The sequence below is a fragment of the Streptomyces sp. CA-106110 genome (assembly GCF_050936285.1).
Taxonomy (GTDB): Bacteria; Actinomycetota; Actinomycetes; order Streptomycetales; family Streptomycetaceae; genus Streptomyces.
The window spans coordinates 6,773,286-6,829,155 of the sequence record NZ_JBNJNB010000001.1 but is presented as its reverse complement, the minus strand read 5'-3'; the positions used below and the strand labels follow the sequence as shown (position 1 = coordinate 6,829,155).

Here is a 55,870-nt window from a genome sequence, read left to right as displayed (position 1 = left end):
CGTACGCGGGCGCCCCTCACTTCCGGGTCATCTGCGGGTCCTGTCCGGCCTGTTCGGGCCACAGACCTTCCTCGGTCAGCCCCAGCAGCTCGATGGCGTTGCCCCGGACGATCCGCTCCACGACGTCCGCGTCCAGGTGCCTCATCTGCGCCTCGCCGACCTCGCGCGACTTCGGCCAGGTGGAGTCGGAGTGGGGGTAGTCGGTCTCGTACAGGACGTTCCCGACCCCGATGGCGTCCAGGTTCCTGAGCCCGAAGGCGTCGTCGAAGAAACAGCCGTAGACGTGGTCGGCGAAGAGCTCGGACGGCGGGCGGTGGACCTTGTCCGCGACCCCGCCCCAGGCGCGGTTCTCCTCCCAGACGACGTCGGCGCGCCCGAGGATGTACGGGATCCAGCCGATCTGCCCCTCCGCGTACATCACCTTCAGGTTCGGGAAGCGCTCGAACTTGCCGCTCATCAGCCAGTCGACCATCGAGAAGCAGCAGTTGGCGAAGGTGATGGTGGAGCCGACGGCCGGCGGGGCGTCCGCGGACGTGGAGGGCATCCTGCTGCTGGAGCCGATGTGCATCGCGATGACGGTGCCGGTCTCGTCGCAGGCGGCGAGGAGCGGGTCCCAGTCGTCGGTGTGGACGGACGGCAGCCCGAGGTGCGGGGGTATCTCGGAGAAGGCGGCGGCACGGACGCCGCGCCCGGCGTTGCGCCGCACCTCTGCCGCGGCCAGCTCGGCGTCCCAGAGCGGGATGAGGGTGAGCGGGACAAGCCGCCCGCGCGCCTCGGGCCCGCACCACTCCTCCACCATCCAGTCGTTGTAGGCGCGGACACAGAGGAGGCCGAGCTCGCGGTCCTTGGCCTCGGTGAAGGTCTGTCCACAGAAGCGGGGGAAGGTCGGGAAGCAGAGGGCGGACCGGACGTGGTTGACGTCCATGTCGGCCAGGCGCTGGGGGACGTCGTACGAGCCGGGCCGCATCTGCTCGTACGTGATGACCTCGAGCCTGATCTCGTCCCTGTCGTATCCGACGGCGGTGTCGAGGCGGGTGAGGGGCCGGCGCAGATCTTCGTAGACCCACCAGTCGCCGAGCGGTCCGTCGTCGCCGGGCGCACCCATGACGGGTGCGAACCTGCCGCCGAGGAAGGTCATCTCCTTCAAGGGCGCACGGACGATGCGCGGGCCCACGTCCCGGTACCTGCGCGGAAGCCGGTCCTGCCACACGTTCGGTGGCTCCACGGTGTGGTCGTCGACGGAGATGATCTGCGGAAAGGTGCCGTCGGTGCCCTTGGTCTGTGAGGTCTCCATGACGGTCACCGTAGCGCTGATCTGACGAACCGTCAGCTCATGAACATTCCCCTTCGGCACTCCCCCGCCCTTGCGCACAGGGGGAGAACATGTGTGGACCTTGTGACACACCGCCCGGCGGCCTGTGATCGCCGTCTCCCACAGCTGACGCATCCGCCATGAACAAGGCAAACTGGCCTCCTTGTTGTGGTCTGTTCGGCAGGGGGCCTGGGGGCAGCGATGGACGGTGTACCGCGAGTGCCTGAGCAGCGGCGTCCCGAGCGATCGGCGGCGCTGCGCTTCGGCGTGCTCGGACCGGTGCGCGCCTGGCACGGAGACGATCCGCTGGCCACCGGCTCGCCGCAACAGCGCGCCCTGCTGGCCGCGCTGCTGCTGCGGGAGGGCCGTACCGCGACGGCGTCCGAGCTGATCGACGCGCTGTGGGGCGAAGAGCCGCCGCCGCGCGCGCTGGCGGCCGTGCGGACCTACGCCTCACGGCTGCGTAAGGTCCTCTCCCCCGGAGTGCTGGTCAGCGAGTCGGGCGGGTACGCGCTGCGGCTGAGCGACGCCCGCTCCCTGGACGTCGCGGCCGCACAGGAGCTGGCCGCCGAGGCGGAGAAAGCCAAGAACGCCGGGGATCTGGGCCACGCCCGGCAGGTGCTCAACGAGGCACTGGCGCTGTGGGACGGGGAGTCGCTGGCCGGCGTGCCCGGCCCGCACGCGGACACCCAGCGGACCCGCCTGGAGGAATGGCGCCTCCAACTCCTCGAGTCCCGCCTCGACATGGACCTGGAACAGGGCTGCCACGCGGAGGCGGTCTCCGAGCTCACGGCCCTGACCGCGGCGCACCCGCTGCGCGAACGCCTCCGCGAGCTGCTGATGCTGGCGCTGTACCGCTCCGGCCGCCAGGCCGAGGCGCTGGCGGTGTACGCGGACACCCGCCGTCTGCTCGCCGACGAACTGGGGGTCGACCCCCGCGCGGGCCTCAAGGAGCTCCAGCAGCGGATCCTCCGCGCGGACCCGGGCCTGGCAGAGCCGTCGGCACCTGCCGCCGAGCCCGCCGCCTCACCCGTCCGTCCCGCCCAGCTCCCGGCCACCGTCCCCGACTTCACCGGCCGGGCGGCTTTCGTCACCGAGCTGGGCGAGGTGCTGGCGTCGGCGGAGGGCCGCGTGATGGCGGTCTCGGCGCTGGCCGGCATCGGCGGCGTGGGCAAGACGACGCTCGCCGTCCACGTCGCGCACCAGGCCCGCGGCGCCTTCCCCGACGGCCAGCTGTACGTGGACCTCCAAGGCGCGGGCCCCCGGTCGGCGGAGCCCGAGACGGTCCTCGGCTCCTTCCTGCGCGCCCTGGGCACCGCGGACTCCGCGATCCCGGACTCGCTGGAGGAACGGGCGGCGCTGTACCGCTCGGTGCTGGACGGCCGCCGGGTCCTGGTCCTGCTGGACAACGCGAAGGACGCGGCCCAGGTGCGCCCGCTGCTGCCCGGCATGGAGGGCTGCGCGGCCCTTGTGACCTCCCGGGTCCGCATGGTCGACCTGGCAGGCGCCCATCTGGTGGACCTGGACGTGATGTCCCCGGAGGAGGCGCTGTCGCTCTTCACCAAGATCGTCGGCGCGGAGCGGGTGGCCTCGGAGCGGGAGGCGGCGCTGGACGTGGTGGCGGCATGCGGCTTCCTGCCGCTCGCCATACGCATCGCGGCGTCCCGTCTGGCGGCGCGCCGCACCTGGACGGTCTCCGTCCTGGCGGCGAAGCTGGCGGACGAACGCCGCCGCCTCGACGAACTCCAGGCCGGCGACCTGGCGGTGAAGGCCACCTTCGAGCTCGGCTACGGCCAGCTGGAGCCGGCCCAGGCCCGCGCCTTCCGCCTCCTGGGCCTCGCGGACGGCCCGGACATCTCCCTGGCGGCCGCCGCGGCGGTACTGAACCTGCCGGTGGAGGAGACCGAGGACCTGCTGGAGTCGCTCGTCGACACGTCCCTGCTCGAGTCGGCCGCGCCCGGCCGCTACCGCTACCACGACCTGGTCCGCCTCTACGCGCGTGCGTGCGCGGAACGCGACGAGTGGCCGCCGAGGGAGCGGGGGGCGGCGATGTCGCGGTTGCTGGACTTCTATCTGGCTACGGTGGCCGAGGGGTACGCGATCGAGCGGCCCGGGGACCGCCTGGTGGATCATTTGGAGAAACCCCGGACCGCTGGACTGACTTTTGAGAACCGGCGTGCTGCGCAGGACTGGCTCTACTCCGAGGCCGTCTCCTTGCTCGCGTGTGTGCGCCAGTCGTCCGACAACGCCCGGCTCAGGCGCGCGGTCGACCTGCTGTGGGCCGCGGTGGACCTGGCCGAGTCCGGAGCGAACTCCAGGGAGTACGAGGCGGCGGCCACGGCCCTGCGTGATGCCGCACGCGCCGTGTCGGACAGCCGAGCGGAGGGGCGGGCCGTTCTCGTCCTGGCCAACGCCAGGCACTGGTCCGGTTACTTCGATCAGGCCGACGAAGAGGCGCGACAGGCTCTCCGGCTCTCCGAGGCTGCCGGCGATCCGATGCCCTGCTGTTGGGCGGCGAACATCCTGGGCGCCTTCGCCTTCTATCAGAACCGCTACGTGGAGGCCGAGGAGCATCTCGAGCGGGCCATCAAGGACTTCCGTGCCTGCGGCGACCTTTCGGGTACGGCATCCGCCCTGTGCAACCTCTCACGCCTGCATCTGGCGACGGACCGCGCCGACAGCGCCGTGCGCCTCGCCCGGCAGGGGACCGGGATGTACGAGGAGCTGGGGCACACCCTCAAGGCTGCGAACGGCCATTACGCGCTCGGCATGGCCCTCAGCCGCAACGGCCAGTTGTCGGATGCTTCCGCCCACCTCAAGGACGCACTGCAGGTCTTCCGCACCAGCCGTCAGCGGCTGTGGGAGGGCATGACCCTGTTCCGTCTCGCCGAAGTGGATCTCCTGGTCCGCTCCCCCGCACAGGCCGCGGCCAACGCCGAGATGGCTCTATCAATGCTGAGGGGCATCGGCGGGGAATGGCGCCGGGGCAACGTGCTCACCGTCCTCGGCAAAGCGTTGAGCGGCATCGGCCAGACCGGCCGGGCCCAGGTCTGCTGGCGCGAGGCTCTCGAGATCTACGAGAGGCTGCACTCACCAGAAGCCGCAGAGGTGCAGGCATTGCTGACCCCGGCAGCGGCCGCCTGAGACATGGCACGGACGTTCATCGTTCGTTTATCGCCGCCAGGCACACTTTTTCTTGTCGATCCGCTGCTTCGGGGGGCAGGTGGACCGCCGGTGAGATCGCCGAACTCGCAGATTAGGGTGGGCGATTTGAGGGGCCCGTCCGGCCACCCTCGGGGGAGTGGCCGGACGGGCCCCCGACAGTCCGACAGCAACAGCCATGGGGAGCCACCACAATGAGCGACACCAGCAAGGACGCGCCGGTCGTCAAGCCGGACAACACGCACATCACCGACGCCGAAGTCGGCACGGCCGTCCAGCCGCTCAACACGCACATCACCGACGCCGAGGCCAGCACGAACGTCGAGCCGCTCAACACCCACATCACCGACGTCAACGACGGTGGGACCACACCGGACAACACGCACATCACGTCCGAGCCCAAGTAGACCTTCGTCCCACACGGGGATCGGCCGCGGCGGCGCGGAGGGGGAGCCGTCGCGGCCGAGGTGTGCGGTCACTCCGGCGGGGCCGAGCCCAAGCTCGGCCCCGCTGACGCACATTCAAGGGCGCCGTCACAGCGCGACGACTCGAACCTCTTCCGCGCACAACTTCGTCATGTCGTCCTCGTCGGACGTGTAGAGCACCACGTTCCCGCCCAGTCGGCCGGCGATCACCGCCAGCGCCGCGTCGATCGCGTACTTGTGACCGTGCAGTCCGGTGTCCCGCAACAAGGCGATCGCGTCCTCGGCGACGTCCCGGGTGACCGGCTCGACGACGATGCGGGACATCGCCCACGCCCAGGCCGCGTGCTGAACCTGCCCGTGATACGCCTCGATGAGGGTCATGGAGCTGGTGACGACACGGATTCCGGAGCGGTGGGCGTCCTTGAGCCGGGCGAGCATCCTGCGGTCACCGCGCACCGCCTTGGACAGTCCCTCGCAGTCCAGTACGTAGCAGGTGACGGCGGCCATCAGCCCGCCATCGGGTACGGGGAGCCGTCGGACGGGCCGCCCTCACGAGCGGCGAAATACCGCTCGTGCTCGCGCCGCTCCCTCTCGGCCTCGGCCAGCTCGGCCTCCGTGAGCAGACCGTGCTGCTCCTCCAGCCCGGCCACCAGGTCCCCCAGCCGGTCCTGCTCCCGCTGACGCTCTATCGCCCGCGTGACATAGGCGCTGAACCCGCCGGGCCCCACCTCACGCCGGACCTCCTCGGCCAGCTCCTCAGGCAGCGTCACGGTGTACTTCTTGGTTGCCATACCACTCACCATACCTACGCCCGCCGCCATCGGCCCGCCGGTCACACCGCCATGACCCGCACGTCGTACTCCGGGATCCACTTGTCCCGGGTCACCAGGGTCATGCCCTCGATCTGCGCCTGGGCGACCAGTATCCGGTCGAACGGATCACGGTGGTGCGCAGGCAGCCGGCCCGCCCTCACACCGTGCCCCGCCGTGACGGGCAAGCCGGTGAACTGGCTGTCGCGCACCCGCTCGGCCAGGTCCTCCGGACCCTCGAGCTTCCCCAGCGACTGCTTGATCGCGATCTCCCACGGGGTCACCGCGCTCACGTACACGCCCGGCTCGGTGTCGAGGAGGTCCTTGACCTCGCCGGGCAGCTCCGGGGAGTCGTCCAGCCACCACAGCACCACGTGGGTATCGAGCAGCAGCCGCATCAGCGCATCCCGAAGGCGTCCGCGATGTCGTCCGGCAGCTCGTCGAAGTCGTCGTGGATGTGGATGTGCCCCCGGAGGGACCCGCGCCCGGTCCGCCTCACCTTCGGGCGGAGCGGGACCACCTTGGCCACCGGCTCCCCGGCCTTGCTGATCACGACTTCCTGCCCCGTGGCGACCTGTTCCAGGATGCGGGAGAAGTGGGTCTTGGCCTCGTGCACGTTGTACTGGCGGACGGGTTCCACGGCGACCTCACGATTACGGTCAGCGAACCAGCGGGTGGACTAACTGATGGACTAAGTGTAGTCGACCCACCTGAGCCGGACCAGGCGGCGCCGCACACCGTCGGCCCCGGCGGGGGACAACGCGCGGAGAGCGGCGAAGCCACGTCCGTTCACCCTGTGCGCCCTGTTCGCCCGCCCGACACCCACGCGTCGCACCCGGCGGCCACGCTCGGGTGTCATGGCATCCGACCGGAGTGCGTCGGCAGGCCCTGGGCTGTCGTCGGCGATCGTTCAGTTCCTTCCCCTCGCCGTGGTGGCCGTCGTCTTGCTGGACGGCGCCACCGACTTCTTTCCCGACGACCCGATCGTCGGCATCCTGACGCCGACGCGGCTCGCCCTGGTCGTCGGGCTGATCGCCCTGGTCGTGCCCGTGCCGGGCCGGCGGCGGGCGCGGCTCGGGGACTTCCGCACGCGGCTGGATCTGCCCGTCGCGCTGCTGCTCCTGGCCTCGGGGGCGACCACGTACGTCGGCGGGCATCCCACCGCGCCGCTGCGCGGCCTGCTGACCGTGATCGTCTGCTACTACCTGGTCGTCGGGGTGTGCCGTACCGCGCCCGGGTCGTGGCGGGCACTCGGGTTGCTCGCGCTGGCCGGCGTCGCGGCGGCGAGCACCACCGCCTTCTCCCAGGTGACCAACAAGACCCCGACCGGCTTCTGCCGCACCGGGCTGCTCACCGACGTCGCGTGCGACGCGGGCGGGAACGGTGTGCTGATCCGGGCCACCGGCACCTTCTCCAACCCGAACCTGCTGGCCGCCTTCCTGGTGCTCCTGCTGCCGTTCGCCCTGCTCGCCGCGGTGGCGATCGAAGAGCGCACGGCGCGTACCGCCATCGTCGTCCTGGTGGTCATCGGGTACGGGGCGCTGCTGACCACCTTCTCCCGAGGCGGGTACGTCGCCGGTGCCGCGGGGCTCCTGGTCCTCGCCGGGGCCTACTGGCTGGCGCCCCGGCTCGCCGAGCGGGCACAGCGACGGCTGTTCGGCTTCCTGGGCATCGCGGCGCTGCTCGCCGCGGCCGCCGCCATCTGGGGCGTGTCCCGGGCCGGGAACGCACTGGGTGTGCGCGGCCAGGCATGGTCGGCGGCGCTCGAGGTCGCGACCCACAACCCGCTGGGCGTCGGTCTCGGGCGGTCGGGCGTCGTCATATCCGCCACCGCGCCCGGCGACCGCGTCTTCGTCCACGCGCACAACCTGTGGCTGAACTGGCTGGTGGAGACCGGGCCGCTCGGCCTGCTCGCCATCGTCTCGGTGACCGTGATCGCCTGGTCCTCCGCGGCCCGCGCATCCCGCGCGAAGTCGGTCCTCGGGACCGTCGGACTGTCCGCGCTGACCGGATTCTTCCTGGCGAGCATGCTGGATCACCCTGCCAACCTGGACCGGATCGACGAACTGTTCTGGTTGGTGCTCGCCGTGGTCATGGCCGAAGCCCCGGCCGGTTGGCGCCGCTCCGGCGCCTCCCCCGCTCCGGCCGCCACCGAGCCCACGCAGCCGCAGCACGGTCCGCAACCCGTCGGGGCCGGCGCGGCCGTTCGCAGCGCCTCCGCGTCCGGTGCCGGTCATGACCGCCGCCTGAGCTCCCCCTTCACCACCTTGCCGCTCGCGTTCCGCGGCAGGTCCCGTACGAACTCCACCGCCCTCGGCACCTTGTAGTTCGCCATCTCGCGCCGGGACCAGGCGATCAGGTCGTCCCCCGTCAGCACCGCCCCGGGGCGGCAGACCACGTACGCCTTGCCGACCTCCCCGAGGCGGGCGTCGGGTACGCCGATGACCGCCACGTCGGCCACGGCCGGGTGCAGGCCGAGCAGTTGCTCTATCTCCGCCGGATACGCGTTGAAGCCGCCGACGATGAACATGTCCTTGATGCGGTCCGTGATCCGGAGGTTGCCGGAGGCGTCCAGGACCCCTACGTCGCCGGTCCTGAGCCAGCCCTCCGGAGTCAGGACGTCCGCCGTGGCCCGCTCGTCCTCGAAATAGCCCCGCATGACGTTGAAGCCGCGAACCAGCACCTCTCCCGGCACACCCGGGCCGAGCGGTTCACCGTTCGCGTCCACCACCCGCACCACGGTTCCCGGGATCGCCCGGCCCGAGGTCGTCGCGATGACCGAGGGCTCGTCCCCCCTGCGGCACATCGTCACGAAACCGCTCGCCTCCGACAGGCCGTACGCCGTCAGGACCGTCTGCACACCGAGTTCGCCGCGCAGGCGTTCCACCAGGCGGAGCGGGATCAACGCCGCTCCCGTCACCACCAGGCGCAGAGCCGAGAGGTCATGGGCGTCCCTGGACGGGTGGTCCAGCAGGGACTGGTGGAGGGTCGGGGGGCCCGGCAGCACGGAGACCCGTTCGGCCGCGATGTTCGCCAGCACCGTGTCCACGTTGAACACCGACTGCGGGATCATCGTCGCGCCCCGCATCAGGCAGGCCAGCACCCCCGCCTTGTAGCCGAAGGTGTGGAAGAAGGGGTTCACGATCAGATAGCGGTCGCCCTGCCTCAGGCCCGCGAGGCCGGTCCAGATCTCGTAGGCCCGCAGCGACTGCCCGTGCGTGATCACGGCTCCCTTCGGGCGGCCCGTCGTGCCCGAGGTGAAGATGATGTCCGAGGGTGCGGCACCGGTGAGGGAGGCCGCCCGCTCCCCTGTCTCCGACGCGCGCACCCCCTCCCCGCTCGCCAGGAAGTCCTTCCAGGTGCGGAAGTCGGAGGGGGCGTCGTCCGCCAGGACGACCACCTGCTCCAGGTGCGGAAGGCCCGGGAGGGGGCCGTTGCCTGGTCCGGTCTGTGCGGCCCGCCGCAGCGAGGCGACGTACGACGTGCCCAGGAACGTGCCCGTCACGAAGAGCAGCTTCGCCCTGCTCCGCTCCAGTACGTACGCCGCTTCCGTTCCCTTGAAGCGTGTGTTGAGCGGGACCAGGACCGCGCCCGCCGACACCGCACCGAGCGCGGAGACGATCCAGTCGAGGGTGTTGGGAGCCCAGACCGCCACGCGGTCGCCGGCCACGACGCCGTTCGCGAGGCAGGCCGCCGCCGTGCGCTCCACCCGGTCGCCCAGTTCCGCGTACGAGATCCGGGTGCGGCCCTCGACCACCGCCTCGGCATCGCCGAAACGACGTGCCGCGCTCCGCACCAGTCCCGGAATGCTGCCCCACTCCACGTCACCGCGCACGGCCTGCCTCCCGCACACCCTGAAACCACTTAGCTGACTGACCGTCAGATTAGCTGTACTCTGACGGACTGTCAGCAGCCCGTTCTCCGCGCGGAGGTGTGCGCTCATGGCAACGACAGGGTTCAAAGGGCTCAAGGACGCCACCACCGTCGTCGGCATCGGGCAGACCGCCTTCGCCCGCCGGCTCGCCGAGTCCGAGAAGGCGCTGGCCTGTCGCGCCGTCCTCGCCGCCCTCGACGACGCCGGGATCGCGCCCGGCGAGGTCGACGCGCTCGCCTCGTACACCATGGAGGAGACCGACGAGGTCGAGGTCGCGAAGGCGGTCGGGCTCGGGGATCTGACCTTCTTCAGCAAGGTCGGGTACGGAGGCGGCGGCTCCTGCGCCACCGTCGCACACCTCGCCGCCGCCATCGCCACCGGGCAGGCGACCGTCGGCGTCGCCTGGCGGTCGCGCAAGCGCGGCAGCGGTCCCCGGCCGTGGCGGAACACGGCCGTGCAACTGCCCACCCCGGCCCAGTGGACGCGGCCCTTCGGGCTGCTGAGGCCGGTCGACGAGATCGGGATGCTCGCCCGTCGCTATATGCACGAGTACGGGGCGACCCGGGAGCACCTCTTCAACGTCGCGCTCGCCTGCCGCAACCGGGCCAACCAGAACCCCGCCGCGATCATGTACGAGCGGCCGCTGACGCGGGAGATGTACATGAGCTCCCGGTGGATCAGCGAGCCGCTGTGCCTCTTCGACAACTGCCTGGAGACGGACGGGGCGCTGGCCTGTGTCGTGGTCTCCGCCGAGCGCGCCCGCGACTGCCGGCACCGTCCGGTGTACATCCACTCCGCCGCCCAGGGCCTGACCTCCCAGCACCATGGGATGGTCAACTACTGGAACGACGACCCGCTCACCGGACCCGCCTGGACGGCCGCCCGGCACCTGTGGAAGCACGCCGACTTCGCCCCGGACGACGTCGATGTCGCCCAGATCTACGACGCGTTCACGCCCCTCGTACCGCTCTCCCTCGAGGGGTACGGCTTCTGCGGCAGGGGGGAGGGCGGCGCCTTCACCGAGGGGGGCGCGCTGGAGATCGGCGGACGGCTGCCCCTCAACACCGGGGGCGGCGGCCTGTCCGAGGCGTACGTCCACGGCTTCAACCTCATCAACGAGGGCGTGAAGCAACTGCGGGGGACCAGTACCGCGCAGGTCCCGGGTGCCGCCGCCTGTCTGGTCACCGCCGGTGAGGGGGTTCCCACCTCCGCCCTGCTGTTGAGGAACTGACCCATGCCCGGCACCCGTCGGCAAAGGAGCCGCCCCATGACCGACAGCCTCCTCTCCCCCGTCCGCGACGAGGACGGCGCGCCCTTCTGGGAGTATGCCGCCCGCGGCGAACTGCGCGTCCAGGCCTGCGCCGACTGCGGCGAGTCGCGCTTCCCGCCCCGCCCCTGCTGCCCGCACTGCCGATCGTTCGCGACCGAGTGGCGGCTCACCAGTGGGAAGGGGCGGATCTGGTCGTACGTCGCCCCGCATCCTCCGCTGCTCGCAGCCTACGCGGCGCAGGCGCCGTACAACGTGATCGTGGTGGAACTGGCCGAGACGCCCCGCATCCGGCTTGTCGGGAACCTCGTCACCGGCCCGGACGCGCCCCTGGACTCGGTGCCCCCCGACCGGATCCGCATCGGCGCGCGCGTGCAGGCCGTCTTCAGCCGTGACGGGCTGCCCCGCTGGGTTCTGGAGCGGGCGTGAGCGGGGGACTGCGGGTCGACGCCGACAAGGAGAGCGGGGTCGCGGTCGTCACCCTCGACCGGCCGGCCAAGCTCAACGCCATCGATCTGCCGACCGCCTCCGAACTGGCGGCGTGCTGGCGGGCGTTGCGCTTCGACGACTCCGTCCGGGCCGTCGTCCTCACGGGCGCGGGTGAACGCGCCTTCTGCACGGGGTTCGACCGCGACACGGAGGTACCGCAGCCCGACTCGCCCTACATGGTGGACGATCCGCTGCTCCGCATCGGGCCGAAGGCCAACGACCTGTGGAAGCCGGTTGTCGCCGCCGTGCGCGGCATCGCCTGCGGCGGGGCGTTCTACCTGCTCGGCGAGAGCGAGTTCATCGTGGCGGACCCGACCGCGGCCTTCTTCGACCCGCACACCACCTACGGGATGGTCAGCGCGTACGAGTCCGTCCACGCGGCCCACCGGATGCCGTACGGGGAGGCCGCACGGATGGCGCTGATGGGTACCGCCGAGCGGATCTCCTCCCAGCGGGCCTACGAGATCGGCCTGGTGTCCGAACTCACCCCTCCCGGTGGGGCGCTGGACGCGGCAGTGAGCTGCGCCGCCGTCATCGCCTCCTATCCGACGACGGGAGTGCAGGGGACCGTACGAGCCCTGTGGGCGGCGAAGGAGGTGGCGCGGTCGCAGGCCTTCGCACAGGCGCCCTCGCTCATCGCGCTGGGGAACCTGCCGCCCGAGCGGCAGGCGGAGTTGTTCGCCCGGAGGCGGACGGGCGGGTACCGGGTGCGGTAGCGCACGCCAGTTGTCGGCGTAGGCGTCCGGATCGACCTCGACGTCCACCCCGAACCCGGCCGCGACCGCGTTCGGGTTCCGGACCTCGACCGTGGCGTACGGGGCCCGTGCGCCGCCGGGTGCAGGTGCCGCCACCGCTGCCGCCGGCGGCGGCGTAACGGGGCGCTCCGCCGCGTTCGCCACCGCATGGCACGACGCGCGTACTCGGCGTAGCGTCTTCGATGACGGCCGCCGTCCGGTATCCCTTCCGTCAGGTCCCGTGCGACGGCCGTCCAGAGCCGCTCTCAGGCGGTCCGGGCGGTTCCCGTCCCCTTCTCCGCGTCGAGGGCGTACACACAGCGGTCCTTGCTGCACGCGTACACCACGCCGTCCTTCACCACCGGCGCACCGGTGATCTCACCACCAGTCGCCAGCTTCCAACGCAGCCGGCCGTCGTCGGCCTTCAGCGTGTACAGCAGGTGGTCCGTGGAGCCGAAGTGGATACGGCCCTCCGCCACAGCCGGGGAGCCCACGATCTCGCCGCCCGCCTGGAAGCGCCACTTCGGGGTGCCCGTGACCGCGTCCAGGGTGTACAGACCCTTGCCGCTGCCCACGTGGACGTGCCCCGCCGCCACCAGGACCGGCTCGATCGCGGCCCGCGACTCGGTGGCGATCCGCCAGCGGTCACGGCCGTCCGTCGCGTCGAGGGCGTACACCGTGCCCAGGTAGTCCGCCAGGTAGATGCCGCCGCCCGTCACCGCGGGGCCCGGTACGAAGGTCGGCGGGCACAGGAACACCGCGGGCGCCTCGAAGTGCCAGCGCACCATGCCGGTCGCCACATCGACGGCCAGGACCCTGGTGCCGGCCGAGAGGTACACATGGCCGTCCGTGGTGTGGGTCAGGCGCACCGGGACGCCGCCGCAGGAGGCCGCGTCCCCGATCGGGTACGACCAGCGCTCCTCGCCCGTGCGCGCCTCCAGGGCCCACAGCCGGCCGTCCTTCCACACGTACACGGTGCCTTCGTGGACCACCGGCCCGGCCTCCGGCGACTCGAAGTCCGTCTGCGCGCCGGAGATCTCCCACAGTTTGCGGCCGCTGGACGCCTCCCACGCCTGGACGCCGCCGCCGCGGGTGCCGGTGACGACCGTGCCGCGGTCGGCCTTGAGGGAGTAGATCCAGCCGTCCATGGACAGCCGCCACAGATCCGCGCCCTCGCGGGCGTCCAGGGCGAAGAGCGTGGGGCCGTCTGAGGCGTGGATACGGCCGTCCGCGACCGCCATCGACCAGGCCACGTCCCGCGTCTTGAAGCGGCGGCGACCGGTCGCCACGTCCAGGGCGTGCACCTCGAAGGAGGTGACGTAGACGAGGTCGCCGGCGACCGAGGGGGTGCCCCAGACATCGTTCGACATGCGGAAACGCCACGGGCGCCAGCCCGAGGCGGTCTCCGGGGGTGCGGCCGGCGGTGCGACCGTGGCGGCCACGCCGTTGACGCCGGGGCCCGGCCGGGACCAGGACGCGACGAGACCCGCCTCCGGGGGAGGCGCCTTCACCGCGGCGGCCCGGGCGTCGGCCACCCGCGGCCCCGGCCCGATCGGCACGGCCGCGCCCGCGAGCCGCACCGGGCCGCCGTCGGGCGCGCCGGCCGGCACCGGGACCGGCACCGGGTCGTGCGAGGGCGGCGGGGGCACCGCCGGGCGCCCGCCGCCGCTGCGGCCGGCAGGGGGCTTCGCCGCCGGGCGGCCGCCGCGTCGCGACTCGATCAGGCCGACGGCCTTCTCGGGCAGCCACGCCGACGCCGTACCGCTGTCGTCGGAGCCGGAACCGAAGAGGTGGGGTGCGAGCTGGGCCTGGAGGTCCGCCGGGTTCGGGCGGCCGGTGGCCTCCATCTGCATGCAGGACTCGATGAGCGGACGCAGCTCGTCCGGGAGGCCCGACAGGTCCGGACCCTCACGCAGCAGCATGAAGACGGTCTCGACGGGGTTGGCGCCGTGGAAGGGCGGATGCCCGGTGGCCGCGAAGACGAGCATCGAGCCGAGCGAGAAGACGTCGCTCGCGCCGGTCACACTGCGCGAGTCCTTCGCCTGCTCGGGAGACATGTACGCGGGCGTACCGACGGCGACGTTGGTCATCGTCAGACGGGTGTTTGACACACCGGAGGCGATACCGAAGTCGATCACCCGGGGGCCGTCCTCGACGACGAGGACGTTCGACGGCTTCAGGTCGCGGTGGACCAGGCCCGCACCGTGGATGGACTGGAGCGCCTCCGCGACGCCCGCGGCCAGCCAGCGCACCGCCTGGGCCGGCAGCGGCCCGCACTCGGTCACTATCTCCTCGAGGGAGGGCGCGGGCACATACGCGGTGGCCAGCCACGGCACGGCCGCACGCGGGTCGGCGTCGACCACGGCCGCCGTGTAGAAGCCGGACACCGCCCGAGCCGCCTCGACCTCGCGCGTGAAACGGACCCGGAAGAGCTGGTCCTCGGCGAGCTCGGTGCGCACCGTCTTGATCGCCACGCGCCGGCCGGACGCCGAGCGCGCGAGATAGACCAGCCCCATGCCGCCGGCACCCAGCCGTCCCAGCACCTCGAACGGCCCGATCCGCCGCGGATCGTGCTGTGTCAGCTGATCCACCACTTGCCTGCCACCTCCCCGTACGGGTCACGTCATCCGCCTTGTGCACGCGACCCCGTGCAGCGTCTCACCACCGCACCGCCGTGGCGGCACGCAGCCCGATTCTCCCTGTCCGCGCCACCGGTTGCGAACCCGGGGGCGGATCGGGGTGTCTCAGGACAAAACCATGCCGGACCGCCCTTCGGGAAGCATCCGCCCGCATGATGAAACGCGGGGCGCGCCCGTGAAGTGCCGCGCCACAGCTTCGGAGTGCCCGGCCACCGCTGTGGCGGGACCGGAGGACGCCCTCTGATGGCGCGTGACCACCACCACCCTTCCGTACGAGGTCTCGAACGGTGGTACCTGTCCTTCGCCGCCCGGCCGGCCCACCGCGCACAGGGGCGTCGGGGAGGGCGGGGCGATCGAGAGTAAGGGAGGGCGTCCCGGGCGGGAAGACGTGCCGCTCGCCAGGGCCTGCACGCGCCGCATCGGTCTGAAGGGACCGGCTCGGGGGCGGCACGGCGCCGAGGGTGTCCATGGGATGAGCCGGGCGATGTCGCCGGGCGCCCGGATACACCCGGTCTGCGCGGTCTGCGCGGTGACGTCCGGCGTCGCGATATCCGCGTGCGGCCAGTGGGCCTCCCCGCCCCTCCTGGGTACCAGCGCGGCCACGGGTTCGCCATCCGAGCGCGGCCACCCGGAGGAGCACCCGGCCCGCACGGGACGCCTTCGGGCACGGGGCCACCGTCGGGGCTCCTGTCATCAAAGGAGACGGCTCCGCCGCCGGGGAGCGCCCGTTCCCATGTGGCAGGGGCGGATTTTCGGCCATGGCACCGGCTCGAGGGGCTCCAGGACCGCGGTACGCGTCCGCGTACCCCCTTCTCACAGGCCTCGGAAGCCGTCCACGGTACCCCTGGTCCCCATTTGCAGTCGGCCGAATCGCGCTCCGATCACCCCTCGGTAAGCTGACGGCATGACAGGACAAGTGCGTACCGTCGACGGCCGCGTGGCCGGTCGGCGTGGGCAGGCGACCCGGCAGAAGCTGCTCGACTGCCTCAGTGAGATGCTCAGCTCCTCGCCCTACCGGGATGTCAAAGTCATTGACGTCGCCCGGAAGGCGGGGACGTCGCCGGCGACCTTCTACCAGTACTTCCCGGATGTCGAGGGCGCCGTCCTGGAGATCGCCGAGCAAATGGCCACCGAGGGCGCGGGGTTGACCGCACTGCTCGAGGGACGCTCGTGGGTCGGCAAAGCGGGGTGGCAGACCTCTCAGGAACTCGTGGACGGGTTCCTGGAGTTCTGGCGCAAGCACGATGCGATCCTGCGCGTCGTCGACCTGGGGGCGGCCGAGGGCGACAAGCGCTTCTACAAACTCCGCATGAAGATCCTGAACTCCGTGAACAACTCTCTCGCGGACTCGATCACCGAGCTCCAGTCCAAAGGCAAGGTCGACAAGGACGTGAACCCGGCGGCCGTGGCCGGCGCCCTCGTGGCGATGCTCGCGTCCGTGGCCTCGCACCAGAAGGGCTTCCAGTCCTGGGGTGTCAAGCAGGCCGAACTCAAGCCGAACCTCGCCCTGTTGGTGCATCTGGGCGTCACCGGGAAGAAACCGACGAAGTAGCCCTCGTCGCGCGTTCCCCCTGACCTGGTCGGCTGTTCCAGCTCACGTTCTGTCATGCGGGCGGCGGTCCACTCCGGTGGGCCACCGTTCGCTGCCTGTGCCGGCCTACCAGGTCGTCATGCCCGCGTGCCGGGCAGCGGGCGGTCCTCCACCACGTGCTTCATCACCAGAGTGGACGTCAGCCGCTGCACGCCCGGAAGGGTCGCCAGCCGCTCGTCGTAGAGCCGCTGGAAGGCGGCGAGGTCGGCGGTCGCGATCCGCAGCAGATAGTCGGGCTCGCCGAACAGCCGCTGCGCCTCCACGATGTGCTCCACCTCGCTCAGCGCCCGCTCGAACTCCGCGACGGTGTCCCGGTCCTCCTGCCGCATCGAGACGAAGACCAGCGCCTCGAAGTTCAGCCCGACGGCGGCGGGGTCCACGACGGCCCGGTAGCCGCGGATCGCGCCACTCCGCTCCAGCTCGCGCAGCCGCCGGTGGCAGGGCGAGACGCTGAGCCGCACCCTCGCGGCGAGCTCGGTCACGGTCAGTCGCCCGTCCTGCTGCAGCTCGGCAAGGATTTTCTGATCCACGGAGTCCATGAGACAGATTCTCCCCCTGAAAGCGCGATCAAGGGCAAATCTAAGGAACACTTTCGCGCCGATCGCGCCTAATGTCCCCGGTATGGATACGGGAGCGGTGTTGTCCTTTCTCGCCGTGGACCTGCTGCTGGTGTGCGTGCCGGGTGCCGACTGGGCGTACGTGATCGCGGCGGGCCTGCGTGCGGGGCCGGTGGTGCCGGCGGTGGGCGGCCTGGTCGCCGGGTACGCGGTGCACACGGCCCTGGCGGTGGCGGGGCTCGCGGTCCTGGTGGCGGGGTCGCCGGGGCTGCTGACGGCGCTGACGGTGGCGGGAGCCGGGTACCTGGTGTGGCTGGGGTGGGGGGTGCTACGCCGCCCCGGCGTTCCGGGGGCGGCCGCCGGGGAACCGGCCGACGCCTCCTCGGCTCGTTTCTTCCGCCGGGGCGTCACGATCAGCGGGCTCAACCCCAAGGGTCTGCTGCTCTATCTCTCCGTACTGCCGCAGTTCCTGGTCACGAAGGGCGCACGGCTGCCGGTGGCGGCGCAGACGGGGGTGCTGGGCCTGACGCACATGGCGTGCTGCACGGCCGTCTACCTCACCGTCGGCGTCCTGGCCCGGGCCGTGCTGGGCGCACGCCCGGCCGCCGCCCGGGCGGTCACCCGGACGAGCGGGGCCGCGATGCTCGGCATCGGCACGTTTCTGCTGGTGGAGCGGCTGGCGACGCTCTGAGCGGGGCGCTCAGCGCCGTACGATCCGAAACAACCGGATCTCCCGCTCCACCCGCGCCTGGTAGGTCGCGTACGGCGGCCAGAAGGCCGACACCGCCCTCCAGGCCGCCGCCCGCTCCTCGCCCTCCAGCAGATGGGCCGTGACCGGGATGTCCGCCCCCTTCCAGCTGACCTCGGCCTCGGGGCGGGCCAGGAGGTTCGCGGTCCAGGCGGGGTGGCCGGTGCGCCCGAAGTTGGACCCGACGAGGAGCCAGCTGCCGCTCTCCTCCGGCATGCACGCCAGGGGCGTCCGGCGCGGCAGCCCGCTCCTCGCGCCGGTGGACGTGAGGATCACGCTCGGCAGCATCCGCGCGCTGAGCAGGAACCTCCCCCGGGTCAGCCGGTGCACCGCACGGTCGAGCGCGGGCACGACGTGCGGCGCCACCTTCGCGAAGGCGCGTGTGGAGGACACCTTCTGCACGATCCGTACTCCCACGGCCGTCACACCGCCACCTCCCTGTGCTCGAACAGCCGGGCCGCGTCGGCGGCGTGCGCCCGCAGCCGGTGCACGGGCCCGAACAGCAGCTCGTCCCCGGCCGCCCGCTTGAAGTACAGGTGGGCGTCGTGCTCCCAGGTGAACCCGATGCCGCCGTGCAGCTGGATCCCCTCGGCGGCGGCGGTCCTTAGCGCCTCCAGAGCCTGCGCCAGGGCGAGCCCGCCCACACCCTTCTCGCCGTGCACGGTCGCCCAGGCCGCGTAGTACGCCGCCGAACGCGCCGTCTGCACCCGCACATGCACATCGGCCAGCCGGTGCTTCACGGCCTGGAAGGACCCGATCGGCCGGCCGAACTGCTCCCGCTGCCCGACGTACTCGACGGTCCGTTCCAGCGCCCGGGCGGCGGCTCCCACGGCCTCGCAGGCGAGGACGGCGGCGGCACGGTCCCCGAGAGCGGCGAGCGCCCCGGTCACATCGGCGCCGTCCTCTCCCAGCAATTCCGCTTCCACCTCGCGCAGTTGGATGCGGGCACAGGGGCGGGTGCAGTCCAGAGCGGTCTGCCGCGTGCGCACCGCGCCTTCCCGTACGAGGAACAACAGGGTCCGCGACCGCGCGAATCCCCCGGCGTGGGCGGCCACCACCAGCAGCCCGGCACTGTGCCCGTCCAGTACCTGGTCCGCCTCCCCGTACAACCGCCAGGCGCCGTCCGCCCGCCGCGCCTGAATGCCGCCGGCGCGTCCACCGCCTGCCCAGTCGCCCCGGTTGTCGCCGACCAGGGCGAGGGCGGTGGCGAGGGCCGTGCCGGGTACGGCGAGGGCGGCGGTCAGCTCCCCGGAGGCGATCCGGGGCAGCAGCTCGGCACGCTGGCCGTCGGTACCGAGGGCCAGCAGCAGGGGTGCGGCGAGGACGGCCGTGGACAGCAGCGGGGAGGGGGCGAGAGCTCGCCCCACCTCCTCGCAGGCGAGGGCGAGTTCGGTGGTGGTGCAGCCGACGCCGCCGTACGTCTGCGGGAGCGCCAGCCCGGGGAGACCGAGCTTCGCGAGGGTCGCCCACAGGGCGGGGTCGTACCCGGTGCCGGTCCGGACGGCGGCCCGGAGGTCCTGCGGCCCGCACACCCGGGCGAGCGCCTCCCGCACGGTACGGCGGATCTCGTCCTGTTCGACGGTGAAGCGGGCGTCCATGGGCGGCCTCCTTCGTCTGACGATCCGTCATGTTAGGACGCCGGGGTGCTCACGCACAGGCCCGCCGTGCAGAAATCTGATGTACCGTCAGATCCATGAGTGCTGTGACCGGCCGGCAGGCCGCGATCGTCGGCGTGGCACTGTCCGACTGCGGCCGGGTCGACGAGGCGACGCCGTACGCCCTGCACGCCCAGGCCGCCCGTCGCGCCCTGGCCGACGCGGGCCTGGACCGCTCGGCGATCGACGGCTTCGCCTCGGCCGGCCTCGGCACGCTGGCGCCCGCGGAGGTCGCGGAGTATCTCGGCCTCAGGCCCACCTGGGTCGACTCCACGTCCGTCGGCGGCTCCACCTGGGAGGTCATGGCGGCGCACGCGGCGGAGGCCATCGCGGCGGGGCACGCACGGGCGGTGCTCCTGGTCTACGGCTCGACGGCCCGTGCGGACATCCGGGCGGGCCGCCGCACCGGCACCCTGTCCTTCGGCGCCCGCGGACCCCTCCAGTTCGAGGCCCCCTACGGCCACACGCTCATCGCCAAGTACGCGATGGCGGCCCGCCGCCACATGCACGAGTACGGCACGACGATCGAACAGCTGGCCGAGGTGGCGGTACAGGCACGGGTCAACGCGGCGGCGAACCCGGAGGCGATGTTCCGTGACCCGATCACCGTCGACGAGGTCCTGTCCGGCCCGGTGATCGCGGATCCCTTCACCAAGCTGCACTGCTGCATACGGTCCGACGGCGGTGCGGCGGTGCTGCTGGCGGCGCGGGACCTGGTACGGGACTGCCGTACGCGACCGGTGTGGGTCCTCGGGACCGGGGAGCACGTCTCGCACACGACGATGTCCGAGTGGCCGGACTTCACCGTCTCCCCGGCGGCGGTGAGCGGCCGTCTAGCCTTCGGGCGGGCGGGAGTGCGGCCGGAGGAGATCGACTTCGCGGAGCTCTACGACGCCTTCACGTACATGCCGCTGGTGACGCTGGAGGACCTCGGCTTCTGTGCGAAGGGCGAGGGCGGCGCGTTCGTCGGGAAGGGACGGCTGCTGGTGCGGGGCGGGGAGCTGCCGGTGAACACGGACGGGGGTGGCCTGTCGGCCCAACACCCCGGGATGCGCGGGCTTTTCCTGCTGGTGGAGGCGGTGCGCCAGCTGCGCGGCGAGGCCGGGGACCGCCAGGTGCGGCTACGGGACGGCGCGTTGCCCCGGCTGGGTGTCGCCTCCGGCACGGGTGGCTGGTTCTGCTCGTCGGGGACGGTGGTGCTGGGGCGTTGAGCCCCGGGGCCGCTCTGCCCCGATGCGGTCCCCGCCGCGCGGCTTGCTGATGGCGCGGCCTGCCCGGCGCCGTCGGGCCCGGGGGCGATACTCGAAGGTATGGGAACGGATCTTCACGAGCTGCTCAGGACCCTGCGGGTGTGGGACCCGCAGACCACCGAGCTGCCCGCCTTCGACCCGGCAGCGGCGCCCGAGGAGCCACTGGCCCTGTTCCGGGACTGGTTCGCGCAGGCGGTGGCGGCAGGGCAGACCGAACCGCACACGATGTCGCTGGCGACGGCGGACCCGGACGGCACGCCGGACGTCCGCACCGTGATGCTGCACGAGGCGGACAGGGACGGCTGGGCGTTCGCGACGCACGTGGGCAGTCGCAAGGGCCGCCAGCTGGCGGCGAGGCCATATGCCGCCCTGGGTTTCTACTGGCCCGTCCAGGGCCGCCAGATCCGGGTGCGCGGCCCGGTAGCGCCCGCGCCCGCGGAAGAGGGGCAGGCGGATCTGCACGCCCGGTCGACGGGCGCGCTGGCCGCGGCGCTCACCGGTCGCCAGAGCGAAGTGCTCGGCTCGACCGAGGAGTTGGCGCGGGCCTCGGAGAAGGCGTGGGAGCGGGCGCAGCGGGAGCCGGACGTCCCGGTCCCGTCCTGGACGCTCTACCGCCTCCGGCCGGACGAGGTCGAGTTCTTCCAGGGAGACGCGACACGCCGGCACGTACGCCTCGCCTACCGCCGGACGCAAGAGGGGTGGGCGAAGGACCTGCTGTGGCCCTGACGTGCGGCCCTGTCACAGTGCGGAGTTGTTGCGGAGCTCACGCTGCGTGATCGTCTTCATGTCCTCGCCGTAGCCTGCGTGTCTCGATGTGCTACGTCTGACCCAGCTCAACCCGGAGCCCTCGGACATCGGCGGAGCCCCGACGGCTACGGAATCTCCGGCTCCGGGTCGCTCGCGATCCGTGCGTGGAGATGGACGTCGCGGAAGACGTCCTTGCGTCCCGCCTCGAACATCGCCCCGCGCAAGGTCCCCTCGAACGGGAAGCCGCACCGTCCCGCTATGCGGCAGGACGCCTCGTGGCCGAGGGCATGACCCAACTCCAGGCGGTTGAGGCCCAGGTCGGTCAGGGCCCAGCGGGCGGTGAGGGCGAGTGCGCGGGAGGCGACACCGCGGCCGCGGGCCTCGGGAAGGATCCAGTAGCCGACGCGGGCGACGCGCAGGACGTGGTCGATCTCGTTGACGCCGATGTGCCCCAGCGTCCCGCCGCTCTCCGCGTCCGTGATCCGGAACGAGGCGTTCGTGCCGTTCGCCACGCCCGCCGCCTTCGACCGCATCGACGCCAGGGCATCCTCCCAGTTGTCCACGGTCTTCAGCGGCGTGTTCCACTGCCGGAAGTCCGGATCGGTCAGCCCCCGCAGCCACGCCTCGACGTGTTCCCTGGACCGGACGTCCCAGGAGCACAGCCGCAGACCGTGGCCGTGCAGTTCGCGGGAGGCGTCAGGGGGCGCCGGAGAGTTCCTCTTGACGTCGGTCATCAGGCCATTGAAGCCCCTGATTCCCCGCTTCGCCCCTCGTTTTCGCGGCCGCACCCGCACAAGCGTCGTCCAACGCCTCACCGCCGTGGCCGGAACACCGGCACCGGCATGCCCCCGGCCCGTCGGAAGGCGACCTGCAGATCCATCCCCACCCGCAGCTCGGCTCCCGCGCACTCCACCACTTCCGTCATCATCCGCGGTCCCTCCGCGAGATCGACCACGGCCGCGGTGTAGGGCGTGCGGTCCGCGAAGGGCGGCAGGTCGTTGCGGTGGACGACGGACCAGGTGTAGAGCGTGGCCCGGCCGCCTGCCTGCTCCCAGGTCACGTCCTCGCTCCAGCAGTGCGGGCAGAACTCCCGCGGATAGTGGTGCGCACGCCCGCACGCCGCGCAGCGGCGGATCAGCAACCGCCCCTCGGCCGCCGCCTCCCAGTACGTACGGGTGAAGGCGTCCTGTTCGGGGAGGTCGAAGCGGGGCGGCCCGCCCGGCGTCCCGCTCACCGGAACAACCCCAGCGCGCTGTCCACCGACCACGTCTGCCACGACATCCCGAACCACCCCACCGCCGAGATCAGCGCCATCATCGAGTTCTGTCCCTGCTCGGCCCAGTCGTGGATCATGAGCGTGAAGTAGAGGACGTTCAGGAGCAGCCCGCCGACCAGGGCGACGGGCGTCAGGAAGCCCGCGATCAGGCCCAGCCCGAGGGCCAGTTCCGCGTACACGACCACGTACGCCATCGTCCGCGGCCGCGGTGCGACGAGCACGTCGAAGCCGCTGCGCACCGCCGTCCAGCGGTGCTTGGCCGCGACGTCCGCGGCCCACGCGATCCCGGAGCCCCGCTCGAACCACGCGTTCTTGTCCTTGTGCCGCCAGCTCTCCAGCCACCACAGTCCGAGACCGACGCGCAGCACGGCGAACCATTCCGCGCTGGTGAGCCAGATCGTGTCCATGCTGCGCCGCCCTCCCGCCGTCCAGTCATCTGACGGTACGTCAGTTCAGCGCACCCGCGGTCCGTCCGCAAGGGACGGGTACGGGAAGGCCCTCACCCGGCCGCGCAGACGAACTCGGCCCGGAAGCCGCGCTGGACCGCGTCCCTCGGGCCGCGCCGCCTCAGGTCGCGGTGCCGGACACCAGCCCGACCCGTGGTCCGGGACGGCCGCGAGCCACACCGATCGTCCACATCCGGTCCGTCTACGACACCGGCCCCACCCACTCCTCCTACAGCCGTGATCGATTCGCAACCGATTCCCGTCTTGACCGAAACCCATCAACGCGGTCGCTGGATACGCTCCGCTCATGGCCGACTCCTCCACTGCTTCGTCACATCCCGTGGTTCCGGCCCACGAGGACCGACCGGTGTATGTGATCGGCGGCGGCCCGGGTGGGCTCGCCGCGGCGTACGCGCTGCGCGCCCGAGGTCTGCGGGCAGTCGTCCTGGAGAAGTCCGACCGCGTCGCCGCGTCCTGGCGGCGCCACTACGACCGGCTGCACCTGCACACCACGCGCCGCCTCTCGGCCCTGCCCGGGCTGGCGATGCCGCGGTCCTTCGGACGGTGGGTGTCCCGTGACAACGTGGTCCGCTACCTGGAGAAGTACTCCGAACACCACCAGTTGGAGATCGTCACCGGAGTCGAGGTCTCGCGTGTCGAGCCGGCCCCCGACGGCATCGGCTGGCTGCTGCACGCGACCGGCGGCCGTGAGCTGACGGGCAGCGCGGTCGTCGTCGCCACCGGCTACAACCACACCCCGCGCGTCCCGGACTGGCCCGGACGCGGCGCCTACACCGGCGAGTTGCTGCACGCCGGCCAGTACCGCAACGCGAAGCCCTACGCCGGCCGCGACGTCCTCGTCGTGGGGGTCGGCAACACCGGCGCCGAGATCGCCGTCGACCTGGTGGAGGGCGGCGCCTCCCGGGTGCGGCTGTCGGTGCGCACCGCGCCCCATATCGTGCGCCGGTCCACCGCCGGCTGGGCGGCCCAGTTCACGGGGATCCTGGTACGGCGGCTGCCGGTGCGGCTCGTCGACCGGATGGCCGTGCCGATGGCGAAGATCAGCGTGCCGGACCTGTCGGAGCACGGACTGCCCCGGCCCGGCACCGGGCTGTACTCCCGGGTCAACGAGGGTTCCATACCCGTCCAGGACGTCGGTCTCATCGACGCCGTACGCAAGGGGCGGGTCGAAGTCGTGGCGGCCGTGGAGGCGTTCGAGGACGGCAAGGTCGTGCTCGCCGACGGCAGCCGTATCGAGCCCGAGGCGGTGATCGCCGCCACCGGATACGTCCGCGCACTGGAGGAGCTCGTCGGCCACCTCGGCGCCCTCGATGCCCGCGGCAAGCCGGTCGTGCACGGCGCCCGCTCCCCGCGCGCCGCTCCCGGCCTGTACTTCACCGGGTTCACCAACCCGATCAGCGGGATGTTCCGCGAACTGGCCGTCGACGCCCGGAAGATCGCCAAGGCGGCGGCACGCCACGCGGAGCGGGACCAGGCAACGCGCTGACCGCCGCCGACCGGGCCACTTCGCCTCCGGCACCGCAACCACGACCGCCTGCCGCGCAGTCGATCACCAACGCATGTGCGCGAGCTCCGACGAGTACCTGCGGCTCCCTTCCTGACGTTGCGTCAGTTCAGTAATCTGACATTGCGTCAGTTATGCAGGCTGTCACACAGGAGCGGGTGGAACGATGCTTGGATCAACCCACGGCACCCTCACCACCGACTCCCGCCGGGCCCGGATCCTCGCCTGCGGTGAGCCACCCTCGCCCGTCGTGCACGGCAGGGCCGCGGGCGTCGGCGGCCTCGACGTCAGCGGGCGCCCGCTGCACGCCGAAGTCCTCGACCTGGAACGGTTCTTCCGGCCCGAGTCCGTCGCCGTCGTCGGCGCGTCGGACACCGAAGGGCGACCGGGAACCGGCATCACCCGGCAGCTGCTCGCCTGGGCCGAACGGGTCGGCGCCCGGCTGCACCCGGTGCACCCCACCCGCCGGGAGGTCTTCGGCATCCCCTGCTCCCCCTGTCTCGCGGATCTGCCCGAACAGGTCGACCTCGCCGTCCTGCTCGTCTCCGACCCGCTTCCGCTCATCGAGGAACTCGGCGCGGCCAAGGTGAAGTTCGCCGTCGCCTTCGCCTCCGGTTTCGCCGAGACCGGCGAGGAGGGCGCCGCCGCCCAGAACCGGCTCGCCGCCGCCGTGGAGCGGTCCGGGGTACGGCTGCTGGGGCCCAACACCAACCTCAACGCCTTCGAGCGGTTCCGGGAGGATCTCGAAGGGCCGGCCATCGCGCTCATCACCCAGTCCGGGCACCAGGGACGGCCCGTCTTCGCACTGCAGGAGCTCGGAGTCAGGCTCTCCCACTGGGCGCCCACCGGGAACGAGGCCGATCTCGAGACGGCCGACTTCATCTCCTACTTCGCCGAGCGGCCCGAGGTGGGCGCCATCGCCTGCTACATCGAGGGTCTCAAGGACGGCCGCTCCTTCCTGCTGGCCGCCGACCGGGCCGCCCGGCGCGGTGTGCCGGTCGTGGCGGTCAAGGTGGGCCGCACCGAGACCGGCGTCCGCACGGCCGCCTCGCACACCGGCAAGCTGACCGGCGCGGACGACGTGGTCGACGCGGCGATGCGGCAGTTCGGGGTCGTCCGCGTCGACGGACTCGACGAACTCCAGGACACCGCCACCCTGCTGGCCCGGGCCCGCCCCCCGCGGGCGGACGGCGTGGTCGTCTATTCGATCTCGGGTGGCACGGGCGCGCATGCCGCCGACCTGGCGACCGAGGCGGGACTGCGGCTGCCGGTCCTGTCGGAGACCAGGCAGGCCGAGCTGCACCAGTGGATACCGGAGTACCTGAGCGTCGCCAATCCCGTGGACAACGGGGGTCATCCGGTGGGCGACGGGCGCGGTAGGCAGATCATCGACGCGATCCTCGCCGACCCCGAGGTGGGCGTGCTGATCTGCCCGATCACCGGGCCGTTCCCGCCGCTGAGTGACCGGCTCGTGCGGGATCTCGTGGACGCGGCGGAGCACACGGACAAGCTGGTCTGCGTGGTGTGGGGGTCGCCGGTCGGGACCGAGCCGGCGTACCGCGAGGTCTTGCTCGGCTCCTCCCGCGTGGCCACGTTCCGCACGGTCGGCAACTGCCTCACCGCCGTCCGCGCCTACCTCGGCCATCACCGCTTCGCTCGCGGCTACTGCTCCCCGTTCGACGAGGCCCCCCGCACTCCCTCCCTGTCCTTCAAGAAGGCGCACGCGCTGATGCGGCCGGGTCAGCAGCTCAGCGAGCACGCGGCGAAGCAGCTGCTGCGGGCGTACGGCATACGCGTACCCCGCGAGCAGCTCGTGACCAGCGCGGCGGCGGCGGTGCGGGCGGCGGGTCTCGTCGGCTACCCGGTGGTGATGAAGGCCTCCGGCGCGCAGATCGCCCACAAGACCGAACTCGGCCTGGTGAAGATCGGGCTGACCTCCGCCAGCCAGGTCAGGGACGCCTACCGGGAGCTGACCGACATCGCCCGCCACGAGGGCGTGGCGCTGGACGGGATCCTGGTGTGCCAGATGGTGGAGCCGGGCGTGGAGATGGTCGTCGGGGTCACGCGCGACGAGCTGTTCGGGCCGGTCGTGACCGTGGGGCTCGGCGGGGTGCTGGTGGAGGTGCTGCGGGACGCGGCCGTGCGCGTGCCGCCGTTCGGTGAGGACCAGGCCCGGGACATGCTCACCGAACTGCGCGGCCGGGCGCTGCTCGACGGCGTCAGGGGACGGCCGCCGGCCGACCTCGACGCCCTGGTGGAGGTCGTCCTGCGGGTGCAGCGCATGGCGCTGGAGCTGGGGGACGAGCTGGCCGAGCTGGACATCAATCCGCTGCTGGTGCTGCCCAGGGGACAGGGCGCGGTGGCGCTGGACGCGCTGGCGGTGTGCCGATGAGCGAGCAGGACGTACGGCACGAGGTCCGCGACCACGTCTCCTTCGTCGTCCTGAACCGTCCCGAGGCCCTCAACGCTCTCACGCCCGGCCAACGGGACCGGCTCATCGCCTTGTTGGAGGAAGCGGACCGGGACCCGGAGATCCGGGCCGTCGTCCTCACCGGCACCGGGCGCGGCTTCTGCGCGGGCGCGGATCTGCGGGGCGGTGCGGGGGGCGGCGAGCGGGTCACCGGGGACGTCGCCCGGACGATCCGGCTCGGTGCGCAGCGGCTGATCGCGGCCGTGCTGGACTGCGAGAAACCGGTGATCGCGGCCGTCAACGGTACGGCGGCCGGGCTCGGCGCCCATCTCGCGCTCGCCTGCGATCTCGTACTCGCCGCGGAATCCGCCCGGTTCATCGAGGTGTTCGTGCGGCGCGGGCTCGTGCCGGACGGCGGCGGTGCCTATCTGCTGCCCCGGCTGATCGGCCCGCAGCGCGCCAAGGAGCTGATGTTCTTCGGCGACGCGCTCCCCGCTGCGGACGCCGAACGGCTCGGGCTGGTCAACCGGGTGGTTCCGGACGGGGAGCTGGACAAGGCGGCTCGCGAGTGGGCGGCACGCCTCGCCGCCGGCCCCACCCGGGCGCTCGCCCTGACCAAGCAGCTCGTCAACGCCTCCCTCGGCACGGAGCGGGCCGCCGCCTTCGCCGCCGAGGCCGCCGCGCAGGAGGTCAACATGACGACCCAGGACGCGCGGGAGGGACTCACGGCCTTCGTGGAACGCAGGAGCCCGGAGTTCCGGGGCCGGTGAGGCTCAGGCGGCGGCCACCCGCTTGAGGATCCACAGTTCGCCCGCATCCCGGTCGCCGAAGAGCACGAACAGTTCGGGCTCCTCCTCGGTGCCGCGACCGACCAGTGGGTGTCGTCGCCGCAGTCACCGTGGAGGCGTACGAGCACGCCGTCGCGCCCGGTGTCTTTCCCCACCCCCGTGCCGGACGCCTGGGCACTGCTCTGCCGGCGCCCGCCGCATCTCTTCCAATCTGACGTATCGTCAGATTCAATGGGCGGTGTGATGGGACACGCAGGGATGGCGGCCGCCGCCGTCCGTTACCTCAGGCCCGCCGAGTCCCCGGCCGCGGGGACCGTCGAGGCGCTGCCGCGCCCGGAGCTGCGGTGCGTCCGCGCGGGCGAGCGGGCGCCGGTCGACCAGGGCGAGTTCCGCCGAGTGCTGGGCGGCTTCGCGACCGGGGTGACCGTGGTGACGGCCCCGGCCGCCGACGGCGCGCACTCCCCTGCCGGGTTCGCCTGCCAGTCCTTCTGCTCCCTCTCCCTCGCCCCGCCGCTCGTCGCCTTCATGGTGGGCCGTACGTCGGCGACCTGGCCGCGCATCGCCCGGGCGGGCGCCTTCTGCGTCAACGTCCTGGGCGCCGGTCAGGGCGAGCTGTGCCGCGCGTTCGCGGTGAGCGGTGCGGACAAGTTCGCGGGCGTGGAGTACGACGCGGCGCCGGTCTCCGGGTCCCCGCGGCTGACGGGTGCGGCCGCCTGGGTCGACTGCACGATCCACGCCGTGCACACCGGCGGCGACCACCTCATCGTGGTGGGCCGGGTGGACGCCCTGGGCACGGGCGAGGCCCCCGGCGGGCCGCTGCTGTTCCACCGGGGCCGGTTCGCGCGGCTGGCGCCCTGAGGGGAGGGCCTCAGGCCGGTACGACGGCCGGGGTCACCGCCGGGCGCCGCCGGATCACCAGCACCATCAGGGCCGCCGCCGCGCACAGCGCGCCCGACGCGTACCAGACCACGTCGTAGGAGCCGAACGCGTCCCGGGCGACACCGCCGAGGAAGGCCACGAGCGCGGCGCCGACCTGGTGCGAGGCGAGGACCCAGCCGAAGACGATCGCGCTGTCGTCGCCGTACTGCGCGCGGCACAGGGCGACGGTGGGCGGGACCGTGGCGACCCAGTCGAGGCCGTAGAAGAGGATGAAGAAGAGCATCGGCGGATGGACGCTCGGCGCCAGCAGCATGGGCAGGAAGAGGAGCGAGACACCGCGCAGGGCGTAGTAGACCGCGAGCAGGCGGCGCGCCTCGAAGCGGTCGGTGAACCAGCCGGAGGCGATCGTGCCGACGACGTCGAACACGCCGATGACCGCGAGCAGCGAGGCCGCCGCCGTGACGGGCATGCCGTGGTCGTGGGCCGCGGGCACGAAGTGGGTCTGGATCAGGCCGTTGGTGGAGGCTCCGCAGATCGCGAAGCTGCCGGCCAGCAGCCAGAAGGTGCCGGTGCGGGCGGCCGAGGAGAGGACCGTGACCGCACGGCGGGCGGCGCCACGGGCGGGCTCCGGCTTCGGCACGAACTCCTGGGCCCCGTATGGCTTCAGACCGACGTCGGCCGGGTGGTCGCGCAGCAGGAGCCAGACGAAGGGGACGACCGCGAGGGCGGCGAGGGACACCGTGACGGCGGCCGGGCGCCAGTCGTGCGTCTCGACGATCCAGGACAGCACAGGCAGGAAGATCAGCTGCCCGGAGGCCGAGGCGGCGGTGAGGATGCCGGTCACCAGGCCGCGGCGCTCGGTGAACCAGCGGTTGGTGACCGTCGCGGCGAAGGCCAGCGCCATCGAACCGGTGCCGAGGCCGACCAGCAGACCCCAGCACAGCAGCAGCTGCCAGGCGGAATCCATCCACACCGTCAGGCCCGAGCCGAGCGCGATCACGGTCAGGGCCACGGCCACGATCCGGCGGATCCCGAAGCGGTCCATCAGGGCGGCCGCGAAGGGGGCGGTCAGCCCGTACAGCGCGAGGTTGATGGAGACCGCGGCGCCGATCGTGCCGCGTGACCAGCCGAACTCCTGGTGGAGCGGGTCGATGAGCAGTCCCGGCAGGGAGCGGAAGGCGGCGGCGCCGATGATCGTCACAAAGGTGACGGCGGCGACGAGCCATGCCCGGTGGATGCGGGACGGCTTCTTGTCGGTCCGGAACTCCGCCGCGGCCGCGGCGTCGGTTGTCTGCGTCACGTCATAGAGGATCCAGGCCGGAGCGGGCCGATACGAGTGGCCCGGAGGACAGCCTTCGCTAGGATCGGGCCATGACTCATGAGTCTGCGTCCCGGCCGCACCGCGTCGTCGTCCTCGCCCTCGACGGGCTGCTCCCGTTCGAGTTGGGCATCCCGCACCGGATCTTCGGGCGCCCGAAGGACGCGGCGGGACGGCATCTGTACACGGTGGTCACCTGCTCGGTCCGGCCACCGGGGCCGGTGCAGACCGATGCCGACTTCGCCATCCACGTCGAGAACGGCCCGGAGGCACTCGCGACCGCCGACACCGTCGTCATCCCCGCCTCGTACGAACTCGGCCCGGTCTTCGAGGAGGGCGTGCTCACCGACGAACTGGCCGCAGCCCTCGCGCACATCCGGCCCGGCACCCGGCTCGCCTCCATCTGCACCGGCGTCTACGTCCTCGCGGCCGCCCGCCGTCTCGACGGGCGGCCCGCCACCACGCACTGGTCCGACGCCGAGCACCTCCAGCGGCTCTTCCCGCGGATCAGGGTCGACGCGGACGTGCTGTTCATCGACGACGGCGACGTTCTGACCTCGGCCGGTGTGGCGGCCGGGATCGATCTGTGCCTGCACATGGTGCGCCGTGACCACGGCACCGCGGTCGCCAACGAAGTGGCCCGCCACACCGTCGTACCGCCTCATCGCGCCGGCGGTCAGGCGCAGTACATCCACCGGCCGGTACCGGATCCACAACTGGCGACCACGACCGGCGCTCGCGCCTGGGCGCTCGAACGCCTCCACGAGCCCCTTCAGCTCCGGGACATGGCGGAGCAGGAGTCCATGTCGGTGCGCACCTTCACCCGCCGCTTCCGCGAGGAGGTGGGCGTCAGCCCCGGCCAGTGGCTGACCCAGCAGCGCGTGGAGCGGGCCCGTCATCTACTGGAGTCCACCGATCTGTCGGTCGACCAGGTGGCGCGGGACGCGGGATTCGGCACGGCCCAGTCGTTGCGGCAGCATCTGCAGGCGACGCTCGGGGTCACCCCCACCGCCTATCGGCGGACGTTCCGCACGGATTCCCCGGACCCGGCGGCCGACCGGACCAGCGGTGCAGGCGGCCGCCAGTCCCTCGCCGTCAGCAGGGGATGAGGACGGTCATCGCACGCCTCGCCCAGGTCACTCGCCGCCGTGAGCAGCCGGGTCAGAACGTCAGTACCGCCCTCGCCACCCTCCCCGCGTGCGCGTCGGCGGCCGCCTTCTCCCAGTCCTCGACCGGGTACGTGGCCGTCACCAACTCGTCCAGGAGCAGGCGGCCTTCACGGTAGAGGCGGGCGTAGAGCGCGATGTCGCGCTGGGGGCGGGAGGAGCCGTAGCGGCAGCCCAGGATGGCCTTGTCCAGGTACATCGAGGAGACCAGGAACGTCGCCTCGGCCGTCGCCGGCGGCACCCCGAGCAGGACCGCCTGGCCGTGCCGGTCCAGGGAGTCGATCGCCGCGCGGATCAGCTCGACGCGGCCCACGCATTCGAAGGCGTGATCGGCGCCGGTGGGCAGCAGGTCCCTGATCCCGTCCACCGAGGTGAGGAAGTCCGTCGCGCCGAACTGACGGGCCATCGCTTCCTTCTCCGGGTTTGCGTCCACCGCCACGATCCGTGAAGCGCCCGCGATCCGCGCGCCCTGAAGGACGTTGAGACCGACGCCGCCTGTGCCGATGACGAGGACGGTGTCGCCCTGGTCCACCCGGGCACGGTTCAGCACGGCACCCACACCGGTCAGGACGCCGCATCCGATCAGCGCCGCCGACGGCAGCGGGATGTCCTTCGGGATACGGACCGCCTGGACCGCCTTCACCACGGTCCGCTCCACGAAGGCCGAGTTGGAGGCGAACTGGTGGACGGGCCGGCCGCGATGCGTGAACGGCCGCCCCGGGCGCCCGATCGCCTGCCGGCACATCGTGGGCCGGCCCTGGTCGCACTCCGCGCACGCCCCGCAGTTCGCCAGGGTGGACAGGGCCACGTGATCCCCTGGCCGGACATGGGTGACGCCTTCGCCCACCGTCTCCACCACACCCGCGCCCTCATGGCCGAGCACCACCGGAACGGGGAAAGGTATGGTCCCGTCCACCACGGAGAGGTCGCTGTGGCACAGCCCCGCCGCGCGGACCGCCACCTGCACCTCGCCGGGCCCCGGGTCCCGTACCTCCAGATCGTCCACGACCTGCGGCTGTGTTCCGTCGTAGAGCACGCCTCGTATCGCACCTGGCATCGCAACTCCTCAGCCCTTGGGTCCCCTGGGTTCCTTCGGCAGGCCGAGCACGCGCTCGGCGATGATCGTGCGCTGGACCTCGTCCGAGCCGCCGTAGATGGTGTCGGCCCGGCTGAAGAGGAACAGGTGCTGGAACCGGTCCAGTTCGTACGGCGACCGCGGTGACCAGTCGTCCGGACCCACCGCCCCCGCCGCACCCCGTACCTGCACCGCCAGCTCGCCCAGCCGGCGGTGCCAGCCGGCCCACAGCAGTTTGGCCACGCTCGGGGCGCCCGCTCCCGCCGTGCCGCCCAGCGTGCGCAAGGCGTTCCAGCGCATCGCGCGCAGCTCGGCCCACAGCGTGACGAGACGGTCCCGTACGACGGGATCGTCCGCGGCCCCTGTGGCCAGGGCTGTGCGCACGACGTCGCCCAGCTCCTTCGCGAATCCGATCTGCTGGGCCAGCGTGGAGACGCCTCGTTCGAAGCCGAGCAGGCTCATCGCGACGCGCCAGCCGTTCCCCTCGCCGCCGACGGCGTGTTCGGCCCGGGCCGTCGCACCGTCGAAGAACACCTCGTTGAACTCGCTGGTCCCGGTGAGCTGGCGGATGGGCCTGACCTCGATCCGGCCGGGCTGGTCCATCGGCACGAGGAGGAAGCTGAGGCCGTGGTGGCGGCGCGCAGCCGGGTCGGTGCGGGCGAGGACGAAGCACCAGTCCGCCTCGTGGGCCAGGGAGGTCCACATCTTCTGGCCGGTGACGCGGTAGGTGTCCGGGGTGTCGCGTACGGCGGTGGTGCGGAGCCCTGCGAGATCGGAGCCGGCGCCGGGTTCGCTGTAGCCCTGGCACCACAGTTCCTCGCCGCGCGCTATCGGAGGCAGGAAGCGGGACTTCTGGCCGGGTGCGCCATGTGCGAGGAGGGTGGGGGCGAGGAGGTTCTCGCCGATGTGCCCGGAGCGGGGCGGCGCCCCCGAGCGGGCGTACTCCTCCGCCCATGCGACCTGCTGGGTGAGGGTGGCACGGCGGTTGCCGTGACCGTCCTCGGGCCAGCCGAGGCCGATCCAGCCGGCGCGCCCGAGCGTACGTTCCCAGTCGCGCCGGGTGGTCCGGACCGGAAGGTTGGCTTGCAGCCAGGCTCTTGCCTCACTTCGGAAGGCCTGGTCCTCGGGATCGGGGCCGAACTCCACAGTTGCCGCCTCACATCGGTGTCCTGGCGTTTCACGATCGGCTGTGCGGGCTGGGGCAACAGCCCTACGCATTGGGCCGGGTCCCCTCCCGCGCCGCCCTCTCCATCGCCTCCAGTTGCTGGATCATCGGCATCGGGTCCGTCCCCACCGAGCCCGGCAGGAATTCCGCGATCCGCTCCGGGGTCCAGGAGCCCTCCGCGTACGCCGCCCGTACTTCCCTCGGCTGCGCCCAGACCGCCAGCTTCGGGCCCGCGATCGTGTACACCTGGCCCGTGATGCCTTCCTGCCGGGCGCGATCGGACAGGAGGTACACCACCAGCGCGGCCACGTCCTCCGGTTCGCCGATCTCCTTCAGCTCCATGGGGACGTTCGCCGACATCCGCGTGCGGGCCACCGGCGCCACGGCGTTCGCCGTCACCCCGTACTTGTGCAGCCCGAGCGCGGCGCTGCGGACGAGGGAGATGACGCCGCCCTTCGCCGCGCTGTAGTTGGCCTGCGCCACCGAGCCCTGGTGGTTGCCGCTCGTGAAGCCGATCAGCGTGCCCGAGCGCTGGGCGCGCATCACCGCCGCCGCGGCGCGGAACACCGTGAACGTCCCCTTGAGGTGGGTGGCGACCACCGGGTCCCACTCCTCCTCGGTCATGTTGAAGAGCATCCGTTCGCGCAGGATGCCCGCCACGCACACCACGCCGTCCAGACGGCCGTACGAGGCGAGCGCCTCGTCCACGACCCGCTGTCCGCCCGCCATCGTCGAGATGTCGTCCGCCACCGGGACGGCCTCTCCGCCCGCCGCCTCGATCTCCTTGACCACGGCCTCGGCGACCTCGCTGGTCGGGGAGGCGCCCTCCACCGACACCCCGTGGTCGTTCACGACGACCTGCGCGCCCTCCGCCGCGGCGGCCCGTGCCACCGCCCGCCCGATCCCGCGGCCCGCGCCCGTGACGGCGACGACCTTGCCTGCCAAGAAGTTCCCCACGCCCGGCCCCTTCCCGCAGTTTCTGACGGTCCGTTAGATTTTATGGCCCGGCAGACGGCCGGAGACAAGCCCCGGGGAGGATTCATGTCGCTGCCCGCACTGCATCCGGCGTTCCATGAGATCGCCAAGCGCGTGAACAACTGGGGTCGTTGGGGCCGTGACGACGAGATCGGGACCCTGAACCTCATCACCGACGAGGTGGTCAGACAGGCCGCGGCCTGTGTGCGCAGCGGCCGGCGCATTCCCCTCGCCCTGCCGCTGCAGCAGGACGGCGTCCAGACCGGGGTCATCCCCGGCCGCGTCAACCCCCTGCATGTGATGGTCCAGATCAACCAGGAGATCTTCGGCCCCGGCACCATCGCATGCAGCGACGACGCCGTGACCATGGGCCTGCAGGCGGCCACCCACTGGGACGCGCTCACCCATGTCTCGCATTCGGGGAAGCTCTACAACGGCCGCCCGGCCGACACCATCACGCCCCACGGCGGCGCCGCGTTCGGCGGCATCGACAAACCGCGGCACCTCGTCTCCCGTGGGGTGCTGCTCGACGTGGCCCGCGCGCTCGGCCGGGACCGGCTCGACGGCTCGCACGCCGTGACCCCGGAAGACCTCGAGGCGGCCGAGGAGTTCGCCGGTACGCGGGTCCGGGCCGGCGACGTCGTCCTGGTGCGGACCGGACAGATCCGGACCTATCTCGCGGGCGACAAACAGGCGTACGGGTATCCGTCACCGGGGCTGTCCGTGCGCACTCCGGAGTGGTTCCACGCGCGCGATGTGGCCGCCGTCGCCAACGACACCCTCACGTTCGAGATCTTCCCGCCCGAGATCGAGGACCTGTGGCTTCCCGTGCACGCCCTCGACCTGGTGGAGATGGGCATGCTGCAGGGCCAGAACTGGAATCTCGAAGAGTTGTCCACAGCCTGTGGAGAAGAAGGGCGCTACACCTTCCTGCTGTCGGCGATGCCCGAACCCTTCGTCGGCGGGACGGGGACACCCGTGGCGCCGGTCGCCGTCCTCTAGGGGAGTCCGCGCGGGCAGGGTCGGGTGGCGGCGCGCCGGCCCCACTCCCGGCTCCGCTCACGCGGGAGGCGCCCCCTCGTCACCCCGAGCACGGCACCGCGCACCGCCATCCGGCTCGGCGTACCCGCCCCTCCCCGGGACGGTCCCGTGGACCGCCTGCGAGGAGCCGGCGCCGAATCACGATCCGCGCTCGTCGAGGGCTCCCGTCACCGGAACCCTCGGCGTCCCCTCACGGCGAATCGCTGCCCACTAGAGTGATCAGCTGAGCACCGTGCGTCAACAGCGGTCAGGGGATTCCTCACTGACACCGTTTTTGTGACGGCGCGCACAGAGGCACGGCCGGGCGCATTCCAACGCGCCTGACCCCACAGGGCCGGAGCCCGTGCGGCCTCGTGCTCAGGCGCATGCACTCGTGCCCCAGACGCCGGGGCACACGGCTACACCACGCCGAAGGCGAACTCCGGGGACAGCCCGCCCATCCGGTACTCGGCGAGCCGGTCCGCGGCCCCCGCAGCGCAGCGATCCACCTCGCACCAGATGCGTTTGCCCACGCCCTCCGGGTCCCACCCCCAGCGGTCCGCGAGCCCGTCGACGAGTTCCAGGCCGCGGCCGCCCGTCTCGTCACCCTCGGCGTGCCGGGGCGCCGGCGGGCGGGTGCTGGCATCGGCCACCTCGAGGCGAACCGTGCCGCCCGGAGCGCCCGAGGCACCCTCCCGCACTCCGGTCAGCAGCAGCCGCAACACGGCCGGACAGCCGGTGTGCACCACCGCGTTGGTGACCAGCTCGGAAACGAGCAGCACCAGTGTCTCGGCCAACGGCTCGTCCGCAGCTATCCCCGACCCGGCGAGCCGGGAACGCGCCCATCGGCGGGCCCGCCCCACCTCCGCGGGGTCGGGCCGGATCTCCAGCTGCACTTGAAGCACCTGCACCGCTCACACCATCCGAACCGGCGGACACATCGCCTCGCGCCTCGCAAGCGCCACGATCGTGGTCATCGTCTGCATGGCAGGAACCAAGGTCACGGACCGTGATTCCCTTGCACGACAGCATGGTTGACGTACAGTCACCTCAACAAGCGCTTCGGGCATATTCCAGCGCGAAGGAGTACGCGTACGGCATACTGTGCGACGCCTGTCGAGACGAGTCGAACAGGCAGGTACGGAGGTCCTCCCTGCCCTGCGGGCGGTACGCAGCGCCGGATCCGGCGCCGCCACAGGGGCCGCACCGGGCTGGTTCGGGCTCGGAACCGCTCGCATCCCACACAAGGTACCGGAGCCCCCCACCGACTCCAGCCCGTGACAAGTCACGCATAGGACACAACCCGATATCAACGCTCTGTGATGTCGGATCGCCACGTTCCGCGATATTCACGCCGCCCGCCCCGAAGAGTGCCTGTACAGAGGCGTTTAGACCGCTTTCGGCAACAGGTCCACGGCAAGCAGTTCGTCACTGTACGCAGTCGGCCCCGTGCGCTGGGTCCGCACCCAGGCCCGCTTCAGATACAGGTGTACGTCCGCCTCCCATGTGAAGCCCATGCCGCCGTGCACCTGCAGACAGTCGCGGGCGCCGCGCACGGCGGCCTCGTCGGCGAGCAGACGCGCGGCCGCGATGTCCAGGGGATCGGCGGTGACGGCGGCCGCGTAGACCGCGGCGCGGGCCGTCTCCACGCGCACCAGACTCTGCGCGCACACGTGCTTGACCGCCTGGAAGGCCCCGACCGGCTGTCCGAACTGCTCCCGCGTCCGCGCGTGCTCGACGGCCAGTTCGCAGGTGCGGGCCGCGCCGCCGAGTTGTTCGGCCGCGGTGAGGAGGACGGCGACGGGGCCGGGGCCGTCGCCCGGGTCGCCGGGCAGCCGGTGCAGCGGCGTCAGCGGGTCCACCGATGCCATCGGTACGGCGCCGGTGACGTCCCCTTGTACGGCGTCCGCCTCGGCCAGCCACTCCACAAGCCCGCCGGAGGGGGCCGTGACCACCGTCTCGCCGGCCGCCGCCCCCGCCACCTGCCCGGCCGCGAGATGCGTGGCGACCAGCGGTCCGGGCAGCAGCGCCCGGCCCGCCTCCTCGAAGCCGAGCACAGCCTCGGGCAGTCCGAGTCCGGCACCGCCCTCCGCCTCCGGCAGTCGCAGGGCGAAGAAGCCCGCCCGGCCCAGCTCCCGCCACAGCGCGCGGTCGAGCATCCCGGGCCGGTCGACGGCGGCCCGCAGCGTCTCCCGGCCGAAGCGGCGCGCGAGCAGTTCGCGGACTCCGGCCCTCAGCGCCCGCTGGTCGTCGGTCGGTTGGAAGTGCACGCGAGTCACCGCCCCTTCGGCAGCCCGAGGATCCGCTCGGCCACGATGTTCCGCTGGATCTGGGAGGTCCCGGCCGCGATCGTGTACGACAGCGAGGACAGCCGGTCGAGCACCCCGGGGCGGCCGAGGTCGAGGCAGCCGGTGCCCAGCACCTCGGCGGCAGCGTCGTACAGCTCCTGACGGGCGTGCGAATAGCTCAGTTTGAAGACCGAGCCCCCGGCGCCCGGCACTCCCCCGGCGCTCTCCGCCTCGCTCACGTTCCACTGCGTGAGCCGCCACAGCGCGCGGAAGTGCGCGTTCAGCCGGCCGAGTCTGCGCCGCAGCGGAGCGTCGTCCCAGCGGCCGTTGCTGCGGGCCTCGCGTGCCAGTTCGCCGAGGACGCGGCGGCAGGCCACCACCTCGCCCGCGAACGCCGTGCCGCGTTCGAAGGAGAGCGTCACCATGGTCACGCGCCATCCGTCGTTCTCCGCGCCCACCCGGTTGGCCACCGGCACCCGTGCCTCGTCGAGGAACACCTCCGCGAACTCGTTCGACCCGGCGAGCGTTCGCAGCGGCCGCACGGTGATGCCGGGCGCGTCCATGGGCATCGCGAGCCAGGTGATGCCCCGGTGCCTGGGTGCCGAGGGGTCCGTGCGCACCAGCAGTTCGCACCAGTCGGCGACTTCGGCATGGGAGGTCCAGACTTTGGACCCGCTCACCACGTAGGTGTCGCCGTCCCGCCGCGCGCGGGTGCGCAGCGAGGCGAGATCGGAGCCCGCGTCCGGTTCGCTGAAGCCCTGGCACCAGACCTCCTCGCCGCGCAGCACCGGCGGCAGCCAGCGTGCCCGCTGCTCAGGCGTGCCCTCGGCGGCGATCGTCGGACCCGCGTGCAGCAGCCCGACGAAGTTGGCCCCCACGTAGGGCGCGCCCGCTTTCTCGCTCTCCTCCAGGAAGATCAGATGCCGGGTGGGGGTGGCCCCTCTTCCGCCCGCGTCCTCGGGCCAGTGCAGGCCCGCGTACCCGGCGTCGTACAGCATCCGCTGCCAGCCGAGGTCGTAGGCGCGTCTGGCCGGCCAGTCCTCGGGGGACGGCTTCGGAGGCAGGGTCGGCAGAACCTTCGCCAGCCACTCCCGCAGCCGGACCCGGAACTCCTCCTCCTCGGGGGAGTCGGCGAGATCCACTAGCGATCCCGGTCCATGTCGAGACCGAGCATCCGGATCGCGTTGCCGCGCATCAGCTTGTACACCGTCTCGTCGTCGAGCCCCTTCACATGGTCGAGGGCGACCTCCTTGGTGTGCGGGAAGGTCGAGTCGACGTGCGGGTAGTCGGTCTCGAAGGTGGCGTTGTCGCGGCCGACCACGTCGAGGGACGCGACGCCGTGCTTGTCGCGGAAGAAGCAGCAGAAGATCTGCCGGTAGTAGTACGTCGACGGCGGCTCGGGGATCAGGTCGCGGACGCCGCCCCAGGCGCGGTGCTCCTCCCAGACGTCGTCGGCGCGTTCGAGGGCGTACGGGATCCAGCCCATCTGCCCCTCGGAGTAGGCGAGCCTGAGCCGCGGGAACTTCACCAGGACACCGCTGAACAGGAAGTCCATCATCGAGGCCATCGCGTTGTTGAAGGAGAGCGAGGCCTGCACGGCGGGCGGGGCGTCCGGGGAGGCGGCCGGCATCTGGGACGACGAGCCGATGTGCATGTTCACCACGGTGCCGGTCTCCTCGCAGACCGCGAAGAACGGGTCCCAGTGGCCGGAGTGGATGGACGGCAGCCCGAGGTGGGTGGGGATCTCCGAGAAGGTCACCGCCTTCACGCTGCGGGCGGCGTTGCGCCTGATCTCGGCGACGGCGAGGCCGACGTCCCACAGCGGGATCAGGCACAGCGGGATCAGCCGGCCGCCGCTGTCGCCGCACCACTCCTCGACCATCCAGTCGTTGTACGCGCGCACGCAGGCCAGCGCGACCTCCTTGTCGTGGGCCTCGGCGAAGGTCTGACCGCAGAAGCGCGGAAAGGTCGGGAAGCACAGGCTGGCCTCGACGTGGTTGAGGTCCATGTCCCTGAGCCGCTCGGCCGGGTCCCAGCAGCCGCGGCGCATCTGCTCGCGGGTGATGCCCTCCAGGGTCATCTCGTCGCGGTCGAAGCCGACGGCCGCGATGTTCCGCTTGTAGGGGAACTGCAGGTCCTCGTAGATCCACCAGTCGGTCGGCGGGCCGTCGGGGTCCATCGTGATCCGGTACTTGCCGCCGACGTAGGCGAGCTCGCCGATTCCGGCGGTGAGCGGCTTGGGGCCGCGGTCCCGGTACTTCTGCGGCAGCCAGGTCTCGAAGAGGTGGGCGGGTTCGATCACATGGTCGTCGACGCTGATGATGCGGGGCAGTTCGGTCATGGGTCCCCTCCGCCGGGCAGCGGCTCCCTGACAGCCGCCAGGTCGATCTGATGACCCGTCAGATATACGGTCCCCAGCAGGCTAGTCCCGCACCCCTGGACCGACAAGGCGGCGAGGCCTACGCTCTGCCCACTATCTGACTGACCGTCAGGAGACTGGGGGCCTCATGAACGAGACCGCGCACGCGCTGGGCACATCCCGCACGCTTTGGGAACTGGTCGCCCGGCGCGCCTCCCTCACCCCCGACCGGCCCGTCCTGCTCCAGGACGACCGCTCCCTGAGCTTCGGGGAACTGCGCGACCGCGCCGAGCGGGTGACCGCCGGGCTCCACGGCATGGGCGTGCGCCCCGGCACGGTGGTCGCCTGGCAGCTGCCCACCCGTATCGAGACGGCCCTGCTGTCCTTCGCGCTGGCCCGTCTCGGCGCCGTGCAGACACCGGTCATCCCGTTCTACCGGGACCGCGAGGTGGGTTTCGCGCTACGGGAGTCGAAGGCGGAGTTCTTCGCGGTGCCGGGCACCTGGCGGGGCTTCGACCACACGGCGATGGCGCGCCGGCTCGGCGCGAAGGGGGTCTTCGAGGCGTACCACGGCGACGGCCTGCCCGACGGCGACCCCCGTGTCCTGCCCGCGCCGCCCGCCGACGGCACCTCGGTCCGCTGGATCTACTGGACCTCGGGCACCACCTCCGACCCCAAGGGCGTGCTGCACACGGACCGTTCGCTGATCGCGGGCGGCTCCTGCCTCGCGCACGCGCTGCACTTGTCCGAGGACGACGTGGGCTCGATGGCCTTCCCCTACGCCCATGTCGCCGGCCCCGACTACACAGTGATGCTCCTGCTGTACGGCTTCCCCGCGGTGATGTTCGAGCAGTTCGCGCTGCCGGAGGCACTGGAGGGTTACCGCAAGCACGGAGTGACGGTGGCCGGCGGCTCGACGGCCTTCTACTCGATGTTCCTGGCGGAGCAGCGCAGACAGCCGGGTGTGAAGGTGATCCCGACCCTGCGGCTGCTGGCGGGCGGTGGCGCGCCCAAGCCTCCCGAGCTCTACCACCGCGTCGTCCGCGAGATGGGCGTGCAGCTCACCCACGGCTACGGGATGACCGAGGTGCCGATGATCACGATGGGGGCCCCGGACGACTCGGCGGAGAACCTGGCGACGACGGAGGGCCGGCCGCCCGAGGGCATGGAGATACGGATCGTGAACGGCGAGGTGCGCCTCAAGGGGGAGGCCGTCTGCCAGGGGTACCTGGATGCGGACCGGACGGCGGAGGCGTTCGACGAGGACGGGTTCCTCCGCACGGGCGACCTCGGCCGTCTCACCGACAGTGGCCATCTGGTGCTCACCGGACGTCTGAAGGACGTCATCATCCGCAAGGGCGAGAACATCTCCGCCCGGGAGATCGAGGACCTGCTGCACCGGCACCCCGCCGTCCAGGATGTGGCCGTGATCGGGCTGCCCGACGAGGAGCGCGGCGAACGGGTCTGCGCGGTGGTCGAACGAGCTCCGGCGGCCGGCGAGCTGACCCTGTCCGCGGTCACCGCGTATCTGCGCGCGGAAGGACTGTCCGTGCACAAGCTGCCGGAGCAGCTGGAAGTGGTGGACGCCCTTCCGCGCAACGACACCCTGCGGAAGGTACTCAAGTACAAGCTGCGCGAACGCTACTCGGGAACGGTGAAGTAGCGCGCGAACGCGGACACGATCTCCGCCTCGCCGACCTTGCCGTCGCCGTCCGCGTCGAGCGTCACGGCGGCCGCCTGGGCGATGTCCTCGTGCACGCCGAGGGCCTTCAGGACGCGGACGGTCTCCTGGACCGTCGCCACGCCGTCGCGGTCGGCGTCCGCCACGGCGAGCGCCGCGTGCAGGAAGGGCCGGGCGATCTCGGCGAAGCGGTCGGGGTTGTCGCGCAGCCGCTTGACCGCGCTCCCCACGAACTCCTCGCGCGTGATGCGCTGGTCGCCGTCCCGGTCCGCTATCCCGGCCATGCCCTGCCAGAAGGCCTCGCCGCCGGCGTACAGGGCCTGCCCCTGCTCCGAACGGGCGGTAGTGCCGAACTCGGTGAGGACCGCCTTGGCCGCCGCGCTGAAGTCCTCGCGGTCGATGTAGCCGTTGCCGTCCTGGTCGAAGGTGGCGAACCTGGCGGCGATCCTGCGCTCGTATTCGGTACTGACCATGTGTTTCGGGCCGCCTTACGTGACGTCGGGGGTGTCTCGCAGGGAGCGTACGACGAGCCGGGGCTCATGAGTGACGGAAAACGACGCTTGTACCAAGATCGCAGGAATTCTGCGACGACAGTGTGTCTGTCCTGCGACTTTCCCTGGTACGGGCGTGCCCCGGGTGTGGGACGGGCCACATGCCGGGCGGCGGAATCCGGTCGGCGCGAGGCCGTACGGACCGCGCCGGCCGTGCGGGGCTACGCGCTCAGGGGTCTGGAGTCCTCGTCGATGGCCGCGGTGGCGTCAGGGTATACGTCGAAGAGGCGTCGCACGCCGAGGGCGGCGAGGACCCGGTTGACGTGGGCCGCTTCGACCCCCTCGGGCCCGGGCAGGATGAGTCTGAGCCGACCCTGGCAGGAGCGGATCAGCCGGCGGGTGGCGATCAGTACGCCGACCCCGCTGGAGTCGCAGAAGACGACCTCGGAGAGGTCAAGGACGACGTGATGACGGCCGTCCGCCACCGCGTCGTGCACCCGCTGCCGCAGTACTGGCGATGTCACCAGATCCAGCTCGCCCGCCACTTGGAGCACGGCCCACTCGCCGTGCTCCGCGAAGGTCACTTTGAGTGTCACCGCCACGCCTCCTGCTTGCCTGCACCTGATCGAAACGGAAGCGGTCCCTACGCTTCCTTCAGGCGCGGCTGCCCCAACACACCTCCATGAAACACCGCACTTTCGATCGAAAGTACGTATGAATTGAGCCAATTCAATCCGCAACGATCGCGTTTCGTTCATGTCTGATCGCCGGATATGCGTCGGGGGCGCCCTCGCCCGATCCACCGGTCCCGTCCGGGCGCCTTTACCACCAACGGCTCGCCGAGGGGCGCACATTGCGCCAAAGGGGCGTGCGTTGTCCTACGTGCCGACTACATTCGAGGAGACAGGGGACGGAGGCTGGACCGGGACAGGGCCCGGCAGGGCCGGGGACGAGGGGGCCGCATGGCGAAGAAGGACGCACCGCCCCGCTGGGACCGCCGGATGCAGCAGCGGCTCGCCCGGCGTGAGGCCGCCGCGCTCGGTGAGTGCTACGACCGGTTCGCCTCGCTCGTGCACGGCCTCGCCCATCGCGTGCTCGGGGACGAGGAGGCGGCGGACGGCATCACGCGTGAGTTGTTCGTGCAGGTCTGGGAGAACCCCGAGGCGTATGACCCGAAGCAGGGTCCCCTGCGGACCTGGGTCGCCACGCTGACCCACCGGCTCGCCGTGCAGCGGCTGCGCGCCGACGAGACCGCAGCGCTCACCCGGAGCGGCGGGGGCACCCGGGAGGACCTGGAGCGAAAGGTGCGCCGCGCCTCGGTCGCGGCCCGCGCCGACTACATCGCCACCTCGATGCCCGTACCGCTGCGGGCCGCGCTCGAGCGGGCCTACTTCCAGCGCCGGGACTACCGCCAGACCGCCGTCGACCTCGGCATCACCCAGGACGAGGCCCGCCGCAGGCTCCGCCTCGGCCTCCAGCTGCTGGCCACGGCCCATGAGACCGGCCCCTCGGGCGTCCCTCCCGAACCGGGAGCGGTGTGGTGACCGGCCCCGACAACCGCGAGCACGGCGACGACCGGCACAACGGCACGAACGGACCCGACGGCCCGAGCGGCGCCGGGCCGGGCGGTCCGGACGCCCCCGAGGACGGCGACGCCCTGCGCGACGGCACGGACAGATCCCCCGGCGGCTCCCAGGACGCCGGGGGCGAGGGCGAGCCGGTGCCGCCGGCGCGCGGTTCCGCCGAGGAGACCGGGCTGCCCCTGCCCGATCCCGAACCGTCCCCCGCGCCTTCGGACCCGCTCGCGCACCGGGTGCTGAAGTCGTTGCTCGGGGCGTGGGCGCTCGCCGCCTGTTCGCTCGAGGAGACGGCGGCCGTCGAGGCCCACCTCGGCGACTGCGGCGCGTGCGCGGACGAGGCGCTGCAGCTGCGCGAGGCCGTGGGCCTGCTGCAGCGTCCGGAGAGCCTCGACCTCGACCCCGCTCTGCGCACCCGCGTGCTGGAGGCCTGCCTCGACCGGCGCCCGCCGCGCATCCCGGTGCCGGACTGGGTGGCGCCGTACGACGCGGAGGCCGCGCGCCTCGACGCCCTGCTGCAGGACATAGGCGACGCCGAGTGGCACACGCCGGTGCGTCTGCGGTGGTTCGACGGGACGGGCCCCGCGAGCCGTCGCACCACCGTCGCCGGTGTGATCGCCCATCTGCTGACCGTGGACGGACTGGTGGCGGTGTCGCTGGGGCTCGAGGACCCGCTCGGGGACGTGACCGCCGAGGACGGCACACCGGAGGGCCGTACGGAGGCGTACTGGCGCACCTCGCACTTCCCGCCGACGCGGTCCGTGCGCAACCGGTGGCGGGACCAGAGCCACAACCTGGTGCGGACGCTGTCCTTCACCGACGGGGACTCCGGGAAGCCCTCGGTGTCGTACGGGAGTTTCACGCTGTCGCTGCGCGACGCGATGGTGGACCGGGCCTTCGAGTGCTGGGTGCACGCGGAGGACATCGCGGGCGCCATCGACTATCCGTACGGGCCGCCGGCCCCGCGCCTTCTGAACAGGATGATCGACCTGGGGGCGCGGATGCTGCCCGGGGTTCTGGCGGCGCGGCGGCAGGCCGGGCTCGCCGCGCCCGGCCGCACCCGCCACCTCGTCCCGGCGGGCGAACCGGGGCGCACCCTGCGTCTGGAGATCGAGGGCGCGGGCGGCGGCGAGTGGCTGATCGCCCTCGACTCGCCGGGAGCGGTCGCCACCGCCGAGCGCGAAGTGGCGCACGTCGCACTCGACGCGGTGGAGTTCTGCCGTCTGGCAGCGGGTCATGTGCCGCCCCAGGAGGCGGCGGCGGGGCAGGTCGGCGACCGCGAGGCGATCAGCGACGTGCTGTTCGCGGCCGCGTCACTGAGCCGGATGTAGCCCGGGTCTCAGGCGAAGACGACCGTTCGGCGGCCGTTCAGCAGGATCCGGCGCTCGGCGTGCCACTTGACCGCGCGAGCCAGTGCCTGGCACTCGACGTCGCGCCCGATCGCGACCAGCTGGTCGGGGGTCACGTCGTGGCCCACGCGCTCGACCTCCTGCTCGATGATCGGGCCCTCGTCGAGGTCGGCCGTCACATAGTGGGCGGTGGCACCGATCAGCTTCACACCGCGCGCGTGGGCCTGGTGGTACGGCTTGGCGCCCTTGAAGCTCGGCAGGAACGAGTGGTGGATGTTGATGATCCGGCCGCTGAGCTGCTTGCACAGGTCGTCCGAGAGCACCTGCATGTAGCGGGCCAGCACCACCAGCTCGACGTCCCGCTCGTGGACCAGCTCCAGCAGCTGTGCCTCGGCCTCCGGCTTGGTGTCCTTCGTCACCGGGATGTGCTGGAAGGGGACGTTGTACGAACCCACCAGCTCGGCGAACTCGGTGTGGTTGGACATCACGGCCGCGATCTCGACGGGCAGCGCCCCGATCCGGGCGCGGAAGAGCAGGTCGTTCAGGCAGTGCCCGAACTTACTGACCATGAGGACGACCCGCATCTTCTCGTCGGCCCGGTGGATCTGCCACTCCATGTGAAAGGAGTCGCCGATCGCCGCGAAGCTCGCGCGCAGCTTGTCCACGGTCACCGGCGACTCCGCCGAGAAGTGGACCCGCATGAAGAACAGCCCCGTGTCGCGGTCACCGAACTGCTGGCTGTCCTCGATGTTGCAGCCGGTCATGAACAGGTAGCTCGACACGGCGTGCACGATGCCCTGCTTGTCCGGGCAGGAGAGGGTGAGGACGTACTGGTCGGCGGGGGCCGCGGCTCGGGTGGACTGCTCACTCATGCAGGCCAGGGTCTCATGACCGCTGGCCTGCACGGGGCGACGTTCCGCCACCCGGACCGCGCGGCGACGGACTAGGCGGACCGGGTGAGGATCCGCAGCACCTCGAGCGTCCGTGGCGGCGCGTCGGGGTCCTCACCGTCGCTCGTCGCGAGCCGTACATGGGCGTCGCGAGCCGCCCGCACCGCCTCCGGCCACCCGTGGTGGTCCATGTAGGCCTGGACCGGCGCGTCCGGGCCGACCTGGTGCATGATCCGCAGCACCCGCAGCACGGCCGTGTCCACGAGCGCCGCCTCCTGCGAGTCGCGGAAGATCGTGCCGACGTATTTGTCGGCGGACCAGTTGTCCAGCCAGGTGTCCTCGACCAGGCGGTACACGGCGTCCGTGACGTCGCCGTACCCCTCGGTACCGGCGAGCCACACGTCCCGCTGGAACGCCTGGTCGGAAAGCATGTGCAGCGCCGAGCGCACATTGCTGCGCCAGCGCCACCACGGCATGTCATTCAGGGGCATGTCGCCCATGGTGGAGTAGCGACGGCCACGACGGGAAGAGTTCTCCGAACCTTGCACGGTCATCGATCGTACGTTCCCTGTGAAAACCGGATCATCGGCCCCCTCAATTCACTCCTACGACACCTGTCGTTGACCACCGTGCATACACCGGTTAGTGATGTGGCGGAATCGTGCACGCCATGACCGGCAGTCGACGCACCAGTTCCTCCCCCACCAGCCCGGGCGCCGTCCGAAAAGCGGGCAGCCGCCGCGTCCGGAACGCCCTGCTCTCCGCGGGCGCGATGGTGGCCTGTGCGTCGATGGCCGCCGCCTGCGGCATCGTCCCAGGTACCACGGGGGGTTCCGGGGACTCCATCACCGTCATGACCTGGGCGCCCCAGGACACCTCCGCGACCAACAAGCCGGGCATGCCGGCGATGGCGCGGGCCTACGCGCGCTGGATCAACTCGCACGGCGGGCTCAACGGGCACAAGCTCAACGTGCTCACCTGCAACGACCACAACGACTACGTCAGCGCCGCGAAGTGCGCGCGGATCGCCGTCAAGAGGAAGGTCGTCGCGGTCGTCGGCTCCTACAGCCAGTTCGCGTCCTCCTTCCTCTCACCGCTGGAGTCGGCGGGCATCCCCTACATAGGCGGGTACGGCCTGACCGACGACGAGTTCAAGAGCGTGCTCTCCTACCCCGTCAACGGTGGTCAGCCGGCACTGCTGGCGGGCCTGGGCGAGGAGCTGGGCAGGAACTGCGGGGGCGTCGCCCTGGTCCGCCCGGACACCGTCGCCGGCGACCAGCTCCCGGTGCTGCTCGACGCCGGGCTCACGGCGGGCAACCACTCGTCCGCCGCCGACGTGCGCGCCGCCGAGGACGCCACCTCGTTCGACGCCCAGGCCCAGCAGGCGCTGCAGAAGGCGACCACGGACCCGCAGAAGAAGGGGTGCGTGGTGCCCTCGCTCGACGAGCGCACCGGCACCTTCATGGACTCCTTCCGCCGCCTGAGCACGGAGTACCCCGCGGTGCGCACCGGCTCGGTGCTCGGCAGTGTCGACCAGTCGATCATCAACCAGTCGGGCGGCGCCTCGAGCCCCTACGAAGGGGCGTATATCACCGGCTGGTATCCGGAGGCGACGGACCCGCATTGGGATCCGATGAAGAAGGTCATCCGCGAGGAGGCCTTCGGTGACAACCGGATCGACCCGGCGGACGCGGGCGTGCAGACCACCTGGATCGCGTACACGGTCCTGAAGAAGGTCGTCGAGTCGCTCGGCGGCGGCGAGGTGACCGCGAGCACCATCCGCTCGGCCCTCGACAACGGCCTCCAGGTCGACACGGGCGGCCTCACGCCGCCTCTGCGCTGGCGCTTCCAGGACCTGACCGCGGTCATCGACTACCCGCGTCTGATCAACTCCGACGTGACCCTCCAGGTGGTGCGCCAGGGGCAGCTGGTGGCGGCGACCAAGGGCTTCGTGAACGTGTCGAAGACGCTGGAGAGCACCGCGCTCCAGTAGGGCACACGGGCCCTGGGCCCGGACAGGACGGTCACAGTGTCACCGGGTGTGCGCCGCCGCGGTGCCGAACGGCTCCGGAGCGGCGCACACCGCTGTGTTCACAGCTGGGTCGGCTGGCGCTGGGTCAGGCCGTACTTCTGGGCGATGGCGTTCCACAGCCGCGCGGCCTTCGTCTTCTCGGCGCTGGCCGTGCCGCTGTCCCGGTTGCCCGCCCCCGTCTGCCCGGTGGAGCGCGCCTGCCCCCTCTTGCAGCCCTTCTTGTTGGCCGCGACCTGGTCGGCCCAGGCGGCGTAGTGGGTGTCGGCGGACGCGGAGGCCTTCCAGGCGTTGGTGAGCGCCGTGGTCAGCTCGCCGTGGTTCGGGAGCTTGTCGACCGCGAGCCCGGACAGCCGGGTGACCAGGCCGCTCCGCTGCTGGGCCGCGTTGCGCAGGTCGGTGGCCGCCTGGCCGAGGTTCTGGCAGACCTTGACCTCGGCCACCGCCTTGATCACGGAGCCGCGGCTGTTGCCGCTGTCGGCGAGGAGCTTGTCCAGCGCCGCGGCCTGCTGCTTGGCGGCGTCGCCGGACCCCGGCTCCGAGGCGTTCGCGGCCGGGCCGGTCGCCGAGACGTTCTTGCTGTTGTCGCTCTTGGGGTCGTCACCCCCGCCGCTGAGCAGGGCGCCCGCTCCGATGCCGAGGACGACGATGCCCACGCCCACGGCCGCGATGACCGCGTTGCGCGGGCGGCCACGACCACCGTCGTCGCGCCGTCCGGCCGCCCGGGTACCGGGGACGCCGGGCCCGTCCGGGGCGTCGAACCGGGGCAGATACTGGGTGGCGGGCGCGGCGCCGTCGTGGCGGAAGAGGTTGTCGAACTCCGCCGGCGTCTGCCGGTCGCCGTCGGGCGGCATCCCGTACGGCACGGGACCCGGCTGCCCGGGCACGGGCGGGAGGTACTGCGTGGCCTGCGCGTCGGGACCGGCGGCGGGCGGCATCGGACCGGCGGCCGGGGAGCCCCCGGTCCGGCCGAGGAACCGCGTCGCGTCGTCCGCGGGCATCTCCGTCGGGAGCGCTCCCGGCCCGACCGGAGGTATGTACTGGGTCGCCGCCTCCTGGGCGGCGACGGGCGGGAGGTACTGCGTGGCCTGCGCGTCACCGGTGGCGGGCACCGGCGGGATGTACTGCGTGGCGCCCTCGTCGGCGGGCGGCAGCGGTGCGGCGTGTGCGCCCTGCTGGAGGTGATGTGCGCCCCCGGGCGCACCGTGTCCGTCCACACCGTACGACGACGGCTGCGCGCCCTCGGGCGGCAGCGGACCCGCACCCGCGCCCATCGGGGCGTGCGGCGGCATCGGCTGCCCCAGCGCCGCGTGCGACTCGTGGGGGGCGGGGGCCCCGCCCCAGCCCGACTGCGGATCCGAGGACTCCCAGGAGGGCTGTGCGCCCGGGGAGTCCCACGCCGGTGCGGGCGCGGCCCCGGGCTGCTGGTGCTCACCCCAGTGCTGCCCGGCGTCGCCGCCCCAGCCCTGACCGGGCTGCGGTGTCTCGGACTGCTGGCCGGGACCCCACGGCTGACCCCAGGCCTGACCTGTCATGGGCGCGCCCTGACCGCCGGCGCCGCCCACCGGGGCGGCACCATGGCCGCCCGCCGGAACCGCGGAACCGTTCGCCCCGCCCGCCTGGCTCGGCAGCAGGGGCTCGCCGCCGTCGGAAGGCAGCACGATGCCTTCGCGCGCGGTCCGCGCCGAGGGCTCCTCACCCTGTCCACTCTGCGTCACCGGGACTCCTACGAATGGGGGACTTTCGGAATCGTCGGCTCACGCTACCGGGTCCCCACAAGCTGGTGCCACGCAGCACAGGGCCTGACCTCGTACCCATGTGACCGTCGTAACAAAACCGCGTCGCCAGGCGCTGTTTACGTCACCCCTCGGACCCTCACTTCTCGATCACCTGGCGTTTCCCGGGCCTTCACACCAGGGCGGCCACCCCGTAAGGAGGGTTCACGTCCCGATCACGGGGGCCGCCCGGGCGATCGGGAGCGACGGCCGGCGACCGCGCCGCGTCACCTCATCGCGGATCTCCCGGGCCGGGGCGAAGACCCTTGCCGGCACCTCCCGCCCCGCACCCCCGACGGCACCCGGCGCGATGCCCCTACGCCGCGGCCGCCAGATCCAGCCGTGCCCCGAACTCCCGCACCACGGCCTCCTCCTGGAACGGCTCCAGCCGCTGCTGGAGGTCCTCCAGATACTCGGACCCGCGATTCGAGCGCAGCGTGCCGAGCAGTTCCACGGCCTTCAGACCGGTGTGGCAGGCCTGTTCCACCTCGCGCTGCTGCACCTGCGCAGTGGCGAGCAGCACATAGCCGATCGCCCGGCGCCGGGCCCGCGACTCGGGGTGCCCCGCGAGGGACTCCTCCGCCCGCCGCGCAGCAGCCTCGGCCTGCCCGAGGTCGCGGTGGCAGTGCGCCAGCTCGTCCGCCAGATAGGCCTGGTCGAAGTGGGCGATCCACACCGGGTCGTCCCCGGACGCCGCGCCGGCCGCCTCGAGCGCCGCGACCGCGCGCCCGGAAGCGAACTGGGCGGCGCGCACGTCGCCCAGCAGCGCGTGCCCCCGCGCCTCGGCGGCGTGGAACATCGCCTCCGCCCGCGGCGTCACCCGCCCACGCGTTCCCTCCTGGGCCGCGCGCGCCAACTGCGCGATCTCCCGCGGGTTTCCGAGCTGCGCCGCGAGATGGCTCATGGAGGCGGCCAGCACATAGCCGCCGTACCCGCGGTCCCCCGCCGCCTGGGCGAGGCGCAACGCCTGGATGTAGTACCGCTGGGCGAGCCCCGGCTGCCCGGTGTCGATGGCCATGTATCCCGCGAGTTCCGTCAACCGGGCCACGGCTGCGAAGAGTTCGCGACCCACGGCGTCCCGGTAGGAGCCGGCAAGCAGGCCGGACACGACGCTGTTGAGGTAGTGCACGACGACCGGCCGCACATGTCCGCTGCCGAACTGGTGGTCCAGCTCGACCAGTGCCTGGGTCATCGCGCGCACCGCGGCCACGTCCGAGGGTCCCACCCGGGGCCCTGCCGAGCGCGACACCTGCGAATCCGGCGCGGAGATCAGCCAGTCCCGGCTCGGCTCGACGAGCGCGGACGCGGCGACCGAGGATCCGGACAGGAAGTCCCGGCGGCCGACGTCGCTGCGCCACAGCTCGCAGACCTGCTCGATGGCGCCGAGCACCGTCGGCGAGAACTGCAGGCCCACGCCCGAGGCGAGGTTCTTGCCGTTGGCCATCCCGATCTCGTCGATCGTGACCGTACGCCCCAGCTTGCGGCCGAGCGCCTCGGCGATGATCGCCGGCGCCCGGCCCCTCGGCTGCTGACCGCGCAGCCAGCGGGCCACCGACGTCTTGTCGTAGCGCAGATCGAGACCGTGCTCCGCGCCGCACATGTTGACCCGGCGGGCGAGCCCCGCGTTCGAGCAGCCCGCTTCCTGAATGAGCGCTTGCAGCGGTTCGTTCGGCTGCCGCGCGACGAGAGGCCTTGCGGCCATGCGCACCCCCATATCCATGGCTCGGTTCGCCCGGTGACTGCGGTGACTGCTCACGCACCGAGTTGACGTGTCTTCAGCGGCCGGACTCCCGGGGACACCCTTGGTGTGCACCGAAAAGATCCGGTCTTGAAGATCGATGCCCAACGGACATACCTCTGATGCGAGACATGCGCGGATTGCCGGGGTAAAGCCTGATGCCGTGCCCCTCACCTGACTACCCGGCCCCCGTCGCCGTTCCTCTTGCGCGCCCCCGACCGTGCACCCGTGCGCCCCGCCGCCGGGAACGGTGCTCCTCCCCGCGCATGTAGGGCGAAAAGGGCATGCCCAAAAACCGCCCCCGACCCGGACGGTCGCACCGCGCGAGCGGGGCGTAACCCCGCGTGACCGCTAGAGTTGAGCTCATCGTGGAAGAGACCATCGCGGGCCCCGAAACTGCCCACATCCCGAAGCAGCGCGGCGATTCGCTCCTGGAAGCCGCCGTACGTTACGCCGAGGAACGCCACTGGGACGTGTTCCCCGGGACCTGGCTCGAAGCCGTGGACGGGATGCAGCACTGCTCCTGCGGTCGGTCCGCGTGCCCCGTGCCCGGTGCGCATCCGGCTCGCGACGACTGGGCGACACAGGCGAGCGGCAGCGCGGCCGTCGCGCGCCGTCTGTGGACCATGCGGCCGACGGCGTCGATCCTGCTGCCCACCGGGCGCACCTTCGACGCCGTCGACGTCCCGGAGACCGCCGGCTTCCTCGCCCTCGCGCGCATGGAGCGAATGGAGCTGACGCTCGGACCGGTGGCCCTGACCCCGGACCGGCGCATGCAGTTCTTCGTGCTGCCCGGCGCCTCGGCGAAGGTCCCCCACCTGGTGCGGAACCTGGGCTGGTCGCCCTCCTCGCTCGACCTGCTGACGCTCGGCGAGGGGGCGTACGTGGCCGCACCGCCCACGCGGTACGGGTCGCGGGGTGCCGTGCAGTGGGTCTGCCGGCCGACGCCCGCGAACCGGTGGCTGCCGGATGCGGAGGAGTTGATCTCGCCACTCGCGTACGCCTGCGGCCGGGAGCGGTAGCCGACCGCGGGCGCCGGCCGCGTGACGGATGGCGTCCGGCGGCCGTGCCGTGGGGTTCTCCGTTGCCGCTCATGCGGTTCCCCGCGCCCCGCTCGGTGCACTGCTCCCCCTAAGGTGCTCGTATGACCGAGGGAGCAGGGGCGGTTGTGGCCGCCGTACGGGTGCAGGGGCTCTGGAAGCGGTTCGGGGAGCAGGTAGCCGTCGCCGGCATCGACCTCGAGCTGCCCGCCGGGCGGTTCATCGGGCTGGTCGGCCCGAACGGGGCCGGGAAGACCACCACCCTGTCCATGGTCACCGGACTGCTGCGGCCCGACCAGGGCACCGTCGAGGTGGTCGGGCACGACGTGTGGCGCGACCCGGTGGCGGTGAAGGCGCGCATCGGCGTCCTCCCCGAGGGTCTGCGCCTCTTCGAACGCCTCTCCGGCCGGGAACTGCTCGGCTACATGGGCCGGTTGCGCGGTCTGCCCGGCGCCGAGGTCGACAAGCGGGCCACCCAGCTCCTCGACGTCCTCGACCTGGCCGGCGCCCAGCACAAGCTCGTGGTCGACTACTCGACCGGCATGCGCAAGAAGATCGGGCTCGCCGTCGCGCTGCTCCACAATCCAGAGGTCCTCTTCCTCGACGAGCCGTTCGAGGGCGTCGACCCGGTGTCCGCCCAGACCATCCGCGGTGTCCTGGAGCGCTACACGGCCTCCGGCGCCACCGTCGTCTTCTCCTCCCACGTCATGGAGCTGGTCGAGTCGCTGTGCGACTGGGTGGCGGTCATGGCCGCGGGACGCATCCGCGCACACGGTCCGCTCGCCGACGTACGCGGCGAGGCGCCCACCCTGCAGCAGGCCTTCCTGGAACTGGTCGGCGCGCACGGCCGCACCGCCGGCGCCGACCTCGACTGGCTCGGCGGCGGCGCCCGATGACCGCTCCCGGCCTGACCCCCACCGTCGTACGGCTCAAGCTGTCCCTGCTGCGCAACGGACTGCGGCAGTCCGCCGGACGCAGGGCCGCCTACGTGACGTCCGTCGTCTTCGTGCTCCTGATCGCCGCCCTGCAGCTGATCGGCCTGATCGCTCTGCGCGGCAACGCGCACGCCGCCACCATCGCGGTGCTGCTGACCGAGATCCTGGCGCTCGGCTGGGCGGTGATGCCGCTGTTCTTCCCGAGCGGCGACGAGACGCTCGACCCCACCCGCCTGGTGATGCTCCCGCTGCGCCCGCAGCCTCTCGTACGGGCTCTGCTCACGGCCTCCTTGGTCGGTCTCGGTCCCCTCTTCACCCTCTGCCTGTTCGTCGGCGCGGTGATCTCGATGGCGCACGGAGCCGCCGCGTACGGCACCGCCGTGGTCGCCGTCGTCCTGGCACTGCTCGTCTGCGTGGCGCTCGCCCGCGCCGTCGCCGCCGCCAACATCCGGCTGCTGACCAGCCGCAAGGGCCGCGATCTTGCCGTGCTCAGCGGGCTCGTCGTCGCGGTCGGCGCGCAGCTCGTCAACTTCGGTGCCCAGCGGCTCGGTTCGGCGGGGCTGTCCCCGCTGGACCCGGTGGGCGAGGTATTGCGCTGGGTACCGCCCGCGTCCGCCCTCGGTGCCGTGGACTCCGCGAGCCGCGGTTCGTACGGCACAGCCTTCGCCCAACTCGCGCTGAGCGCGGCGGCCCTGGCCGGGCTGCTGACCCTGTGGTCGCGCAGCCTGACGAAGCTGATGACCTCGCCGGACCAGTCCACGCTCCAGGCCGCCGAACCGAGCGCCCGGGAGCGCACCTCGACGGGCCTGTCCCGGCTGCTGCCCGCGGGCCGCACCGGCACGGTGATGGAGCGCAGCCTGCGGTATGTGTGGCGCGATCCCAAGACCAAGGCGGCATGGGTGACCTCGCTCGCGATCGGGCTGATCGTCCCCGCCTTCAACGCCCTCCAGGGCACCGGCTCCATCTACTTCGCCTGCTTCGCGGCCGGGATGCTCGGCATCCAGATGTACAACCAGTTCGGGCAGGACACGTCCGCGTTCTGGATGGTCGCGACGACGATCTCCTCCCCTCGGGACGCCTACGCCGAACTGCGCGGCCGGGCGCAGGCGCTGCTGCTGATCACGCTGCCCTACGCCACCTTCGTCACCGTCGTGACGACCGCGCTGCTCGGCGCCTGGCCGAAGCTGCCCGAGGTGCTCGGTCTCTCCTTCGCGCTGCTCGGCGCGATGCTGGCCACCGGTGCCTGGACCTCGGCCCGCTTCCCCTACTCCATTCCGCAGGAGGGCTACAAGAACGTGGTCCCCGGCCAGGCGGGACTCGCCTGGATCTCCATCTTCGGCGGCATGATCTCGGCCGCTCTGCTGTCCGCGCCCGTCATCACGGCGACGATCTGGCTGAACGTCGCCTCGGGCGGCGACGCGTGGACCTGGCTGCTGCTGCCGGCGGGCGCCGCGTACGGCGCGCTAATCGCCCTGCTCGGCCTGCGCCTCGCGGCGCCGCGCACGGCCCGACGCCTGCCGGAGATCCTGACGGCGGTCAGCAAGGGGTAGGCCGGCACCCTCCGGTGCGGCGGCCGGGGGAGAAAACCGGGCGCAACGATTTCCCCCAATCTTTCCGGAAGCAGATGTGTGCTGTGTCACGTTCGAGTTGAATGATGGCGAGTGAGCGGAAGAACGCGCCGTACGCGCGGACGCAGCAGCCTGCAGGGGGGTCCAGGTGAGTGCTTCCCGGCGTAGTGGGACGACGGACGAGCTGGGACCGGGTGAGCCCGAGCGGGACGGTTCGGATCTTCTCGCCGCGCTCCTCGACGGCATGGACGCGGCTCTGTGTGCCCTGGACGCCGACGGCGTCGTGACCCACTGGAACCGGGAGGCCGAGCGGATCCTCGGATGGTCCGCGGCCGAAGCGGTGGGGCGGCGCGGATTCGCCGGATGGGCCGTGCGCACCGCCGACGCCGCCGAGGTCGAGGCGCGGCTGATGTCCGCGATGGACGCACCCGGGCGCCAGGTGCACGAGTTCGCACTGCTGACCAAGGAGGGCGGGCGGGTGCTCGTCCGGACCCAGTCTGCGGCGGTGCGCGGACCCGACGGGAAACCCGCCGGGGTCTACTGCGCCTTCAGCGAGGTCCATGCGCAGATCGACCTGGAGCGGTCCATCGCGCTGAGCGAGGCCCTGTTCGAGGACGCGAGCTGGGGGGTCGTGCTCGTCGACGCGGACCTGCGGCCGGCCGTCGTCAACGCCCACGCCGCCCGGGCCCTCGGCATCGGGCGGACCGCCGTGCTCGGCCGTCCGCTCGGCGATCTGCTCTCCCAGGGGGTCGAGGAGCTGGAGAGCGCGCTGACCCATGTGCTCGCCGAGGGGGCCCCGCCCGCTCCCGCCGAGCTGTGGGTGAGCGTCCGGACCGCCGACGGCGAGA

51 protein-coding genes (1 of these 51 running past the window's edge) are annotated in these 55,870 nt (G+C 72.0%); 24 read left to right on the top strand and 27 right to left on the bottom strand.

Annotated elements, in window-relative coordinates:
- Positions 1-16: 16 nt before the first annotated feature.
- Positions 17-1,294: an amidohydrolase family protein gene (locus ACQEXA_RS31480; protein ID WP_433131743.1), complete on the bottom strand. Its 1,278-nt coding sequence runs from the start codon at positions 1,292-1,294 to the stop codon at positions 17-19.
- 219 nt (positions 1,295-1,513) lie between these two features.
- Between ACQEXA_RS31480 and ACQEXA_RS31475 the strand changes: the two genes are divergently transcribed.
- Positions 1,514-4,456, top strand: coding sequence for a BTAD domain-containing putative transcriptional regulator (locus ACQEXA_RS31475; RefSeq protein WP_433131741.1), 2,943 nt, complete (start codon positions 1,514-1,516; stop codon positions 4,454-4,456).
- A gap of 212 nt (positions 4,457-4,668) precedes the next feature.
- The gene (locus ACQEXA_RS31470) at positions 4,669-4,881 is read left to right on the top strand and encodes a hypothetical protein (RefSeq protein WP_432929255.1); all 213 of its coding nucleotides are present in this window, start codon (positions 4,669-4,671) and stop codon (positions 4,879-4,881) included.
- Positions 4,882-5,007: 126 nt separating this feature from the next.
- Here ACQEXA_RS31470 and ACQEXA_RS31465 read toward each other — a convergent pair whose 3' ends face one another.
- From ACQEXA_RS31465 to ACQEXA_RS31450, 4 genes are read right to left on the bottom strand one after another with little or no spacing between them, the layout of a single operon-like run.
- Positions 5,008-5,406 carry a hypothetical protein gene (locus ACQEXA_RS31465; protein WP_433131739.1) on the bottom strand — a complete coding sequence of 133 codons (399 nt, stop codon included), beginning with the start codon at positions 5,404-5,406 and terminating at the stop codon, positions 5,008-5,010.
- Entirely contained in the window at positions 5,406-5,690 is a 285-nt protein-coding gene (locus tag ACQEXA_RS31460) for a hypothetical protein (protein ID WP_432929258.1), read from the bottom strand. Before ACQEXA_RS31460 ends, ACQEXA_RS31465 begins: the two co-directional genes overlap by 1 nt.
- Positions 5,691-5,731: 41 nt before the next feature.
- On the bottom strand, positions 5,732-6,106 hold the full coding sequence (locus tag ACQEXA_RS31455) for a type II toxin-antitoxin system VapC family toxin (protein WP_432929260.1): 375 nt from the start codon (positions 6,104-6,106) through the stop codon (positions 5,732-5,734).
- Entirely contained in the window at positions 6,106-6,348 is a 243-nt protein-coding gene (locus ACQEXA_RS31450) for a type II toxin-antitoxin system Phd/YefM family antitoxin (RefSeq protein ID WP_355131919.1), read from the bottom strand. Before ACQEXA_RS31450 ends, ACQEXA_RS31455 begins: the two co-directional genes overlap by 1 nt.
- Positions 6,349-6,565: 217 nt before the next feature.
- On the opposite strand from ACQEXA_RS31450, the gene ACQEXA_RS31445 reads away from it, so the two are divergent.
- Complete coding sequence (locus ACQEXA_RS31445; RefSeq protein ID WP_433131738.1) at positions 6,566-8,035, top strand: O-antigen ligase family protein; 1,470 nt, start codon at positions 6,566-6,568, stop codon at positions 8,033-8,035.
- On the opposite strand, the gene ACQEXA_RS31440 is transcribed toward ACQEXA_RS31445, so the two are convergent.
- The gene (locus ACQEXA_RS31440; protein WP_432929264.1) at positions 7,942-9,543 is read right to left on the bottom strand and encodes a FadD3 family acyl-CoA ligase; all 1,602 of its coding nucleotides are present in this window, start codon (positions 9,541-9,543) and stop codon (positions 7,942-7,944) included. The genes ACQEXA_RS31445 and ACQEXA_RS31440 overlap by 94 nt on opposite strands.
- 106 nt (positions 9,544-9,649) lie before the next feature.
- On the opposite strand from ACQEXA_RS31440, the gene ACQEXA_RS31435 reads away from it, so the two are divergent.
- The 3 genes from ACQEXA_RS31435 to ACQEXA_RS31425 are packed head-to-tail and all read left to right on the top strand — an operon-like array spanning position 9,650 to position 12,054.
- On the top strand, positions 9,650-10,813 hold the full coding sequence (locus ACQEXA_RS31435) for a lipid-transfer protein (RefSeq protein ID WP_433131736.1): 1,164 nt from the start codon (positions 9,650-9,652) through the stop codon (positions 10,811-10,813).
- A 36-nt stretch (positions 10,814-10,849) separates the two neighbouring features.
- Complete coding sequence (locus tag ACQEXA_RS31430) at positions 10,850-11,278, top strand: Zn-ribbon domain-containing OB-fold protein (RefSeq protein ID WP_432929267.1); 429 nt, start codon at positions 10,850-10,852, stop codon at positions 11,276-11,278.
- A complete protein-coding gene (locus ACQEXA_RS31425; protein ID WP_432929269.1) occupies positions 11,275-12,054 on the top strand; it encodes an enoyl-CoA hydratase/isomerase family protein in 780 nt (259 codons plus the stop codon). The genes ACQEXA_RS31430 and ACQEXA_RS31425 overlap by 4 nt, the downstream gene beginning before the upstream one ends.
- 284 nt (positions 12,055-12,338) lie before the next feature.
- On the opposite strand, the gene ACQEXA_RS31420 is transcribed toward ACQEXA_RS31425, so the two are convergent.
- Positions 12,339-14,666: a PQQ-binding-like beta-propeller repeat protein gene (locus ACQEXA_RS31420; RefSeq protein WP_432929271.1), complete on the bottom strand. Its 2,328-nt coding sequence runs from the start codon at positions 14,664-14,666 to the stop codon at positions 12,339-12,341.
- 949 nt (positions 14,667-15,615) lie between these two features.
- Between ACQEXA_RS31420 and ACQEXA_RS31415 the strand changes: the two genes are divergently transcribed.
- Positions 15,616-16,263 (top strand): TetR family transcriptional regulator, encoded by a 648-nt coding sequence (locus ACQEXA_RS31415; protein WP_359394072.1) that lies wholly within the window; start codon positions 15,616-15,618, stop codon positions 16,261-16,263.
- 116 nt (positions 16,264-16,379) lie between these two features.
- Here ACQEXA_RS31415 and ACQEXA_RS31410 read toward each other — a convergent pair whose 3' ends face one another.
- Positions 16,380-16,841: an Lrp/AsnC family transcriptional regulator gene (locus tag ACQEXA_RS31410; protein WP_359394070.1), complete on the bottom strand. Its 462-nt coding sequence runs from the start codon at positions 16,839-16,841 to the stop codon at positions 16,380-16,382.
- 82 nt (positions 16,842-16,923) lie between these two features.
- Here ACQEXA_RS31410 and ACQEXA_RS31405 point away from each other — a divergent pair, with 82 nt between their 5' ends.
- On the top strand, positions 16,924-17,550 hold the full coding sequence (locus tag ACQEXA_RS31405) for a LysE family translocator (protein ID WP_432929274.1): 627 nt from the start codon (positions 16,924-16,926) through the stop codon (positions 17,548-17,550).
- 9 nt (positions 17,551-17,559) lie between these two features.
- Here ACQEXA_RS31405 and ACQEXA_RS31400 read toward each other — a convergent pair whose 3' ends face one another.
- Together ACQEXA_RS31400 and ACQEXA_RS31395 are read right to left on the bottom strand one after the other, a co-directional pair.
- Positions 17,560-18,033, bottom strand: coding sequence for a nitroreductase family deazaflavin-dependent oxidoreductase (locus ACQEXA_RS31400; protein ID WP_432929276.1), 474 nt, complete (start codon positions 18,031-18,033; stop codon positions 17,560-17,562).
- Complete coding sequence (locus ACQEXA_RS31395) at positions 18,030-19,205, bottom strand: acyl-CoA dehydrogenase family protein (protein WP_432929278.1); 1,176 nt, start codon at positions 19,203-19,205, stop codon at positions 18,030-18,032. The genes ACQEXA_RS31400 and ACQEXA_RS31395 overlap by 4 nt, the downstream gene beginning before the upstream one ends.
- Positions 19,206-19,300: 95 nt before the next feature.
- On the opposite strand from ACQEXA_RS31395, the gene ACQEXA_RS31390 reads away from it, so the two are divergent.
- Together ACQEXA_RS31390 and ACQEXA_RS31385 are read left to right on the top strand one after the other, a co-directional pair.
- Positions 19,301-20,473 (top strand): thiolase C-terminal domain-containing protein, encoded by a 1,173-nt coding sequence (locus ACQEXA_RS31390; RefSeq protein WP_433131734.1) that lies wholly within the window; start codon positions 19,301-19,303, stop codon positions 20,471-20,473.
- Positions 20,474-20,572: 99 nt separating this feature from the next.
- Positions 20,573-21,238 carry a pyridoxine/pyridoxamine 5'-phosphate oxidase gene (locus ACQEXA_RS31385; RefSeq protein ID WP_432929282.1) on the top strand — a complete coding sequence of 222 codons (666 nt, stop codon included), beginning with the start codon at positions 20,573-20,575 and terminating at the stop codon, positions 21,236-21,238.
- A gap of 146 nt (positions 21,239-21,384) precedes the next feature.
- Here the strand turns inward: ACQEXA_RS31385 and ACQEXA_RS31380 are convergent, their stop codons facing one another.
- The 3 genes from ACQEXA_RS31380 to ACQEXA_RS31370 form a co-directional block, all read right to left on the bottom strand.
- The gene (locus ACQEXA_RS31380) at positions 21,385-21,993 is read right to left on the bottom strand and encodes a GNAT family N-acetyltransferase (RefSeq protein WP_432929284.1); all 609 of its coding nucleotides are present in this window, start codon (positions 21,991-21,993) and stop codon (positions 21,385-21,387) included.
- A 77-nt stretch (positions 21,994-22,070) separates the two neighbouring features.
- Positions 22,071-22,493: a Zn-ribbon domain-containing OB-fold protein gene (locus ACQEXA_RS31375; protein ID WP_432929287.1), complete on the bottom strand. Its 423-nt coding sequence runs from the start codon at positions 22,491-22,493 to the stop codon at positions 22,071-22,073.
- The gene (locus tag ACQEXA_RS31370; protein ID WP_433131727.1) at positions 22,490-22,942 is read right to left on the bottom strand and encodes a DoxX family protein; all 453 of its coding nucleotides are present in this window, start codon (positions 22,940-22,942) and stop codon (positions 22,490-22,492) included. Before ACQEXA_RS31370 ends, ACQEXA_RS31375 begins: the two co-directional genes overlap by 4 nt.
- 346 nt (positions 22,943-23,288) lie before the next feature.
- Between ACQEXA_RS31370 and ACQEXA_RS31365 the strand changes: the two genes are divergently transcribed.
- The 4 genes from ACQEXA_RS31365 (at position 23,289) to ACQEXA_RS31350 (ending at position 28,562) form a co-directional block, all read left to right on the top strand.
- Positions 23,289-24,488, top strand: coding sequence for a flavin-containing monooxygenase (locus tag ACQEXA_RS31365; protein ID WP_433131720.1), 1,200 nt, complete (start codon positions 23,289-23,291; stop codon positions 24,486-24,488).
- A gap of 184 nt (positions 24,489-24,672) precedes the next feature.
- Entirely contained in the window at positions 24,673-26,898 is a 2,226-nt protein-coding gene (locus ACQEXA_RS31360) for an acetate--CoA ligase family protein (RefSeq protein ID WP_432929293.1), read from the top strand.
- Positions 26,895-27,686 (top strand): enoyl-CoA hydratase/isomerase family protein, encoded by a 792-nt coding sequence (locus ACQEXA_RS31355; protein WP_432929295.1) that lies wholly within the window; start codon positions 26,895-26,897, stop codon positions 27,684-27,686. Before ACQEXA_RS31360 ends, ACQEXA_RS31355 begins: the two co-directional genes overlap by 4 nt.
- Before the next feature lie 261 nt (positions 27,687-27,947).
- Entirely contained in the window at positions 27,948-28,562 is a 615-nt protein-coding gene (locus tag ACQEXA_RS31350; protein ID WP_433134661.1) for a flavin reductase family protein, read from the top strand.
- A 10-nt stretch (positions 28,563-28,572) separates the two neighbouring features.
- Here ACQEXA_RS31350 and ACQEXA_RS31345 read toward each other — a convergent pair whose 3' ends face one another.
- Positions 28,573-29,883 carry an MFS transporter gene (locus ACQEXA_RS31345; protein ID WP_432929299.1) on the bottom strand — a complete coding sequence of 437 codons (1,311 nt, stop codon included), beginning with the start codon at positions 29,881-29,883 and terminating at the stop codon, positions 28,573-28,575.
- A 71-nt stretch (positions 29,884-29,954) separates the two neighbouring features.
- Here ACQEXA_RS31345 and ACQEXA_RS31340 point away from each other — a divergent pair, with 71 nt between their 5' ends.
- Positions 29,955-31,010, top strand: coding sequence for a GlxA family transcriptional regulator (locus ACQEXA_RS31340; protein ID WP_433131718.1), 1,056 nt, complete (start codon positions 29,955-29,957; stop codon positions 31,008-31,010).
- A 52-nt stretch (positions 31,011-31,062) separates the two neighbouring features.
- On the opposite strand, the gene ACQEXA_RS31335 is transcribed toward ACQEXA_RS31340, so the two are convergent.
- From ACQEXA_RS31335 to ACQEXA_RS31325, 3 genes are all read right to left on the bottom strand, one after another.
- Positions 31,063-32,112 carry a Zn-dependent alcohol dehydrogenase gene (locus tag ACQEXA_RS31335; protein WP_432939277.1) on the bottom strand — a complete coding sequence of 350 codons (1,050 nt, stop codon included), beginning with the start codon at positions 32,110-32,112 and terminating at the stop codon, positions 31,063-31,065.
- Between the two features lie 21 nt (positions 32,113-32,133).
- Positions 32,134-33,288: an acyl-CoA dehydrogenase family protein gene (locus ACQEXA_RS31330; protein WP_432929303.1), complete on the bottom strand. Its 1,155-nt coding sequence runs from the start codon at positions 33,286-33,288 to the stop codon at positions 32,134-32,136.
- Positions 33,289-33,352: 64 nt separating this feature from the next.
- Positions 33,353-34,264 carry an SDR family oxidoreductase gene (locus ACQEXA_RS31325; RefSeq protein ID WP_359394038.1) on the bottom strand — a complete coding sequence of 304 codons (912 nt, stop codon included), beginning with the start codon at positions 34,262-34,264 and terminating at the stop codon, positions 33,353-33,355.
- 84 nt (positions 34,265-34,348) lie between these two features.
- On the opposite strand from ACQEXA_RS31325, the gene ACQEXA_RS31320 reads away from it, so the two are divergent.
- Entirely contained in the window at positions 34,349-35,284 is a 936-nt protein-coding gene (locus ACQEXA_RS31320) for a cyclase family protein (RefSeq protein ID WP_433131716.1), read from the top strand.
- Positions 35,285-35,721: 437 nt separating this feature from the next.
- Here ACQEXA_RS31320 and ACQEXA_RS31315 read toward each other — a convergent pair whose 3' ends face one another.
- The 4 genes from ACQEXA_RS31315 to ACQEXA_RS31300 form a co-directional block, all read right to left on the bottom strand.
- Positions 35,722-36,213, bottom strand: coding sequence for an ATP-binding protein (locus ACQEXA_RS31315; RefSeq protein WP_432929307.1), 492 nt, complete (start codon positions 36,211-36,213; stop codon positions 35,722-35,724).
- 477 nt (positions 36,214-36,690) lie between these two features.
- Positions 36,691-37,572 carry an acyl-CoA dehydrogenase family protein gene (locus ACQEXA_RS31310; RefSeq protein ID WP_432929309.1) on the bottom strand — a complete coding sequence of 294 codons (882 nt, stop codon included), beginning with the start codon at positions 37,570-37,572 and terminating at the stop codon, positions 36,691-36,693.
- A gap of 5 nt (positions 37,573-37,577) precedes the next feature.
- Positions 37,578-38,732 (bottom strand): acyl-CoA dehydrogenase, encoded by a 1,155-nt coding sequence (locus ACQEXA_RS31305; protein ID WP_432929311.1) that lies wholly within the window; start codon positions 38,730-38,732, stop codon positions 37,578-37,580.
- A complete protein-coding gene (locus ACQEXA_RS31300; protein ID WP_432929312.1) occupies positions 38,732-39,931 on the bottom strand; it encodes an amidohydrolase family protein in 1,200 nt (399 codons plus the stop codon). Before ACQEXA_RS31300 ends, ACQEXA_RS31305 begins: the two co-directional genes overlap by 1 nt.
- A 166-nt stretch (positions 39,932-40,097) precedes the next feature.
- Between ACQEXA_RS31300 and ACQEXA_RS31295 the strand changes: the two genes are divergently transcribed.
- Complete coding sequence (locus ACQEXA_RS31295) at positions 40,098-41,612, top strand: class I adenylate-forming enzyme family protein (protein WP_433131714.1); 1,515 nt, start codon at positions 40,098-40,100, stop codon at positions 41,610-41,612.
- Here ACQEXA_RS31295 and ACQEXA_RS31290 read toward each other — a convergent pair.
- Entirely contained in the window at positions 41,591-42,103 is a 513-nt protein-coding gene (locus tag ACQEXA_RS31290) for an EF-hand domain-containing protein (protein WP_359394022.1), read from the bottom strand. The genes ACQEXA_RS31295 and ACQEXA_RS31290 overlap by 22 nt on opposite strands.
- A gap of 239 nt (positions 42,104-42,342) precedes the next feature.
- On the bottom strand, positions 42,343-42,723 hold the full coding sequence (locus ACQEXA_RS31285) for an STAS domain-containing protein (protein ID WP_359394019.1): 381 nt from the start codon (positions 42,721-42,723) through the stop codon (positions 42,343-42,345).
- Between the two features lie 360 nt (positions 42,724-43,083).
- On the opposite strand from ACQEXA_RS31285, the gene ACQEXA_RS31280 reads away from it, so the two are divergent.
- Positions 43,084-43,665, top strand: a complete 582-nt coding sequence (locus ACQEXA_RS31280; protein ID WP_433131712.1) for a sigma-70 family RNA polymerase sigma factor — start codon at positions 43,084-43,086, stop codon at positions 43,663-43,665.
- Positions 43,662-45,029, top strand: a complete 1,368-nt coding sequence (locus tag ACQEXA_RS31275) for a maleylpyruvate isomerase N-terminal domain-containing protein (protein WP_432929317.1) — start codon at positions 43,662-43,664, stop codon at positions 45,027-45,029. The genes ACQEXA_RS31280 and ACQEXA_RS31275 overlap by 4 nt, the downstream gene beginning before the upstream one ends.
- Before the next feature lie 8 nt (positions 45,030-45,037).
- Here ACQEXA_RS31275 and purU read toward each other — a convergent pair whose 3' ends face one another.
- Entirely contained in the window at positions 45,038-45,919 is an 882-nt protein-coding gene (purU, locus tag ACQEXA_RS31270) for a formyltetrahydrofolate deformylase (protein ID WP_432929319.1), read from the bottom strand.
- 71 nt (positions 45,920-45,990) lie between these two features.
- Positions 45,991-46,491, bottom strand: coding sequence for an SCO4402 family protein (locus tag ACQEXA_RS31265; protein WP_432929320.1), 501 nt, complete (start codon positions 46,489-46,491; stop codon positions 45,991-45,993).
- Between the two features lie 116 nt (positions 46,492-46,607).
- On the opposite strand from ACQEXA_RS31265, the gene ACQEXA_RS31260 reads away from it, so the two are divergent.
- Entirely contained in the window at positions 46,608-47,930 is a 1,323-nt protein-coding gene (locus ACQEXA_RS31260; protein ID WP_433131710.1) for an ABC transporter substrate-binding protein, read from the top strand.
- Positions 47,931-48,028: 98 nt separating this feature from the next.
- Here the strand turns inward: ACQEXA_RS31260 and ACQEXA_RS31255 are convergent, their stop codons facing one another.
- Complete coding sequence (locus tag ACQEXA_RS31255; RefSeq protein ID WP_433131709.1) at positions 48,029-49,684, bottom strand: hypothetical protein; 1,656 nt, start codon at positions 49,682-49,684, stop codon at positions 48,029-48,031.
- Positions 49,685-50,057: 373 nt separating this feature from the next.
- On the bottom strand, positions 50,058-51,443 hold the full coding sequence (locus tag ACQEXA_RS31250; protein ID WP_433131707.1) for a transcriptional regulator: 1,386 nt from the start codon (positions 51,441-51,443) through the stop codon (positions 50,058-50,060).
- Between the two features lie 404 nt (positions 51,444-51,847).
- On the opposite strand from ACQEXA_RS31250, the gene ACQEXA_RS31245 reads away from it, so the two are divergent.
- From ACQEXA_RS31245 to ACQEXA_RS31230, 4 genes are all read left to right on the top strand, one after another.
- Positions 51,848-52,501, top strand: a complete 654-nt coding sequence (locus ACQEXA_RS31245; RefSeq protein WP_433134659.1) for a bifunctional DNA primase/polymerase — start codon at positions 51,848-51,850, stop codon at positions 52,499-52,501.
- A gap of 122 nt (positions 52,502-52,623) precedes the next feature.
- A complete protein-coding gene (locus tag ACQEXA_RS31240; RefSeq protein WP_432929328.1) occupies positions 52,624-53,415 on the top strand; it encodes an ABC transporter ATP-binding protein in 792 nt (263 codons plus the stop codon).
- The gene (locus tag ACQEXA_RS31235) at positions 53,412-55,004 is read left to right on the top strand and encodes a transporter (RefSeq protein ID WP_432929330.1); all 1,593 of its coding nucleotides are present in this window, start codon (positions 53,412-53,414) and stop codon (positions 55,002-55,004) included. Before ACQEXA_RS31240 ends, ACQEXA_RS31235 begins: the two co-directional genes overlap by 4 nt.
- Positions 55,005-55,170: 166 nt before the next feature.
- Positions 55,171-55,870, top strand: partial view of a PAS domain-containing protein gene (locus ACQEXA_RS31230; protein ID WP_432929332.1) — the 5' portion only. 686 nt of this gene lie beyond the right edge of the window; the window shows 700 of its 1,386 coding nt (coding positions 1-700); the start codon lies at positions 55,171-55,173; its stop codon lies off the right edge, out of view.

Bases quoted from the DNA above. Each gene is read 5' to 3' on its own strand.
- ACQEXA_RS31480 (WP_433131743.1), bottom strand. From the start codon at position 1,294: ATGGAGACCTCACAGACCAAGGGCACCGACGGCACCTTTCCGCAGATC.
- ACQEXA_RS31475 (WP_433131741.1), top strand. From the start codon at position 1,514: ATGGACGGTGTACCGCGAGTGCCTGAGCAGCGGCGTCCCGAGCGATCG.
- ACQEXA_RS31470 (WP_432929255.1), top strand. From the start codon at position 4,669: ATGAGCGACACCAGCAAGGACGCGCCGGTCGTCAAGCCGGACAACACG.
- ACQEXA_RS31465 (WP_433131739.1), bottom strand. From the start codon at position 5,406: ATGGCCGCCGTCACCTGCTACGTACTGGACTGCGAGGGACTGTCCAAG.
- ACQEXA_RS31460 (WP_432929258.1), bottom strand. From the start codon at position 5,690: ATGGCAACCAAGAAGTACACCGTGACGCTGCCTGAGGAGCTGGCCGAG.
- ACQEXA_RS31455 (WP_432929260.1), bottom strand. From the start codon at position 6,106: ATGCGGCTGCTGCTCGATACCCACGTGGTGCTGTGGTGGCTGGACGAC.
- ACQEXA_RS31445 (WP_433131738.1), top strand. From the start codon at position 6,566: ATGGCATCCGACCGGAGTGCGTCGGCAGGCCCTGGGCTGTCGTCGGCG.
- ACQEXA_RS31435 (WP_433131736.1), top strand. From the start codon at position 9,650: ATGGCAACGACAGGGTTCAAAGGGCTCAAGGACGCCACCACCGTCGTC.
- ACQEXA_RS31430 (WP_432929267.1), top strand. From the start codon at position 10,850: ATGACCGACAGCCTCCTCTCCCCCGTCCGCGACGAGGACGGCGCGCCC.
- ACQEXA_RS31415 (WP_359394072.1), top strand. From the start codon at position 15,616: ATGACAGGACAAGTGCGTACCGTCGACGGCCGCGTGGCCGGTCGGCGT.
- ACQEXA_RS31410 (WP_359394070.1), bottom strand. From the start codon at position 16,841: ATGGACTCCGTGGATCAGAAAATCCTTGCCGAGCTGCAGCAGGACGGG.
- ACQEXA_RS31405 (WP_432929274.1), top strand. From the start codon at position 16,924: ATGGATACGGGAGCGGTGTTGTCCTTTCTCGCCGTGGACCTGCTGCTG.
- ACQEXA_RS31395 (WP_432929278.1), bottom strand. From the start codon at position 19,205: ATGGACGCCCGCTTCACCGTCGAACAGGACGAGATCCGCCGTACCGTG.
- ACQEXA_RS31390 (WP_433131734.1), top strand. From the start codon at position 19,301: ATGAGTGCTGTGACCGGCCGGCAGGCCGCGATCGTCGGCGTGGCACTG.
- ACQEXA_RS31385 (WP_432929282.1), top strand. From the start codon at position 20,573: ATGGGAACGGATCTTCACGAGCTGCTCAGGACCCTGCGGGTGTGGGAC.
- ACQEXA_RS31380 (WP_432929284.1), bottom strand. From the start codon at position 21,993: ATGACCGACGTCAAGAGGAACTCTCCGGCGCCCCCTGACGCCTCCCGC.
- ACQEXA_RS31370 (WP_433131727.1), bottom strand. From the start codon at position 22,942: ATGGACACGATCTGGCTCACCAGCGCGGAATGGTTCGCCGTGCTGCGC.
- ACQEXA_RS31365 (WP_433131720.1), top strand. From the start codon at position 23,289: ATGGCCGACTCCTCCACTGCTTCGTCACATCCCGTGGTTCCGGCCCAC.
- ACQEXA_RS31360 (WP_432929293.1), top strand. From the start codon at position 24,673: ATGCTTGGATCAACCCACGGCACCCTCACCACCGACTCCCGCCGGGCC.
- ACQEXA_RS31355 (WP_432929295.1), top strand. From the start codon at position 26,895: ATGAGCGAGCAGGACGTACGGCACGAGGTCCGCGACCACGTCTCCTTC.
- ACQEXA_RS31350 (WP_433134661.1), top strand. From the start codon at position 27,948: ATGGGACACGCAGGGATGGCGGCCGCCGCCGTCCGTTACCTCAGGCCC.
- ACQEXA_RS31340 (WP_433131718.1), top strand. From the start codon at position 29,955: ATGACTCATGAGTCTGCGTCCCGGCCGCACCGCGTCGTCGTCCTCGCC.
- ACQEXA_RS31320 (WP_433131716.1), top strand. From the start codon at position 34,349: ATGTCGCTGCCCGCACTGCATCCGGCGTTCCATGAGATCGCCAAGCGC.
- ACQEXA_RS31300 (WP_432929312.1), bottom strand. From the start codon at position 39,931: ATGACCGAACTGCCCCGCATCATCAGCGTCGACGACCATGTGATCGAA.
- ACQEXA_RS31295 (WP_433131714.1), top strand. From the start codon at position 40,098: ATGAACGAGACCGCGCACGCGCTGGGCACATCCCGCACGCTTTGGGAA.
- ACQEXA_RS31290 (WP_359394022.1), bottom strand. From the start codon at position 42,103: ATGGTCAGTACCGAATACGAGCGCAGGATCGCCGCCAGGTTCGCCACC.
- ACQEXA_RS31280 (WP_433131712.1), top strand. From the start codon at position 43,084: ATGGCGAAGAAGGACGCACCGCCCCGCTGGGACCGCCGGATGCAGCAG.
- purU (WP_432929319.1), bottom strand. From the start codon at position 45,919: ATGAGTGAGCAGTCCACCCGAGCCGCGGCCCCCGCCGACCAGTACGTC.
- ACQEXA_RS31265 (WP_432929320.1), bottom strand. From the start codon at position 46,491: ATGACCGTGCAAGGTTCGGAGAACTCTTCCCGTCGTGGCCGTCGCTAC.
- ACQEXA_RS31260 (WP_433131710.1), top strand. From the start codon at position 46,608: ATGACCGGCAGTCGACGCACCAGTTCCTCCCCCACCAGCCCGGGCGCC.
- ACQEXA_RS31250 (WP_433131707.1), bottom strand. From the start codon at position 51,443: ATGGCCGCAAGGCCTCTCGTCGCGCGGCAGCCGAACGAACCGCTGCAA.
- ACQEXA_RS31240 (WP_432929328.1), top strand. From the start codon at position 52,624: ATGACCGAGGGAGCAGGGGCGGTTGTGGCCGCCGTACGGGTGCAGGGG.
- ACQEXA_RS31235 (WP_432929330.1), top strand. From the start codon at position 53,412: ATGACCGCTCCCGGCCTGACCCCCACCGTCGTACGGCTCAAGCTGTCC.